The 55,697-nt window shown below is 71.3% G+C and carries 54 protein-coding genes and 4 tRNA genes; 15 read left to right on the plus strand and 43 right to left on the minus strand.

Going from position 1 to position 55,697, the window contains the following annotated elements; genetic code table 11:
- Positions 1-75 precede the first annotated feature (75 nt).
- The 7 genes from infC to NI17_RS12835 all read right to left on the minus strand — a co-directional run bounded on the left by infC (position 76) and on the right by NI17_RS12835 (position 9,014).
- Positions 76-693 carry a translation initiation factor IF-3 gene (gene infC, locus NI17_RS12805; protein ID WP_084012458.1) on the minus strand — a complete coding sequence of 206 codons (618 nt, stop codon included), beginning with the start codon at positions 691-693 and terminating at the stop codon, positions 76-78.
- A gap of 309 nt (positions 694-1,002) precedes the next feature.
- Positions 1,003-1,851: a shikimate dehydrogenase gene (locus NI17_RS12810; protein ID WP_119267947.1), complete on the minus strand. Its 849-nt coding sequence runs from the start codon at positions 1,849-1,851 to the stop codon at positions 1,003-1,005.
- A gap of 73 nt (positions 1,852-1,924) precedes the next feature.
- The gene (gene mltG / locus NI17_RS12815; protein ID WP_068689017.1) at positions 1,925-3,814 is read right to left on the minus strand and encodes an endolytic transglycosylase MltG; all 1,890 of its coding nucleotides are present in this window, start codon (positions 3,812-3,814) and stop codon (positions 1,925-1,927) included.
- Entirely contained in the window at positions 3,811-4,290 is a 480-nt protein-coding gene (gene ruvX, locus NI17_RS12820) for a Holliday junction resolvase RuvX (RefSeq protein ID WP_068689016.1), read from the minus strand. Before ruvX ends, mltG begins: the two co-directional genes overlap by 4 nt.
- An 85-nt stretch (positions 4,291-4,375) precedes the next feature.
- Entirely contained in the window at positions 4,376-7,048 is a 2,673-nt protein-coding gene (alaS, locus tag NI17_RS12825; RefSeq protein WP_068689015.1) for an alanine--tRNA ligase, read from the minus strand.
- A 457-nt stretch (positions 7,049-7,505) separates the two neighbouring features.
- Positions 7,506-8,174, minus strand: a complete 669-nt coding sequence (locus tag NI17_RS12830) for a YdcF family protein (protein ID WP_119267823.1) — start codon at positions 8,172-8,174, stop codon at positions 7,506-7,508.
- Between the two features lie 24 nt (positions 8,175-8,198).
- A complete protein-coding gene (locus NI17_RS12835; protein WP_199859954.1) occupies positions 8,199-9,014 on the minus strand; it encodes a hypothetical protein in 816 nt (271 codons plus the stop codon).
- Between the two features lie 494 nt (positions 9,015-9,508).
- Between NI17_RS12835 and fxlM the strand changes: the two genes are divergently transcribed.
- The gene (gene fxlM / locus NI17_RS12840; protein ID WP_068689012.1) at positions 9,509-10,798 is read left to right on the plus strand and encodes a methyltransferase, FxLD system; all 1,290 of its coding nucleotides are present in this window, start codon (positions 9,509-9,511) and stop codon (positions 10,796-10,798) included.
- A gap of 51 nt (positions 10,799-10,849) precedes the next feature.
- Here the strand turns inward: fxlM and NI17_RS12845 are convergent, their stop codons facing one another.
- A complete protein-coding gene (locus NI17_RS12845) occupies positions 10,850-11,707 on the minus strand; it encodes a helix-turn-helix domain-containing protein (protein WP_084012457.1) in 858 nt (285 codons plus the stop codon).
- A gap of 103 nt (positions 11,708-11,810) precedes the next feature.
- Here NI17_RS12845 and NI17_RS12850 point away from each other — a divergent pair, with 103 nt between their 5' ends.
- Positions 11,811-12,356, plus strand: coding sequence for a DUF6879 family protein (locus tag NI17_RS12850; RefSeq protein ID WP_119267824.1), 546 nt, complete (start codon positions 11,811-11,813; stop codon positions 12,354-12,356).
- Positions 12,357-12,374: 18 nt separating this feature from the next.
- On the plus strand, positions 12,375-12,572 hold the full coding sequence (locus tag NI17_RS12855; RefSeq protein WP_068689011.1) for a DUF397 domain-containing protein: 198 nt from the start codon (positions 12,375-12,377) through the stop codon (positions 12,570-12,572).
- Positions 12,573-12,796: 224 nt separating this feature from the next.
- Here the strand turns inward: NI17_RS12855 and NI17_RS12860 are convergent, their stop codons facing one another.
- Positions 12,797-13,066 (minus strand): DUF397 domain-containing protein, encoded by a 270-nt coding sequence (locus tag NI17_RS12860; protein ID WP_068689010.1) that lies wholly within the window; start codon positions 13,064-13,066, stop codon positions 12,797-12,799.
- 24 nt (positions 13,067-13,090) lie between these two features.
- On the opposite strand from NI17_RS12860, the gene NI17_RS12865 reads away from it, so the two are divergent.
- Positions 13,091-13,789: a hypothetical protein gene (locus NI17_RS12865; protein WP_068689009.1), complete on the plus strand. Its 699-nt coding sequence runs from the start codon at positions 13,091-13,093 to the stop codon at positions 13,787-13,789.
- Positions 13,786-14,175, plus strand: a complete 390-nt coding sequence (locus tag NI17_RS12870; RefSeq protein WP_068689007.1) for a hypothetical protein — start codon at positions 13,786-13,788, stop codon at positions 14,173-14,175. Before NI17_RS12865 ends, NI17_RS12870 begins: the two co-directional genes overlap by 4 nt.
- A 56-nt stretch (positions 14,176-14,231) precedes the next feature.
- Here the strand turns inward: NI17_RS12870 and NI17_RS12875 are convergent, their stop codons facing one another.
- On the minus strand, positions 14,232-14,492 hold the full coding sequence (locus NI17_RS12875; RefSeq protein ID WP_068689006.1) for a DUF6167 family protein: 261 nt from the start codon (positions 14,490-14,492) through the stop codon (positions 14,232-14,234).
- Complete coding sequence (locus NI17_RS12880; protein ID WP_068689004.1) at positions 14,489-14,881, minus strand: DUF948 domain-containing protein; 393 nt, start codon at positions 14,879-14,881, stop codon at positions 14,489-14,491. The genes NI17_RS12875 and NI17_RS12880 overlap by 4 nt, the downstream gene beginning before the upstream one ends.
- A 478-nt stretch (positions 14,882-15,359) precedes the next feature.
- Between NI17_RS12880 and NI17_RS12885 the strand changes: the two genes are divergently transcribed.
- Complete coding sequence (locus tag NI17_RS12885) at positions 15,360-17,135, plus strand: serine/threonine-protein kinase (RefSeq protein ID WP_119267825.1); 1,776 nt, start codon at positions 15,360-15,362, stop codon at positions 17,133-17,135.
- Positions 17,136-17,333: 198 nt separating this feature from the next.
- On the opposite strand, the gene NI17_RS12890 is transcribed toward NI17_RS12885, so the two are convergent.
- The 7 genes from NI17_RS12890 to NI17_RS12920 all read right to left on the minus strand — a co-directional run bounded on the left by NI17_RS12890 (position 17,334) and on the right by NI17_RS12920 (position 26,064).
- On the minus strand, positions 17,334-18,659 hold the full coding sequence (locus NI17_RS12890; RefSeq protein ID WP_068689002.1) for a replication-associated recombination protein A: 1,326 nt from the start codon (positions 18,657-18,659) through the stop codon (positions 17,334-17,336).
- A 23-nt stretch (positions 18,660-18,682) separates the two neighbouring features.
- Complete coding sequence (locus tag NI17_RS12895; RefSeq protein ID WP_068689000.1) at positions 18,683-19,309, minus strand: phosphatase PAP2 family protein; 627 nt, start codon at positions 19,307-19,309, stop codon at positions 18,683-18,685.
- A gap of 4 nt (positions 19,310-19,313) precedes the next feature.
- Entirely contained in the window at positions 19,314-21,335 is a 2,022-nt protein-coding gene (locus NI17_RS12900) for a SpoIIE family protein phosphatase (RefSeq protein WP_068689176.1), read from the minus strand.
- 422 nt (positions 21,336-21,757) lie between these two features.
- Positions 21,758-22,288 (minus strand): septum formation family protein, encoded by a 531-nt coding sequence (locus NI17_RS12905; RefSeq protein WP_068688998.1) that lies wholly within the window; start codon positions 22,286-22,288, stop codon positions 21,758-21,760.
- Between the two features lie 378 nt (positions 22,289-22,666).
- Positions 22,667-23,119 carry an SSI family serine proteinase inhibitor gene (locus NI17_RS12910; RefSeq protein WP_068688996.1) on the minus strand — a complete coding sequence of 151 codons (453 nt, stop codon included), beginning with the start codon at positions 23,117-23,119 and terminating at the stop codon, positions 22,667-22,669.
- Positions 23,120-23,459: 340 nt separating this feature from the next.
- Entirely contained in the window at positions 23,460-25,196 is a 1,737-nt protein-coding gene (gene aspS, locus NI17_RS12915) for an aspartate--tRNA ligase (protein ID WP_119267826.1), read from the minus strand.
- Between the two features lie 193 nt (positions 25,197-25,389).
- Positions 25,390-26,064, minus strand: coding sequence for an MBL fold metallo-hydrolase (locus NI17_RS12920; protein ID WP_068688992.1), 675 nt, complete (start codon positions 26,062-26,064; stop codon positions 25,390-25,392).
- Between the two features lie 481 nt (positions 26,065-26,545).
- Here NI17_RS12920 and NI17_RS12925 point away from each other — a divergent pair, with 481 nt between their 5' ends.
- Positions 26,546-27,778 (plus strand): DUF349 domain-containing protein, encoded by a 1,233-nt coding sequence (locus NI17_RS12925; protein WP_119267827.1) that lies wholly within the window; start codon positions 26,546-26,548, stop codon positions 27,776-27,778.
- Positions 27,779-27,846: 68 nt separating this feature from the next.
- Here the strand turns inward: NI17_RS12925 and NI17_RS12930 are convergent, their stop codons facing one another.
- The 20 genes from NI17_RS12930 to thrS all read right to left on the minus strand — a co-directional run bounded on the left by NI17_RS12930 (position 27,847) and on the right by thrS (position 47,718).
- Positions 27,847-28,224, minus strand: a complete 378-nt coding sequence (locus tag NI17_RS12930) for a cupin domain-containing protein (protein WP_068688990.1) — start codon at positions 28,222-28,224, stop codon at positions 27,847-27,849.
- A gap of 47 nt (positions 28,225-28,271) precedes the next feature.
- The gene (locus NI17_RS12935) at positions 28,272-30,728 is read right to left on the minus strand and encodes a RelA/SpoT family protein (protein WP_234401720.1); all 2,457 of its coding nucleotides are present in this window, start codon (positions 30,726-30,728) and stop codon (positions 28,272-28,274) included.
- Between the two features lie 254 nt (positions 30,729-30,982).
- A complete protein-coding gene (locus NI17_RS12940) occupies positions 30,983-31,513 on the minus strand; it encodes an adenine phosphoribosyltransferase (protein WP_068688988.1) in 531 nt (176 codons plus the stop codon).
- 95 nt (positions 31,514-31,608) lie between these two features.
- Positions 31,609-31,983, minus strand: a complete 375-nt coding sequence (gene yajC, locus NI17_RS12945; RefSeq protein WP_068688986.1) for a preprotein translocase subunit YajC — start codon at positions 31,981-31,983, stop codon at positions 31,609-31,611.
- A 137-nt stretch (positions 31,984-32,120) separates the two neighbouring features.
- Complete coding sequence (gene ruvB / locus NI17_RS12950; RefSeq protein ID WP_068688984.1) at positions 32,121-33,176, minus strand: Holliday junction branch migration DNA helicase RuvB; 1,056 nt, start codon at positions 33,174-33,176, stop codon at positions 32,121-32,123.
- Between the two features lie 10 nt (positions 33,177-33,186).
- Complete coding sequence (gene ruvA / locus NI17_RS12955; RefSeq protein ID WP_068688982.1) at positions 33,187-33,798, minus strand: Holliday junction branch migration protein RuvA; 612 nt, start codon at positions 33,796-33,798, stop codon at positions 33,187-33,189.
- A gap of 28 nt (positions 33,799-33,826) precedes the next feature.
- A complete protein-coding gene (ruvC, locus tag NI17_RS12960; protein ID WP_068688980.1) occupies positions 33,827-34,375 on the minus strand; it encodes a crossover junction endodeoxyribonuclease RuvC in 549 nt (182 codons plus the stop codon).
- A gap of 126 nt (positions 34,376-34,501) precedes the next feature.
- On the minus strand, positions 34,502-35,251 hold the full coding sequence (locus NI17_RS12965) for a YebC/PmpR family DNA-binding transcriptional regulator (protein ID WP_068688976.1): 750 nt from the start codon (positions 35,249-35,251) through the stop codon (positions 34,502-34,504).
- Positions 35,248-35,859 (minus strand): pyridoxal 5'-phosphate synthase glutaminase subunit PdxT, encoded by a 612-nt coding sequence (pdxT, locus tag NI17_RS12970; RefSeq protein WP_068688972.1) that lies wholly within the window; start codon positions 35,857-35,859, stop codon positions 35,248-35,250. The genes NI17_RS12965 and pdxT overlap by 4 nt, the downstream gene beginning before the upstream one ends.
- 529 nt (positions 35,860-36,388) lie before the next feature.
- Positions 36,389-37,315 (minus strand): pyridoxal 5'-phosphate synthase lyase subunit PdxS, encoded by a 927-nt coding sequence (gene pdxS / locus NI17_RS12975; protein WP_068689172.1) that lies wholly within the window; start codon positions 37,313-37,315, stop codon positions 36,389-36,391.
- A 191-nt stretch (positions 37,316-37,506) separates the two neighbouring features.
- On the minus strand, positions 37,507-38,076 hold the full coding sequence (locus NI17_RS12980; RefSeq protein ID WP_068688970.1) for a hypothetical protein: 570 nt from the start codon (positions 38,074-38,076) through the stop codon (positions 37,507-37,509).
- Positions 38,073-39,212: a glycosyltransferase family 4 protein gene (locus NI17_RS12985; protein WP_119267829.1), complete on the minus strand. Its 1,140-nt coding sequence runs from the start codon at positions 39,210-39,212 to the stop codon at positions 38,073-38,075. Before NI17_RS12985 ends, NI17_RS12980 begins: the two co-directional genes overlap by 4 nt.
- 4 nt (positions 39,213-39,216) lie before the next feature.
- The gene (locus tag NI17_RS12990) at positions 39,217-40,137 is read right to left on the minus strand and encodes a phosphatidylinositol mannoside acyltransferase (protein ID WP_234401719.1); all 921 of its coding nucleotides are present in this window, start codon (positions 40,135-40,137) and stop codon (positions 39,217-39,219) included.
- 2 nt (positions 40,138-40,139) lie between these two features.
- Positions 40,140-40,772, minus strand: a complete 633-nt coding sequence (gene pgsA, locus NI17_RS12995; protein WP_068689168.1) for a phosphatidylinositol phosphate synthase — start codon at positions 40,770-40,772, stop codon at positions 40,140-40,142.
- 66 nt (positions 40,773-40,838) lie between these two features.
- Positions 40,839-41,213, minus strand: a complete 375-nt coding sequence (locus NI17_RS13000) for a thiol-disulfide oxidoreductase DCC family protein (protein WP_068688968.1) — start codon at positions 41,211-41,213, stop codon at positions 40,839-40,841.
- On the minus strand, positions 41,210-41,767 hold the full coding sequence (locus NI17_RS13005) for an HIT family protein (protein ID WP_068688966.1): 558 nt from the start codon (positions 41,765-41,767) through the stop codon (positions 41,210-41,212). The genes NI17_RS13000 and NI17_RS13005 overlap by 4 nt, the downstream gene beginning before the upstream one ends.
- A gap of 96 nt (positions 41,768-41,863) precedes the next feature.
- On the minus strand, positions 41,864-42,694 hold the full coding sequence (locus NI17_RS13010; protein WP_068688964.1) for a TerC family protein: 831 nt from the start codon (positions 42,692-42,694) through the stop codon (positions 41,864-41,866).
- A gap of 108 nt (positions 42,695-42,802) precedes the next feature.
- A complete protein-coding gene (locus tag NI17_RS13015; RefSeq protein ID WP_068689167.1) occupies positions 42,803-44,461 on the minus strand; it encodes a DUF885 domain-containing protein in 1,659 nt (552 codons plus the stop codon).
- A 354-nt stretch (positions 44,462-44,815) separates the two neighbouring features.
- Positions 44,816-45,583: an acyl-CoA thioesterase gene (locus NI17_RS13020; RefSeq protein WP_068688959.1), complete on the minus strand. Its 768-nt coding sequence runs from the start codon at positions 45,581-45,583 to the stop codon at positions 44,816-44,818.
- Between the two features lie 155 nt (positions 45,584-45,738).
- Entirely contained in the window at positions 45,739-47,718 is a 1,980-nt protein-coding gene (thrS, locus tag NI17_RS13025) for a threonine--tRNA ligase (RefSeq protein ID WP_068688957.1), read from the minus strand.
- Positions 47,719-47,902: 184 nt separating this feature from the next.
- On the opposite strand from thrS, the gene NI17_RS13030 reads away from it, so the two are divergent.
- Together NI17_RS13030 and NI17_RS13035 are read left to right on the plus strand one after the other, a co-directional pair.
- Positions 47,903-49,039: an FAD-dependent oxidoreductase gene (locus NI17_RS13030; protein WP_068688956.1), complete on the plus strand. Its 1,137-nt coding sequence runs from the start codon at positions 47,903-47,905 to the stop codon at positions 49,037-49,039.
- Between the two features lie 94 nt (positions 49,040-49,133).
- The gene (locus tag NI17_RS13035) at positions 49,134-49,508 is read left to right on the plus strand and encodes a PGPGW domain-containing protein (protein WP_243597507.1); all 375 of its coding nucleotides are present in this window, start codon (positions 49,134-49,136) and stop codon (positions 49,506-49,508) included.
- Between the two features lie 110 nt (positions 49,509-49,618).
- On the opposite strand, the gene NI17_RS13040 is transcribed toward NI17_RS13035, so the two are convergent.
- Positions 49,619-49,692: transfer RNA gene (locus NI17_RS13040), tRNA-Val, on the minus strand.
- Between the two features lie 448 nt (positions 49,693-50,140).
- On the opposite strand from NI17_RS13040, the gene NI17_RS13045 reads away from it, so the two are divergent.
- Positions 50,141-50,557, plus strand: a complete 417-nt coding sequence (locus NI17_RS13045) for an SsgA family sporulation/cell division regulator (protein WP_068688954.1) — start codon at positions 50,141-50,143, stop codon at positions 50,555-50,557.
- Positions 50,558-50,752: 195 nt separating this feature from the next.
- Here NI17_RS13045 and NI17_RS13050 read toward each other — a convergent pair whose 3' ends face one another.
- Positions 50,753-51,595, minus strand: coding sequence for an aminotransferase class IV (locus tag NI17_RS13050; protein ID WP_068688952.1), 843 nt, complete (start codon positions 51,593-51,595; stop codon positions 50,753-50,755).
- A gap of 336 nt (positions 51,596-51,931) precedes the next feature.
- Between NI17_RS13050 and NI17_RS13055 the strand changes: the two genes are divergently transcribed.
- The 4 genes from NI17_RS13055 (at position 51,932) to NI17_RS13070 (ending at position 52,788) form a co-directional block, all read left to right on the plus strand.
- The gene (locus tag NI17_RS13055; protein WP_068688951.1) at positions 51,932-52,363 is read left to right on the plus strand and encodes a roadblock/LC7 domain-containing protein; all 432 of its coding nucleotides are present in this window, start codon (positions 51,932-51,934) and stop codon (positions 52,361-52,363) included.
- A 153-nt stretch (positions 52,364-52,516) separates the two neighbouring features.
- A tRNA-Gly gene (locus tag NI17_RS13060) sits at positions 52,517-52,589 on the plus strand.
- A gap of 26 nt (positions 52,590-52,615) precedes the next feature.
- Positions 52,616-52,688: transfer RNA gene (locus NI17_RS13065), tRNA-Gly, on the plus strand.
- 28 nt (positions 52,689-52,716) lie between these two features.
- Positions 52,717-52,788 (plus strand) — tRNA-Val (locus tag NI17_RS13070).
- 86 nt (positions 52,789-52,874) lie between these two features.
- Here NI17_RS13070 and NI17_RS13075 read toward each other — a convergent pair.
- Positions 52,875-53,105 carry a hypothetical protein gene (locus tag NI17_RS13075; protein ID WP_157129687.1) on the minus strand — a complete coding sequence of 77 codons (231 nt, stop codon included), beginning with the start codon at positions 53,103-53,105 and terminating at the stop codon, positions 52,875-52,877.
- 68 nt (positions 53,106-53,173) lie between these two features.
- Complete coding sequence (locus NI17_RS13080) at positions 53,174-53,548, minus strand: FKBP-type peptidyl-prolyl cis-trans isomerase (RefSeq protein WP_068688947.1); 375 nt, start codon at positions 53,546-53,548, stop codon at positions 53,174-53,176.
- A 235-nt stretch (positions 53,549-53,783) separates the two neighbouring features.
- On the opposite strand from NI17_RS13080, the gene NI17_RS13085 reads away from it, so the two are divergent.
- Positions 53,784-54,293, plus strand: a complete 510-nt coding sequence (locus NI17_RS13085; RefSeq protein WP_068688946.1) for a gluconokinase — start codon at positions 53,784-53,786, stop codon at positions 54,291-54,293.
- Positions 54,294-54,303: 10 nt separating this feature from the next.
- On the opposite strand, the gene NI17_RS13090 is transcribed toward NI17_RS13085, so the two are convergent.
- Positions 54,304-55,503 carry a molybdopterin molybdotransferase MoeA gene (locus NI17_RS13090; RefSeq protein ID WP_068688944.1) on the minus strand — a complete coding sequence of 400 codons (1,200 nt, stop codon included), beginning with the start codon at positions 55,501-55,503 and terminating at the stop codon, positions 54,304-54,306.
- Positions 55,504-55,697: the final 194 nt, after the last annotated feature.

Genomic DNA, 55,697 nt, shown 5'->3' on the forward strand with positions numbered 1-55,697 from the left:
GCGGGGTGCGCGACCCGGGCGGGTCGCGCGACCGCGCTCGCTTCGATACGTCAGGCGGGTGCTTTCTCGGCCCTGTCAGGCCGACGCGTCGGGCCGCTGTCCGCGCCCGTCGCGGGTTTTGGCGGCCTGAGCCGCGGCACGCGCCTCGGCCTTGTGTTCGGCGCGGCGCTTGTGCGGGCCGATCACCATGACCATGTTGCGGCCGTCCTGCTTGGCCTGGGATTCGACCTGACCCAGTTCCTGGACGTCTTCAGCCAGCCGCCGCAGGAGGCGGAATCCCAGCTCCGGCCGGGACTGCTCCCGACCGCGGAACATGATCGTCACCTTGACCTTGTCGCCGCCCCGGAGGAACCGCTCGACGTGACCCTTCTTGGTCTCGTAGTCGTGCTGGTCGATCTTCGGGCGGAGCTTGATCTCCTTGATGATCGTGTTCGTCTGGTTCTTGCGCGCCTCACGGGCCTTGACTGCGGACTCGTACTTGAACTTTCCGTAGTCCATCAGCTTGGCGACCGGCGGGCGAGCGGTCGGCGCGACCTCCACGAGGTCGAGGTCGGCTTCCTGGGCGAGCCGCAGGGCGTCACCCACAGGAACTATTCCCACCTGTTCCCCGTTTGGGCCGACGAGGCGGACCTCGGGCACCCGGATACGGTCGTTGATGCGGGGCTCAGCGCTGATGGGACCCCTCCCTAAAATTCGTTGGGTTCTCGTTCGGTGCGGGGGTCTCCAGAGTGGCTATGCGCCGGAACAGCGAAAACCCCGCCAGCTGGTGCAAGCGGGGTGAACCACCGTACGAGCGGGACGCCACCGGGCTTCCCCTCAACGGTTCTACCGGGACCCGCAGTGCCCGTGGGCGCTACAGGTGGGAGGTTCGTCCTCCGCTTGCGTGTCCGGCGCACGGATGCACCGGATCAGGTCGCTACTCACTCTACCAGGAAAACCGGGCCTCCGGGGAAGACAGAGCCGTCCCGGGCATGTCATCGGATTCCCCATGAGTGGCAACACTCACGGTTCCAGGTTATTCCCGGAGGCGCGCCGCGCCAACTCGGCCTCGCCCGCGGCGCGCATCGCCTCGACCGGGGCGGCCCGGCCGGTCATCAGGGTCAACTGGACGGCGGCCTGGTGCAGCAGCATGGGGAAGCCGCCCACCACCACCGCTCCGGCCGCGGCGGCCGCCGCCCCCAGCGCGGTGGGCCACGGCGCGTAGACGACGTCGAAGACCGCCGTCCCCGAGGCCGCCACGGCGGGCGCCCACCGGTCGGCCGCCCCCGCGGGGACCGTGGAGACCACCAGGTCCACCCCCAGGTGCTCCTCGATGTCGGCCAGTGGCGCCAGGGCCACCTTGGCCGACAGGCGTTCGGCCGCCTCGGCGAGTCCCCCGGTGCGGGCGAGGTCCCGGGCCAGCACCGTCACCGCGCCGGGTTCGGTGGCCCCGAGCCGCCGCACGGCCGCGAGCGCGGACGCGGCGGTCGCCCCGGCGCCCAGGATCGTCGCGGTGCGCACCCGGTGCAGGCCCGCCTCGCGCAGCGCCTCGGTGATCCCGGCCACGTCGGTGTTGTAGGCGTGCCGCCGCCCCCGGTCGAAGACGATGGTGTTGGCCCCGCCGACCGCGACGGCCGTCTCCTCCACCTCGTCCGCCAGCGACAGAGCGACCCGCTTCAGCGGCATGGTCAGCGACAGTCCCGCCCAGGAGTCGTCGCACCCGTCGAGGAACGCGGCCAGTCCCTCCTCGGCGCACTCGTGGCGGCCGTAGTGCCACCGGTCGGCGATGCCGAGCGCGGTGTAGCCCGCCGTGTGCAGCACCGGCGAGAGGGAGTGGGCGATCGGTGAGCCGAGCACGGCCGCACGTCTCACGGAGTCCTCCTTGTCGTGGTCGGGCCCGTGTCCCCCGACGTCCGCGGGCCCGGGGAGACGGGCCCGTGTCCGCTCAGTCGGCCTGTCCCTGGTTGAACTTCTCGACCAGGTCCCAGAACTCGGCCTCGCTGTCGGTGAACTCGGTGACGCCGTTCTCGGGGTCGGTGGTCACGAAGTACAGCCACGGCCCCTCCTCCGGGGCGAGGGCCGCCTCGATGGCGTGCCTTCCGGGGCTGACGATGGGGCCGATCGGCAGCCCCTCGTGGAAGTACGTGTCGTATCCGCTCTCGTCGTTCCTGCACCGGTCCTGCTGGTCGCCGTTGATCGCGATGCCGTACTCGCCGAGGGCGTAGAAGCAGGTGCTGTCCATCTTGAGGTACATGTCGATCTCCAGCCGGTTGTACACGACCCTGGAGACCTTGCCCATGTCCTCCACCGTCCCGGACTCGGCCTGCACGATCGCCGCGATCGCCATGATCTCGTTCGGGTCGAACCCCGCCTCCTCCGCGCGACTCTCCAGATCGATCTGGGTGGCGACCTGCCGGTACTGGGCCACCATCTGACGGAGGATGTCGGCCGCCGAGGCGGTGAGGTCGAACTCGTAGGTCTCGGGGAAGAGGTAGCCCTCCGGGCCCTGGGTGGCGTACTCGGGCAGGCCGAGGGCCTCGTGGTCCTCGTAGGCCGCCTGGAACTCCTCCAGGGGGATGTCGGTCTGCGCGGCGAGCTCCTCCAGGATCTGGCCGGCGCGCAGCCCCTCGCGGATCGTCACGTAGAAGGCGACGCGGCTGTCCGGGTCGAGCAGCAGGTTGATGGCCGCCTCGGCGCTCATCTGCTCCCGGAGCTGGTAGGTGCCGGGAACGAAGTTGGCCTCGGAGAAGCGGATCTCGTTGGTGAACGCGCGCACGCTCGCGATCACCCCGGCCTCGTGGAGCTTCTCGGCGATGGCGGTTCCGCTGTCGCCCTCCTCGATGACGACGCTGACCTCTCCGGTCCCCTCACCGGAGTAGTCCGGGGGAATGACGTAGGCGCGCAGCAGCAGGTAGCCGCCGACGCCGGCCGAGCCCACGAACAGGACCAGGACCAGCAGGGCGCTCATGAGCGCGGCCTTGCTCCGCTTGCGCTTGCGCCTGGTGGTCCTTCTGCCGCCCGACCCTCTGGTGCCGCGTCGGCCGCCGCGGGAGCGCCGCGGGGGGTCCTCGTCGGCGTCGCCGGTGTCGTCGAAGGGCAGTGCGAACGAGCCGGCGTCCTCGTCGCCGGGTTCGGGGGTGCGGCGCTGCCTGCGCCCTCTTCTGGGGGATTCCTCCTCGTCGGGCTCGGGGGTGCGGGCCCGACGCCCTCTTCGGGGCGTGTCCTCGTCGTCGGGGTCGGGAACGCGCGACCGGCGCGAGCGCGCCGGCTGCTCGTCCTCCCACGGCTCCGGCTCGGTCCGGTGGGAGCGCCGGGAACGGGAGGCGTCCGGACCGTCGAACCGCTCCTCGTCGGTGTCGGCGGCGCGGCGGCGGCCCGTGCCCCGCTCGACCGTCTCCGCTCCCGTGTCGGGCGCCGTCCGCTCCGGGTCCCGGTACGAGGCGAACGACTCGTCCTCGCTTTCGGGTTTGCGGCGCCGTCCGCGGGGCCGCTCACGCAGCGCCTCGGTCTCCGCGGTGGGAAGGGTGAAGGGGCCGGTGTCGGCGGGTCCGGGCCGTCTGCGGCGGCCGCGGGGGCGTTCGGTCTCCGCCGCTCCGTCCACGCCCGCGTCGGACACGGAGGTGCGCCGCCACGCGGCGCTGTCCGCCGACGGCGTGTCCGCGCGCCGACGGCGGCCACCGCCGTACTCGTCGCGGTAGCCGCGCCCGCCGTGGCCGACGGCCGACGATCCGGTGCGCGGGGCGTCGGCCTCCCGGTGGGGCGGCCAGGGATCGGCCAGCTGGTCGGGCCGACGGGATCGGCGCGGGTAGTCGTCATACCGGTCGTTGCCGTTCATGGCGTCCCCTCGACGAGTTCACCGGGAGGCAGATGGGTACGCCGCTCGATGTCGAGGGCGTTCTGCAACAGGACGGTGGCCGCGGCCTGGTCGATGACCGACCGGCGGGCCCTTCCGCCCTGGGCGCCGCGTCTGCCGTAGGCGGCGCCCGTCTGCAGCTGCTGCTGCGCGGTGACCGTGGTCAGCCGTTCGTCGACCAGCCGCACCGGGACGGGCGCGAGTCTGCGCGCCAGTGTCCGGGCGAAGGAGCGCGCGGTGCGGGCCGCGCGCCCCTCGGCTCCGGACAGCGACGCCGGGTAGCCGACGATGACTTCCCGAGCTTCGTGCTCAAGTACGAGGGCGGCGATCCGGTCGAGGTCCCCCGGACCCCGGCGGACCGTCTCCACCGGGGTGGCCAGGGTGCCGCTGGGGTCGCTGCGGGCCACCCCGATACGGGCTGTACCGGGGTCCACCGCGAGTCGCACGCCCGTCCTCAACGGGGGTCTCCCGGGTCCGGACGGACTCCGGCGTCCGTCGTTCCCGCCGCCGCCAGAGGTCGGGACGGCGGTCGCCGCCCTCCGCTCACGACTCCTCCGCCACTCTCTGCTCCACGGCGCGCAGCGCCGCCTCGACCGCGGTGGCGTCGCTTCCGCCGCCCTGGGCGATGTCGGGCCTGCCGCCTCCGCCGCCGCCGAGCGTCCGGGCCGCCACGCCCACCAGTTCTCCCGCCTTGAGCCCGTTGGCCTGGGCCTCCTTGTTGGCCGCCACCACCACGACGGGACGGTCGCCGGGGACGCCGGCGACCACCACGACCGCGGGGGCGTGCTCGCCGAGCCGTCCGCGCACGTCCAGCGCGAGCCTGCGCATGTCGTCGGCGGCGGTGCCGTCGGCGACCCGGTGGGTGACGACGCGGGTGGCGCCGTGCTCGCGGGCGTTCGCGGCCAGCCCCTCGGCCGCCTGGAGGACCTGGGCGGCGCGCAGCCGCTCGATCTCCTTCTCGGCGGCGCGCAGCCGGGAGACCACGGAGTCGATGCGCTGCGGCAGCTCCTCGCGCGGCGCCTTGAGCTGTTCGGAGAGCTGGCCCACGAGCGCGGACTCGGTGGAGACCCGGCGCAGCGCGTCGAGTCCGACCAGCGCCTCGACGCGGCGCACCCCGGAGCCGACCGAGGACTCCCCCAGCACCTTGACCAGGCCGAGCTGCCCGGTGGCGCCGACGTGGGTGCCGCCGCACAGTTCGCGGGAGTAGTCGCTCATGTCCACCACGCGCACGCGGTCGCCGTACTTCTCGCCGAACATGGCCAGCGCGCCCATCTGCAGCGCCTTGTCGATGGTGGTCTCCAGGTACTGGACCTCGATGTTTCGGGCCAGGACCGAGTTGACCTCCTCCTCGACGTGGGCGATCTCGGCCGCGTCGAGCGGCTTGTCGGCGGTGAAGTCGAAGCGCAGCCGCCCCGGCTGGTTCTCCGAACCCGCCTGGCCCGCGGAGGGGCCGAGCGCGTTGCGCAGCGCGGAGTGGATGAGGTGGGTGGCCGAGTGCGACCGGGACACCGAGGCGCGCCGACCGGTGTCGATGGCGGCGTGCACGGTGTCGTCGACGGCGATCTCGCCGTCGCGCACGGTGCCGCGGTGCACGAACAGGCCCTTGATGGGCTTCTGCACGTCCTCGATGTCGACGACGCCGCGGCCGTCGACGGCGACGGTGCCCCTGTCGGCGAGCTGGCCGCCGCTCTCGGCGTAGAACGGGGTGCGGTCGAGGACGAGCTCCACCTGGTCGCCCCTGCGTGCGGCGTGGGTGGCCTCGCCGCCCACGATGATGCCGAGCACCCGGGCCTCGCCCTCGGTGTCGGTGTAGCCGAGGAAGTCGGTGGGGCCTCCGGTCTCCAGCAGCCGGGCGTAGGTGCTGACGTCGGCGTTGCCGAGCTTCTTGGCCTTGGCGTCGCGCTTGGCGGCCTCGCGCTGGCGCTGCATGAGCCGCTGGAAGGTGTCCTCGTCGACCCTGAGGCCCTGCTCGGAGGCCATCTCCAGGGTCAGGTCGATGGGGAAGCCGTAGGTGTCGTGCAACTGGAAGGCGTCGGTGCCGGAGAACTCGGTGCCGCCGCTTTGCCTGGTGCGCTCGACCGCGCGGTTGAACAGCGTAGTGCCCGCGCGCAGCGTGTTGGCGAAGTTCCGCTCCTCGGCGTCGATGATGCTGTGGATCGTGTCGGCGTCGGCGCGCAGTTCGGGGTACTGGTCGCCCATCGCGTCGATGGCCACGCCGGTGAGGTCGTGCATGTGGAACGACTCGTCGCCGGAGAGCAGGCGCAGGTTGCGGATGGAGCGGCGCAGGATGCGGCGCAGCACGTAGCCGCGCTTCTCGTTGCCGGGCTTGACCCCGTCGGCGACCAGCATGGTGGCGGTGCGCACGTGGTCGGCGACGACCCGCAGGCTCACGTCGGAGCGCTCGTCGGCGCCGTAGGTGACGCCGGTCAGCTCCGCGGCGCGCCGGAGGATGCGGCCGAGGGTGTCGGTCTCGTAGATGTTGTCGACGCCCTGCAGGACGGCGGCCATGCGCTCCAGGCCCATGCCGGTGTCGATGTTCTTGCTGGGCAGTTCGCCCAGGATGGGGTAGTCCTCCTTGCCGGAGCCCTCTCCGCGCTCGAACTGCATGAACACGAGGTTCCACACTTCGAGGTAGCGGTTCTCGTCGGCGACGGGGCCGCCCTCGGCGCCGTAGGCGGGGCCGCGGTCGAAGTAGATCTCCGAGCACGGGCCGCACGGGCCGGGCACGCCCATGGACCAGAAGTTGTCGGCCTTGCCGCGGCGCTGGATGCGCTCGGCGGGCACGCCCACCTTCTCCCGCCAGATCGTCTCGGCCTCGTCGTCGTCGTGGTAGACGGTGACCCACAGCCGTTCGGGGTCGAAGCCGAATCCTCCGTCGGCGACCGAACCGGTGAGCAGTTCCCAGGCGAACGGAATGGCCTGGTCCTTGAAGTAGTCGCCGAAGGAGAAGTTGCCCAGCATCTGGAAGAAGGAGGCGTGCCGGGCGGTCTTGCCGACCTCGTCGATGTCAATGGTGCGCACGCACTTCTGGGCGCTGGTGGCGCGCGGGTAGGGCGGCGTACGCTGGCCGAGGAAGTACGGCTTGAACGGCACCATGCCGGCGTTGACCAGCAGCAGGGTGGGGTCCTCAGCGACGAGACTTGCCGAGGGCACCACGGTGTGTCCGTTCTTCTCGAAGAATGCGAGGAAGCGGCGAGCGATCTCTGCCGTCTCCATGTGATGCCCTCCTGGTGAATGAGACTCCAGTCGACCGGTACGGACGGACTGAGGTGTCCCGGCCGGGACTCGGCGCGTGATGCGGATATCAGGCGCCCATAGTAGAGCGAACGGCACGTGGAAGTGTCCCATTCCACGCCGCCGTCGCAGCTCCGGCACCGGGGACACTCTACTAATTTCGGTCGGTGCCGCGACCTCGGCGACATCTCCCGATATTCGGGGAGATCGGTCGCGCATCGCCTGTCTCCCAGGCTACCCGTTGCTGCTCGGAGCACCCGGAGGCCACCGGACACGCCGGAACGCCCGGGCGTGTCGCGACAGCCCAGAATCCTAGTGGCGGTGACCCGCTCGTGATCTTGCCCCCGGGCACGCCCGGCGACCGGTCCTGACCCCAGGGTCGCTCTCGCGGCATGAAGGGACCACGGCTGCACCGCGTGCCGTAAAAGGCGGGACGGGGTCAGGCTCCGATGAGGCGGCTGGTGAATCCGGCCTCGATGAGCGCCTGGTAGGCGGTGTGGACGTCGTCGGGTACGTGCTGTGCGACGGCGAAGCCGCGGCCGGGGTATTCGATGATCCGTTGCAGGTCGCCGACCATGGTGTCGATGACGAGCCGGTCGTCGCCGATGCCCGCCAGGTAGTCGCGGAAGGCCACCGGTTCGGAGGCGCACACCGCCTCCACCTCGGGCCAGACCCTGCGGGTGGTGGCGTAGCCGCGCCGCTGCATGTAGGGCATGGTCACCAGCATCACCGTGGCCGGGTGGAGGCCCGCCTCGGCCAGCACCTGCCGGGAGAAGGCGATGTTCTGCCCGGTATTGGCCGCATCAGGCTCCACCAGGATGGCCTCGTCGGGCACGCCCAGGGCCAGGGCGTGTTCGCGGTAGTGCACGGCCTCGCCGCGGGGAAACACCTGAGCGGTGGAGGGGCTGTTGCCGCCGGTGAACACCATGCGGGGAAAGAACCCGGCGTGGTACAGCTTTGCCGCGCACGTGGCCACGCCCAGGTCGTGGCAGCCCAGCACGACCGCCGCGTCCACCGGCCGCAGGTCATGGTTCATCTGGTGGTAGTTCCAGACCCGCTCGGCCAGGCGGTAGTGCTCGTCGGTGATCGTCAACCGGGTGCCCGGCATGGAGAGTCTCCTCGGATGGTGTCTTCAGCGGTGGACGGTCGGGATCGCAGCCCGGATACGGGCGATGCTGTCGAGTTGGTGATTGAGCCGGTAGCGTGCGGCCACCTTGGCTGCAAGGTCAAGGCTGCGCAGCCCGTCGTCCCGGGTCGCCGGGTCAGACACCAGGACATGTCCCTGGGCGGTGGTCAGACGTACCCACTGCATCGGCGCCGGGGTCGTGGTGGTGCGGTGGGCGATGTCGATGCAGCGCAGGGCACGGTCCAGGTCTCCCGCACCCCGGTGGGCCAAGGCGAGCTTCTGGTGTGCCACCGACCAGTCGTCAGGTTCCGACAACTCCTCGAACTCACGGATGGCGGTGGACATGACACGGGTGGCATGGTCGTACTCACCGTGCTTGCTCAGTGCGGTTCCCACCCACAGCAGAGCGCGTGCACGATCACGGCGGGACAGTCGGCCGTCGCCAGCCAGCCGCTCGTAGCTTCGGGCCGCGGTCTCCAGTCGACCGGACATTTCGGTGATCACGGTCATCGAAAGTTCCATCTGGGCCACACGGCGAGGAGTGTCGAGTTTCCGGAACATTGAACAGGCGCTGATGTAGGCCTGTTGAGCCGCAGCAGAGCCGAACAGGATTCCCCGGTCGCGTTGGAGATCACCGATTAGGGCGGTGGACCGGGCGAACAGGTACCGTCCTTTGTCGTCCAACTCCAGTGGACTGAAACGGCTCAGCCACCGGTCCAGGAGGTTCTCGGCGAAGACGAAGTTCTGTTGGGAGAGCGCCGCGACAGCGCGGTCCAAGTCGTCGGCCCAGGATTCGTCATCCACTGGCAGCAATTCACTCACAGGTTCCCGTTGATCCGTTGCCGCAGAGGCAGCGGCCGTGGAGAGGTTCGCTGCAAAGCGCAGGCGCGCCGCGGAGTCGGCGCGGGCGAGTGCGGTGTCCAGGATGGCCTGGGTGTCGGGGCGGGGCTTGGTGGAAGCCAGGAGCTTCTCCTATTTGGAGACCGTTCGCGCACCGACGCCCAGGTGTTCGGCGAATCCGCGCACGCTCATCCGTAACGCCAAGCGCAGGGCACGGGCTTCCCTCCCGGTCCAGCGGTGCACAGCCACCACGGGCGTTCTCCTCCCAACCCCTTCTCCTTCCCGAGTCTCAAGCAAAGCAGATACGCCTTCGCGGGGCTACGGAAGTGCGACGGTCGGTCATTCCTCTGCTGTGCAGACACGGTCAGACTTGGACCGTTCCTTTTCCATGGCGGACCGCCCACGGCAGAAAGAGCACGATGTCCTCGATTTCTCCACTCTCTTCCGAGTCAGCACGGACGGCCATGGTTGATGCCATGGCGGCCGAGCGTGTCCGGCTCGGCGTACAGCCGCTGCCGCAGAAGGTTGAAGAGGCCCTGCGTGCCGTCCCCCGCGAGGCGTTCCTGCCCGGACTGCCGCTGGCCGAGGCCTACGACCCGCACCAGGCGGTGGTGACCAGGCGCGACGACGAGCGGGGGGTGGCGCTCAGTTCGGTGTCGGCACCCACCATCGTCGCCACCATGCTGGAACGTGCCGACCCGCGCCCCGGGCATCGGGTGCTGGAGATCGGCTCGGGTGGCTACAACGCCGCCCTGATCCGCCGTCTGGTCGGTGAGAACGGCCAGGTGACCTCCATCGACATCGACCCTGATGTCATCGCCCGCGCCGAGCGGTGCCTGAAGAGCATCGGCGTTGACGACGTGCACCTGGCGGTCGGCGACGGCGCCCACGGGTTCGCCGCCCGGGCGCCTTTCGACCGGATTCTCGTGACCGCAGGAGCCTGGGACCTGCCGCCCGCCTGGGAGGAGCAGCTCACCGAAGGCGGTCGCCTGGTGGTGCCCATGCGGATTCGGGGCCTGACCCGCTGCCTGACCCTGCGCCACGCTCCCGAAAGGGGGTGCTGGGAGGCGGTGGCGGTGGACATGTGCGGGTTCGTGCGCATGCAGGGCAGGGACGAGCACTGGGAAGCCATGCCCTGTCTCCACGACGAGGACGGCCGCCAGGTCGCGCTGCGTCTGGAGGACGGCCCCGAGGTGGATGAGAAGGCCCTGCGTGAAGCCTTGGCCTGCGAGCCGGTCACTGTCTGGCCGGACGTGCTGGTGGGCGCGGAAGAGCCCACCGACTCCCAGGACCTGTACCTGGCCTCGACCGCCGACCGGTGGGCGCAGTTGACCGCCGAGCGCGGCGCGATCAGGGCCAGACTCGTCAGCCCGATCTCTCGCCTGGGCACCCCGGCCCTGATCAGCCCCGAGGGCACCGGTTTCGCCTACCGGACCCTGCGCCGCTGCCCCGACCGCGCGGACCGGTGGGAGTTCGGCGCGGTCGGCCACGGCCCCCACGCCCGCGCAACCGCCGAACACCTGGCCCGGCTGATCGGCGACTGGGACCGCGACCACCGCCACGGCCCCGGACCCCGCATCACCCTGTCTCCCGCCACCACCCCCGATGATCGCCTCCCCGTCGGCACCGCCGGTCCGTTTGAACAGGGTTCTGTCTCCGGAGCGCCAGACCGCCCCTTGTGCCCCGGTCCGGGGTTTGACCAACTCCCAGGTGTCCAAGCGTGCCTCCCGTTTGCTCGTGCTGCCACGGACAGTAAATCAGACTAGAAGGAGACTAGAAAGGGACTTGTCTGTGTCCGGAGGGTGAGACGGCGTCGTTCAGTCTCCGCCGCCGATCCGCTGTCGCAGCGCGAGCAGGAAGTCGCGGGTGTCCTCCACGGGCAGGGCGCGTTCGGTGAAGCGTCCGTGGAGGGTGCGGTAGGCAGCGACCTCGTCGGGGTCGGTCAGGACGAGTTCGCGGGTGTGGGTCTCGACGATGACGCGGGGCTCCTCGTCCTCCTCGTACAGCAGGAAGCCGTGGGAGGGCACCGCGCCGGAGGGGGTGGTGAGCGGCAGGACCCGGACGGTGACGTTGGGCAGGGTCGCCACCGACAGCAACCGGTCGATCTGAGGCAGCAGCACGGAGCGGTCCTCGGCGTGCCACCACAGCGCCGCCTCGGTGAGTGTGAACGCGAAGTCGGTCCGCTCCCGGTAGAGCGCCTCCTGGCGCCGCAGCCGTTCGGCCACCGCCGCCGCGACGTCCCCGCGCCCCGAGACGTCGGCGAGCGTGAGCACCTGGCGCGCGTAGGCGGCCGTCTGCAGCAGTCCCGGCACCAGGGTGGGTTGGAAGGAGCGGAGGAGGGTGGCGCGCTCCTCGATCGCGGCGACCTCGCGCTGCCGACGCGCCAGGCCGCCCCGGTGGGAGGCCCGCCAGTGCCGGGCCTCCACCAGCGCGGCCTCGGCCAACTCCGCCACCCGGGACAGTGCGGCCGTATCCGCGCCGCACGTGCGCGCCCAGGACTCGGCGTCGCCGCGGGACGGACGGGTGCGGCCCCGCTCGATCTTGGAGATCTTCGACTGCGACCAGCCCAGCGCGGCGGCCAACTGCTCCCCCGACCGGCCGCTGTCCAACCGGAGGGAGCGCAGCAGCCGCGCCAGTTCGGCGCGGGCCGCGTGCTGCCGGGGTGACTCGGACAAAAGCCTTCCTTCTCTAGTCTCCTTCTATTCTAATAAGAAGCGTTCGAGGGAAGCATCCCACCCCGCAGAGACCACGGCCACGTCGCGGACCGCAAGGAGCGCCATGAGCATCATTCCCCCCTCCGAGTTCGCCGCCCGCTTCCTGTCCTGGTTCCACACCTCGGTGTTCCGCCTGGAAACCCTCGACGCCTATGTGGCCGACAACGAACGCGAACCCTACCGCCGCTTCCTGGCGGGCCTTCCCCAGGACCTGGATTGGCGGCGCCCCTGGCAGCGACTGGTCCGCGACATCCGAACCAGCGGACGCGGCATCGGCCGCGTCCACATCGTCCCCGACGAACTGACCGACTACCTGAGATTCGAACTCACCTGCGCCTACCCCTCCAGTGTGGACGCCGGAGAGGACGTGCGCATCCTCAGCAGGGCAACCGCCGACTCGCTGGGCCTGCCCGACGGGGAGGACTACTGGCTGTTCGACGACGAACGCTCGGCACTGCTCCACTACGACGACGACGGCGAGTTCCTCGGCGTCGAGTTCGCCGACCCGGCCCGCGCCGCCCAGCACGCCGACTGGCGGCGCACCGCCCAGACCGCCGCGATCCCTCTGGACGACTACCTCAAAACCGTTGGCCTGTCAGCCGAACGCTGACCAACCCCTGGAGCGCCCATGACCGACCACCCGTTCACCGACGCCGACTTCCGCAAGTCCGACCGCAGCGGCGACTTCGGCTGCGTCGAAGCCGCCATCACCCACCACACCCCCGACACCATCGGCCTGCGCGACTCCGTACACCCCCGCCAGACCGTCCTCTGCTTCTCCCCCAAGGAGTGGACCGCCTTCACCGCAGGACTCAACAAACTCTGACCGACCGCCCGTGGGAGGCCGCTGGCCTCTCACGGGCGAACTGGGTTACATGCCCGCTTTGTCTGGGAGGCTCGGCAGCCTCCACGTAGGCGCATGGCCCCGGAGGGACTGCAAACTCCCCGTCCCAAAGCACGGGCGCGGTCGCCAACCCCTCCCAAGGGCCAGGAAGCAGGCGAAGAGGCTACCGGGCCTCCCGGCCGAGGCAGACCAGAACCCCGAACGCCCTACAGCTCACCTCTGGTGGCCGCGCGCAGGAAGGCGTGCCACTCGGCGGCGGGGAAGGAGAGGAACCCGAGGCCGCGCTGCGTAGAGTCGCGGACCGCGACCCGGGTGGGGGTGGCGAAGAGGGGACCGGCTTCGACGCAGCTTCCTCCACCGCTTGGACTGTGGCTGCTGATGTGCCAGCCGACTTCGACGCAGTTGCCGTCAGTGTTCAAGCTGTAGGTACTGGTGTGCCAGCCGACCGGCGACTGCGTCCCCTGGTCCTGGTTCATGGCAGGTCCCTCTCCAAAGCTGCGTTGAACTCGCTGGCGCTGTCGCTGTTCCTGCCCCGGGCCACGACGCAGGAGAGCCCGTTCCGCTTCCTTCTGCTGGACGACCCGGTCCAGGCGATGGATCCGGCCAAGGTCGCCGGACTGGCCCGGCTGCTGTCCGACATCGCTCGGGATCGGCAGGTCGTCGTGTTCACCCACGACACCCGACTCGTCGAGGAGATCCGCTACCAGCGGCTGCCCGCCACCTGTCTGGAGATCACCCGTGGGGAGCGCTCCAAGGTCGTGGTTCTTCCCAAGACCGATCCGGTCACCCAGGCGCTCAGCGATGCGCGGAGATTCTCGAAGAGGGTCAGCCGGGAAATCTGTTCGGAGGTACTGCCCGGCCTGTGCCGCCAAGCAATCGAAGCCGCCTGCAAGGACGCCGCACGGCACCGGATGATCGCCCAAGGCAAGGGGCTCAAGGAGATCGAAGAGCGCTTCGAAGACGCGGAGAAATTGGCCGAGCTGGCCGCGCTCGCCCTCTTCGACGAGTCCTCCCCTGACAAGAACGTCGACAACTGGGTCCGGAAACACTGTCCCGACGCGGTGCAGATCCTGCGGACCTGCACCAAGGGATCGCATGAACACGTAGTGGTCAACAACCCGGACACGTTCGTCAGCCAGACCCAGAAACTCGCCACCCGGATCAGGGCGGCGGCTGAGAAGAACGGAGGACGAGAGTGAACCGTCCCGCCGAACTGCTCGCCACAGCCGACACCCTTCTCGCCTCGCCCCTTGACCGCAGCTTCGGACCCATGCGACGCGGCACGGTCTTCCTGCTGCGCAAAGCACTGGAGGAGATGATGCGCGAGTACTGGCGGGAGGTCCGTCCAGAACTCGCCGAAGGCAAAGGCAAGACTCACGCGCAGTCACTGTGCCTGGGCTACCGGGGACACACCGACCTGGCCGGACGCTGGTCGGCGCTGTGGCTCGGGTTGAGCCGAGCCTGCCACTACCACCAGTGTCCGCTTCCGCCGTCGATCACCACGCTGACCGCCTGGCGTGACGAGGTCGCCGCACTCCTCCCGGAGTTCGAGAAGCTGAGTCTGGCAGGGAAATGGGAGCTGTGAACACCCCGGCGGGCGGCACCGGAGGCGTGGTCCGGTGCCGCCCGCCGGGGGCGGGCTCAGTTCTCCGGCAGCGCCGGGGGTTCCCGCCGCGCCGGGTCCGCGGCGTAGCGGCGGAGCAGTTCCTCCTCGTGCTCGCGCACCGCGTCGGCGACGTCCTCGTTGAACTCGCGCAGCGCCTCCTTGTAGGAGGTGACCTGTTTTTCGACGCGGTCGGCGATCCCGCCGGGGGTCCAGGCGCGGGCGGCGCGGTTGACGCGGTACACCACGTAGCCGCCGACCACCGCCCCGGCCACGAAGTAGACGGTCCGGCCGATCACGCGCTCTCCCTCCTGCGCCGGGTGCGGATCAGCGCCAGCGCCCTGCGCCGCCCCAGGACCCGGCGCACCCCGTAGGACAGCGACGCCACCTTGACGAGCGGGCCGGTCACCGCCGAGCGGGTGAGCTCGGTGATCGTGGAGACGTCCTCGGTGGTGCTGGCGAGGTTGGCGGTGATCTCGTCGACCCGGTCGAGGGACCCGTTGGCGCGTTCGACCGTGGCCGCGAGGTCGTCGAGCAGCGGGGCGGTGCGTTCCCGGAACTCGGACACGGCCCTGGTGGCCTCGGTCAGCAGCCGGGTGAGCTTGAACAGGGCCACGCACAAGAACACGGCCACCACGGCCCAGACCACCGCGGCGACCAGGGCCGCGAGTTCTCCTCCGGTGAGCATGCGGACTCCGCTAACGGTTGGGTTCGTTGGGGCTTCGACGGGGCCGACCGGGTGTCGGCGCCGACGGACGGCTCCGGTCCGGCGGCGATGCTGCCCGGGGGGTCGGGCCGCCGCCTCGGAAGGAGCCGAATTGGGTCTGACACTATCGTGAATTCTCTGTTCGCCACGGGACTTCGTACGGCGCTTCCGCCTTCGCGTCTGCGAGATCCCGCCGCCCGTCGCCGCGGGTGTCCGTACGATCGGACTGCCGGAACAGTCGACCCCTCCGTTCCACACCTGATGACCTCGCGCACCGGTCACCCGCGGTGAATGCGGCACGGCGCGGAGTGGTGTGTTCGGTCGGAGAGAACCGGAGGGAGGATGGTGCCGTCTCAGTCTGACAAGATGACCGAGTTCTCCCGATAATGGCGATAACCACCCACTGGCTACTACTGCGCCTTCCATCACTTCACCTCGGACTTTTTGAGACAGGACCACGATGAGCCGACGTTCCGAACGGACGATCTCCGTTCTGGTCCCACCCGATCTGGCCCCCACAGCGCCGGAGGATCCCCGTCACATCGGCCCGTACGTGTTGGTGGGACGGCTCGGTTCGGCAACCGCGGGCAGCGTGTACGCCGCCGTACACCCGACCGTGGAGCCGGACGCGCTGCTGGCGGTCAAGGTCGTGCCGCCCGCCCACGTCGCCGACGAGGCCGCCCGCTCCCGGCTCGAACAACGGCTGCGCGCCCTGGGAGCCGTGGACGGGCGCTGCTACGTCCCACCCGTGGCGTTCGACGTCCAGGACACGCCGCCCTGGCTGGCCATGCGCTACGCCCCCGGCGTGCCGTTGGAGCGGTACGCGCGCCAGCGCGGCCCCATGAGCCTGGGTCGGCTCACCGCGCTGGCCGCCGGGCTGGGCGAGGGGCTGTCCGCGCTGCACTCCCTGGACCTGGTGCACGGCGACCTCAAACCCGGCAGCGTGCTGCTCAGTTCCGCCGGACCGCGCGTCCTGGACTGCTCGCTGTCCGGTGAGGCGTCCGTGCCGCCCGTGTCGACGCCCTGGTCGAGCCCCGAGCGCCTGCGGGGCGAGGCGCCCAGCGCGGCCTCCGACGTGTTCGCCTGGGGCGCGGTCCTCGCCTTCGCCGGAACCGGCCGTCCGCCGTTCGGCACCGGCTCCCCGGAGGACGTCGCCCAGCGGGTCGGGTCGCGGGCCCCCGACCTCGACGGCATCGCCGAGGAGATCCGCCCGCTGCTGGAGTCGGCGCTGGCCGCCGACCCCGAGCAGCGGCCGAACGTCCGTGACCTGGTGCGCTCATCCATCGAACTGTGGGAGAACGGTCTGGGGTCGGTCGGCAGCGAAGCCGGTCCGGGCTCCGGAGTCACCCGGGTGCTGACCCGGGAGTGGCAGGGGATCGTGGAGCCGGCGCTGCTGCCCCGCGTGGTCCACGTGGACGACCGCGCCAAGGGCAGGAAGAGCGGCCGCATGTCCGTCACCATGCCCGTTCCCGTGGTCTCCCCGCCGCAGCCGGCCGCCCCGGCCGGACCCCGGCAGTCCTCCGCCGCCGCGGAGTCCGAGGCGGCGGCCACGACCGCCACCTTCGCGGCTGCCCCCGCCGCCCCCTCCGCTCCGCCCGCCCCGGCCTCCGACTCGGGGCCGAAGGGATCGAACAGGCGGCTGCTGATGCTGGTGGGCGGCGGCGTCGCGGCCCTCGTGCTGGTGGGCGGCGCCGCCTGGGGGGTGTCCGCCCTGCTCCGCGAGGACGCCCCCGAAACGCAGCAGGACAACACCGCGGCCTCCGACTCCGCGGGCGACGCCGCCCCGGCGGCCGACACGCCCCCCGAGTGGGACACCGGAACCCTCGTGGTGCGCTTCGACGCCTCCGGCGAGACCAGCCTGCTGTCCGGACCGTGGCCCTACACCCCGGTCGAGCCCGCGTCCGGAGACGACGCGTTCACGGGGCAGAACGGCGGGGAGCTCACCCCGCAGGACTGGAGCGAGCGGTGGACCGCGGTCGAGGGCGTGGAAGCGCCGTTGGAGACGCTGATCGCCTCCGACGCCGAGGTGCTGTGCGCGTACTTCTGCCTGACCCCCGGCCAGTTGTACGTCGACGCGGAGGGCCGGGGAACCTACGAGGTCACCGGGCGCGACCTGGCCAACTACCTGAGCTGGGGAGACGTGGTCATCGCCGAGGTGACCTTCGGTGAGCGCGACCCCGAGACCGGCCTCCCGGTGATCACGGAGGTCACCGAGCTGTACCCGCCCGCGAACTGAGCGCAGGGGCGGAGACCGCGGCGTCTCCCCGTCGGCGTCCGCCGGACGGCCGCGGCCCGGGAGCCGACCGTTGCCGGAGGCTCTCCGGTCCCGGGAACGTCGGTTCTCCCGCCCCTTCGCCCCGACGGCCGCGGAGCCCGCGTCCCGGACGCCGGCTCCGCGCGCCGTCACGGCCCGCCCGGACGGACGAGCGGGAGGTCAGCCGGACCCGCCGCGCAGCACGCCCCTGATCCGCCGCAGCACCTCGGCGAAGCGGCGTTCGGCGCCGTGGGTGGTGGGCCGGTAGTACTCGGCGCCGTCCAGCGGTTCGGGGAGGTGCCGTTGGGCCACGACCCCGCCCGGGTGGTCGTGGGGGTAGCGGTAGTCCGCCCCGTGACCGAGGTCGGAGGCGCCCCGGTAGTGGCTGTCGCGCAGGTGGGCGGGGACCGCGCCGAGGCGGCCCGCGCGCACGTCGCCGACGGCCCGGTCGATCGCGGTGACCACCGCGTTGGACTTGGGGGCCAGCGCGATGTGGATGACCGCCTGGGCGAGGTTGATGCGCGCCTCGGGCAGGCCGACCAGTTCGACGGCCTGGGCGGCGGCGACCGCGACCTGCAGGGCGGTGGGGTCGGCCATGCCCACGTCCTCGCTGGCGTGCACCACGACGCGGCGGGCGATGAAGCGCGGGTCCTCCCCCGCCTCGATCATGCGGGCCAGGTAGTGCAGGGCGGCGTCGACGTCGCTGCCGCGCATGCTCTTGATGAACGCGCTGACCACGTCGTAGTGCTGGTCCCCGGAGCGGTCGTAGCGCACCGCGGTGCGGTCGGCCGCGCGTTCGACGTCGGCCACGGTGATCTCGGCGCGCTCCCCGGCGACCAGGGCGGCGGCCTCCAGGTAGGTGAGAGAGCGCCGGGCGTCGCCCCCGGCGAGGCGCACCAGGTGGTCGGCGGCGTCCCCGCTCAGGGTGTGCCGGCCGGCGAGGCCGCGTTCGTCGGTGAGCGCGCGCTCCACCACGGTGCGGATGTCGTCGTCGGTGTGCGGTTCGAGGGTGAGCAGCAGGGAGCGGGACAGCAGCGGGCTGATGACCGAGAAGAACGGGTTCTCGGTGGTCGCGCCGATGAAGCTCACCCAGCGGTTCTCCACCGAGGGCAGCAGGGCGTCCTGCTGGGTCTTGCTGAACCGGTGCACCTCGTCGACGAACAGCAGGGTGCGGACGCCGCGCATGCCCAGTTCCCGGCGGGCCTCGTCGACCACCGCGCGGATGTCCTTGACCCCGGAAGTGACCGCCGACAGCTCCACGAAGCGGCGCCGGGTGGCTCGGCTGACCACCGTGGCCAGTGTGGTCTTGCCGGTGCCGGGAGGTCCCCACAGCAGCAGCGACATGGGGGCGTCGTCCTCGACGAGCCGCCGCAGCGGGCTGCCGTCGCCGAGCAGGTGCCGCTGTCCGACCACCTCGTCCAGGGTGCGGGGGCGCATGCGCACCGCCAGGGGTTCCTGGCTGCGGTGGGCCTCGGCTCCGGCGTCGTCGAACAGTGTTTCGGACACACCTCCACCCTAGTCGCCGGACGTCACCGCCGTGCGGCGCGGAGGCGCGGGGCCAGGAAGCGCAGCAGCCACCAGGCCAGCAGGCCGACGCCGCCGCCCACCAGCGCTCCCCCCACCGTGTCGGAGAACCAGTGCACGCCCAGGTACATCCGGCTCCACGCCATCACCACGGTGAACGCCGCTCCGACCAGCAGCACCGGCACACGGGCCCACTTCGGACTGACGGCCGCGGCGGCGACGGTCAGCACCGCGGCGAACGCGGTGTGCCCGGACGGGTAGGCCGCCGTGTCCTCGGCGACCAACTGCTCCAGCGGGCGGGGACGGCCCAGCAGCGCCTTGGTCAGCGGGACCGTGACCAGTGACGTGGCGGCCCAGGCGAGCGCGACCAGCAGTACCGACGACCAGCGGCGCAGCAGCACCAGCGGCAGCAGCAGTCCCGCCACCAGGACGCTGCCCCACGGCCATGCCCCGATGCGGTGGAGGAAGACCGCCGCGGCGGTCTCGGAGGGGGTCCGCTCGTCGGAGACCTCCTCGGTGAGTGCGACGTCCCACCCGCCCAGGGCGGGCGGGTCGGTGTCCACGGCCAGGGGAAGCGCCAGGGCCGCGAAGGCGAGCAGGAGGCCGACCGCGGTCCCTCCGAGGCGGGCCATCGGGTCAGCGGACCCGGGCGACGAGGATCGCGATGTCGTCGCTGCGTCCCGCCGGAGTGAGCCTGGCCAGGGCGGTGGCCGCCTGGTGGACGTCGGCGGCCTTGGCGTCGAGTTCCCTGCCGACCGCGGCCAGACCGTCGTCCATGTTCACCTCCGAGCTCTCCACGAGGCCGTCCGAGCACATCAGCAGTGTGCTGCCCGGCGGCAGGGAGCGGGAGCTGACCGGGTACTTCGCCTCGGAGTCCACGCCGACGGGCGGACCGGTCTCGGGGCTCCACACCTCGTATCCCGAGCCGGTGGCCAGTACGACGGGGGGCTGCCCGGCCCAGGCGGCCTGGATCTGTCCCAGGTCCACGTCGATCACCAGGTAGCCGCAGGTGGCGAAGACGATCTCGCCGGTCTCGGTGAGCAGTCGGTTGGTCTCGGCCAGGACGGTTCCCGGGTCGCTCTGGTTGCTGGCGTAGGCGCGGAAGGCCATTCGGATCTGGCCCATCGCGGCGGCGGCCTCCACGCCGTGCCCCTGGACGTCCCCCACGACCAGGCCGATGCGGCTGCCGGGGAGCCTGATGGCGTCGTAGAAGTCGCCGCACACGCGCCATCCGGCGCGGGAGGGCAGGTAGCGTACGGCGACGTCCAGTTCGGGGAAGTCCGGGGGCTGCGGGGGGAGCATGCGTTTCTGGACGGCGTCGGCGAGTTCCAGTTCGGCGCGCTGGCGGTTGACGCGCTGCAGCGCCTGGCCCGCCAGTCCGGCCAGGGTCAGCATGAGCGCGCGCTCGTCCGGGGTGGCGTGGTGGGGCTGGGTCCAGGCCACCACCCACACGCCGAGGGTCACCTTGGCGTCGCCGAAGACCGGGACGAAGGCCCAGGAGTGGCTTCCGGTCCGCCGCAGGGTCCCCTCGACGGCGGGGAACCGTCCCAGCAGTTCGGAGCGGCTTTCGAAGAAGCGCGGCTGGCGGTCCTGCAGGACGGCTCCGGTCGGGTAGGAGACGTCGCGGTGGTCGTGCTCTTCGAGCCACCTCTCGACGTTCGCGGTCCTGGTGCTGTGGAGGCGGAGTTCGTCCTGGTCCAGCAGCATGACGTGGGCGCTGTCGCCGCCGAAGATCGGCAGGAACTCCCTGCCGAGCAGGTCGGTGACCTCCTCCACCGTGGTGGCCGAGACGAGTTTGGCGGCCAGTTCGTTGACCTGTCGGCCCTGCGCGGCCTCGATGCGTCGGCGGTCGGCCAGGCGCCGGACCAGTTCGACGTGTTCGGTCATGTCGTCGACGACGCCGACGAGTCGGGGGCGCTCCCCGCCGACGTAGGCGCCGCGCGCGTACAGCCACCGCTCGTCGCCCACCTGGTCGAACATGCGGAACCGCTGCTCGTAGTCGCGCCCCTGGTAGGAGGTCTCCAGGGCGTCGCGCAGCCGGGCGACGTCGTCGCGGTGCACCCGGGCCAGGCACTCCTCGAGGGTGCACGCCTCTCCGGCGAGCATCCGTCCCAGTGGGGAGGGGCCGAACAGTTCGCTCAGTCTTCCGCTGGTGAGGTCCAGCGACCACAGGGCGGTGTCGGCCTCGCGCAGCCGGAGTTCGGTGACGATGCGCAGGGTCTCCTCGTCACGGCTGACGGCCGACAGTTGGACGACGACTCCGGCGACCTCGTCCGCGGCGGCGGTGGAGGGCAGGGGACGCGCCTGGACCACGGTGCGGTGCGACCGCCCTCTCGCCGTGCGGATCGCCAGGTCCGGCCACTGTCCGGGGGCGCTCCCCCGCAGTGCCCTGCTGTGCTGCTCCCAGGCGCGGCCGTGGTCGTCGGTCTCGAACAGTTCGGGCCAGTGCCGTCCCGCGACCTCGGTGGGCGAGTAGCCCAGCAGGGTGGTGAAAGCCTGGTTGACCAGGAGGACCGCTCCGGCGCGGTCGGCCACGAGCATCGCTGTGGGCGCATGGCGGAACGCGGTACCGGCCGGATCGTCCATTTGCGCCGCGGGAGCGTCGGTCTTTCCTCCAGAACCGGCGAAGTCGTCCGTCGTGCCGGTCGATCTGTTCACGTAATAGTTCATCCCCGTGTCGTCGCGAATGTCCTGTCCGCGTCCGCGGACCCCTCCCGAACATCCGATTCACCCTACTTTAACTAAATAACCCCCTTTGCGCAGGTCATCGACCATGGAGAAGGACTTCCCGCATCGTCCCACCGCAGGCGGGCAATCGGCAATGGGGGCGAAAAGCCGCCGATCCCAAAGAATTCACCACGAACAGGACACCGGGACCGGTCAATTCTTGCCGTTCTCTTGACCTTCACATTGCCTGACGACATCGGGATTCTCGACACACCGTGGACAATTCTAGCGCTCCGGTTCCCCGGCCACCCGTGGCCGTGTCGGGTGTTTCCCGGAGCGGCGCCGTGCCGCTCGCACGCGCAGGGCCCCGTGGCGGCGGATGCCGCCACGGGGCCCTGCGGTCCGCGGCCGGCTCAGCGGGCGGCGCCCGCCAGGGTGCCGGTGACCTCGCCGTCCGGGTCGAAGATGGTGCACAGGATCTCGCGGTCGCCCTGTTCCCAGGAGCTCTCGGTGGGCGAGAAGTAGGAGAAGTCGAGCACGGACTCCTCGTAGGGGAGGCCGACGAAGGAGTCGAACTCCGTCATGCAGAAGTCGTCGGCGAACGTCTGGATCTCGTAGTCGCCGGGGTAGGGGCCGTCAGGCATGTAGCCCGCCGCGTAGGCCTCGGAGTCGTGCGGTTCGCTGCAGGGGACGACCTCGACGGTCGTGACCTCCTCGGCTCCGCTGTTGTCGGGCGGGAAGCAGTCGCCGACGGCGATGGCGAAGACGTCCTCCTCGCTCGTTCCGCTCGTGTTCTCGAGCTGCTCGAGGTCCTGGAGGGCCTCCTCCAGGTCGCCTCCACCGGGGAGGAGCAGTCCGCAACCGGACAACGCGAGGGTCGCCGCGGCGATCGCGGTGGTGGCGGCGGCACGGCCGACTCCCCACCGGAGTGAATCCAGGGTCATCAATTCTCCACTGTGGACACAGAACGGGGGTTGGCGATACCGGCCTCCGGGCAGGACACGGAGTCCTCGTCGCGGTAAGAAACGTCCCGACTCTCGGTACCGAGGCGTGTGCGGGGTCATGGCCGCTCGGAACCGTCACGTGCGGTGGGCGGTATCTGGTGGAGTGACCTTAGCACCCGCCTATGACATTCCGGATAGTTCGTGCCACATCCGGCCATTTTCCCCTCGCAGCCGGGTTCTCTCCCGCCTCTCCTGCCGCGATCCTCCTCACTGTCTGTGACCCATCTCATATCCCCGGCGGGCGGAGGCGCCGGTGCGGAAACGCCCCGAGGGCCCGACCGGAAACGGCCGGGCCCTCGGGGGTTCGGAGGCCGGGGCTCAGAAGGAGAAGACGCCGTCGGTCCCCACGTCCGCCTCACACGCGTTGCCGAACCTCTCCGCGTAGGAGACCGTGCGCTCGCCCCAGGTGCCGGTCGCGACGGCCGTCACCGGTGCCCAGACCGCGGGACACGGCCCGGGGACACTGGGCAGCCGTGCGAAGTGGCCGTCGACCGCGCGCAGCGAGTCGCAGGCGCCCCTGGGGTCGGGATGGGTGCCCCCGTCGGGGCCGCACGTCAGCGTCACCTGGGTGACCCGCTCCCCGTGCGAGTTCTCGTCGATGATCACGGTGCCGGGATCGGGGACGATGGTGAGCACGAGGTCGGCCTTGGGTTCAACGGGGCCCGGCGAGATGCCGGGGTCAGCGGACGCGCTGGCGCCGAGGGGAAGGACCGCGGCGCAGGCGGCGACCGCGAGGGTCGCCAGGACGCGTCGGATTGCCGTGGTGGGCATGGGTCACCTTTCGCTCGTCCGTTTCGGGACATGCATGCGCGGGTGCTCCCCACCGGCCCGACGGATCACCTACCGTCGGCGACCGGTCCGCGACGCAGCATCACTGTAATGAGCAGGAAATCTCCGAGAAAGCCCCATATGACCAGAAACCACTTTTCCCGCGAACCGATTAACTCCCAACTGGGGATATCTTTCCGGAGGAAATGAGGCAACGGTAGAAAATGTTTGCCCTCTCCTGTTCTGCCCGGCGGACCCTCCGTTCCCGCGGTCTCCGCGAAAACGGACGCCGTTGGGGCGGGCCCGGGCCCGCCCCAACGGCGTCGGTGTGGATTCCGACCGGTCAGGCCGTCTCCTCCGGCACGGAGTCGACCCCCGCCTCCCGGCGCTGCGCCGCCGTGATCGGGGTGGGCGCGCCCGTCAACGGGTCGGCCCCCGACGCCGTCTTGGGGAAGGCGATGACGTCACGGATCGAGTTCCCGCCGGTCAGCAGGGCGACGATGCGGTCCCACCCGAAGGCGATGCCGCCGTGCGGCGGAGGACCGAACTTGAACGCCTCCAGCAGGAAGCCGAACTTCGCCTCCGCCTCGGCCTTGCTGATCCCCAGCGTCTCGAAGACGCGCTGCTGGACCTCGCTCTGGTGGATACGGATGGACCCGCCGCCGATCTCCAGACCGTTGCACACCATGTCGTAGGCGTAGGCCAGCGCGTTCGCCGGGTCCTCGTGGAACGTGGCGACGAACTCGGGCTTGGGGCTGGTGAACGGGTGGTGCACCGGGGTCCACCCGCCCTCGTCGTCCTCCTCGAACATGGGGGCGTCCACCACCCACAGAAACGACCACCGGGACCTGTCGATCAGCCCCAGCCGGTTGCCGATCTCCAGACGGGCCGCGCCCAGCAGTTCCTGGGCGGCCCGGCGGGCGCCCGCGGCGAAGAAGACGGCGTCCCCCGGCTCGGCGTCGACCGCTTCCAGCAGTCCGGACTTCTCGGCGTCGGACAGGTTCTTGGCGACCGGACCGCCCAGCGTCCCGTCCTGCTGCACCAGCACGTAGGCCAGTCCCCTGGCACCGCGCGCCCGGGCCCAGTCCTGCCAGCCGTCGAGCTGCTTGCGGGTCTGCGCGGCCCCTCCGGGCATCACCACGGCGCCCACGTAGGGGGCCTGGAAGACGCGGAAGTCCGTGTCGGCGAACAGTTCGGTCAGCTCGGTCAGCTCCAACCCGAAGCGCAGGTCGGGCTTGTCGGAGCCGAAGCGGTCCATCGCCTCCCGGAACGGCATGCGCGGCAGCGGCAGCGGGATCTCGTGGCCGAGGACCTCGCTCCACAGCCGCGCCACCAGCGCCTCGCCGACCCCGATGACGTCGTCCTGGTCCACGAAGCTCATCTCGATGTCGATCTGGGTGAACTCCGGCTGCCGGTCCGCGCGGAAGTCCTCGTCCCGGAAGCAGCGGGCGATCTGGTAGTACCGTTCCAGGCCGCCCACCATGAGCAGCTGCTTGAACAGCTGCGGGGACTGCGGCAGGGCGTACCAGTGCCCCGGCTGCAGGCGCACCGGCACCAGGAAGTCGCGGGCGCCCTCGGGGGTGGAACGGGTCAGGTACGGGGTCTCGACGTTGACGAAGCCGTGCTCGCGCATGACGTCGTGGACCACGAAGCTGGCCTTGGACCGGGTGCGCAGCGCCCCGGCCGTCTCCTGGCGGCGCATGTCGAGGTAGCGGTAGCGCAGCCGGGCCTCCTCGGAGACCTCCTGGGAGCCGTCGAGCGGGAACGGCAGCGGCGCCGCCTCGCTCAGGACCTCGATGCGGGAGGCGACGACCTCGACGGCGCCGGTGGCGATGTCGGGGTTCTCGTTGCCTTCGGGGCGGACCCGGACCGTGCCGGTCACCTTGACGCAGTACTCCGAGCGGAGGTCGTGGGCGAGCTCGTCCTCGCGGACCACGACCTGGACGACACCGGAGGCGTCGCGCAGGTCGAGGAAGACGACGCCGCCGTGGTCGCGGCGGCGAGCCACCCAACCGGCCAGGACCACGGTCTCGTCTGCGTGTTCGGCGCGTAGCGTGCCCGCCTCGTGCGTGCGGATCAACGGGGTTCTCCTTCAGCAGTGTCGGAATGTCTCAGTCATTGCCTGACGCGTGCGGCCGACCGGCCCCGCGGGGCCGGTGCCGGTATCTCGTCTCCGCTGCGGCTGAGCTCCCGAAACCGCACGCGGTGCGATGCTGCTGTTCATTGTCTCGTTCACGGTCCTCGCGCTGCGTGAGCTGCTGGGCGGGGCCGCCCTACAGGTCGCGCAGGAAGGGGTTGGTGGCGCGCTCGCGGCCGACGGTGGTGCGCGGGCCGTGCCCGGGGAGCACCGCGGTGTCGTCTCCTCTGCTCAGGCAGACCCGGGACAGGCTGCGCAGGATCTCCGCGTGGTCGCCGCCGGGGAAGTCGGTGCGCCCGATGGAGCCCGCGAACAGCAGGTCCCCGGTGAGGAGGACCTCGGGGGCGTCCCCGGTCGCGGGCAGTGCGTAGACGACCGAGCCGGGTGTGTGTCCCGGGGCGTGCGCCACGGTGATCTCCAGTCCGGCCAGGCGCAGGACCTGGCCGTCGGCGACCTCGACCACCCGCTCCGGTTCGTGCAACCGCTCGTGGCCGAACAGCGCCGACAACTGCGCGGCCAGGGCAGGGTCCACTCCCCTGGCCGGATCGCTCAGCAGCGGACGGTCCGCGGCGTGCGCGTACGCCGCGACGCCGTGGGTCCGGCACACGTGCGCGGCCGACCACACGTGGTCGAAGTGACCGTGGGTGAGCAGGACGGCCGCCGGGGTCAGCGCGTACTCGTCCAGCAGCTTGGCCACTCCTTCTGCGGCCTGCTGCCCCGGATCGACGATCACGCACTCCGCTCCCGCTTCCGGGGCGACCACGTAGCAGTTCGCCGCGAGCGGTCCGGCGGGAAAGTCTGCGATGAGCACGGTCGGCGCTGACCTCGTTTCCAGAGCTGAGGGCACTGTCGGTTACTCCATGAGCGTACCGACGCCGTGACGGTTGTGGCGACACGATATCGCCGCCGACGCGCGGTGGGCGGACGGCCGTCCCCCGCGGCCGGTGCGGGCGCGGTCCCCGAGAGCGGGTGGGGCGAGGAGGGCATACGGGGGAACGGTCACTCTGCAGCCGCAATTCATCACCATTCGGTCACCACGCTGCCCGTGACCCTTTGCCAAACGCCGTGACGGTGTCATATTGGTCCGTGCCCGGACCGTGCTCGATGTTCCTTGCCGGATCTGGGCGGCGACATCACAGGTCGATCCGGCGGATACGGGTAGATTCGTTCCCAAACGTGCCAACGCGCCGTCGCTCCGACGGGGGATCGCGTCTCGGCCGCAGTGCTGGTGGCACGCTGCCACGACCATACGGACCTGACGAGCATCAGGCTCATCACTTCAGGAGGACACGGTGACCACGGACCCCTGGGGCCGCGTAGACGACGACGGCACGGTCTATGTGCGCACGAGCGAGGGCGAACGTGTCGTCGGGTCATGGCAGGCGGGGGCGCCCGAGGAGGCCCTCGCCTTCTTCAAGCGCAAGTACGATTCGCTGCTGACCGAAGTGGAACTGCTGGAGAAGCGTCTGGCCACCACCGACCTGTCCGCCGCGCAGGCACTGGCGAGCGTGCAGAAACTGCGTACGGCCGTGACCGAGGCACACGCCGTCGGCGACCTGGACTCCCTGGCTCGGCGTCTCGACGTTCTCACCGAGCGGATCGAGCAGCGCCGGGTCGAGCAGAAGCAGGCCCAGGAGCAGGCGCGTGTCGAGGCCCGCGAGATCAAGGAGCGGATCGTCGCCGAGGCCGAGCGGGTCGCCGAGGAGACGACGCACTGGAAGACCGGCGGCGAGCGCATGCGGCAGCTCATCGACGAGTGGAAGGCCGCGCCGCGCGCCGACCGCGCCACCGAGCAGGCGCTGTGGAAGCGCATGTCGGCCGCGCGCAACGCCTTCTCCAAGCGGCGCAAGGCCTACTTCGCCGGACTCGACGAGCAGCGCGAGCAGGTGCGCGAGGTGAAGGAGCGGATCGCCGCCGAGGCCGAGGCGATCGCCGACTCCACCGACTGGGGCCCCACCGCGGGCCGCTACCGCGATCTGATGCAGCAGTGGAAGTCCGCAGGGCGGACCGACCGCGCCACCGAGGACGCGCTGTGGGAACGGTTCAAGGGCGCCCAGGACCGCTTCTTCTCGGCCCGTAACGCGGCCTTCGCCGAACGCGACGCCGAACTGCGCGGCAACGCCGAGATCAAGGAGAAACTGCTGGAGGAGGCCCGTCAGGCGCTGCTTCCGGTCACCGACCCGCGCGAGGCCCGCGCGAGGCTGCGCGACTTCCAGGAGCGCTGGGAGGAGGCCGGCGCGGCGCCGCGCGACGTGCGGGACCGCCTCGAAGGGGCCTTCCGCAAGATCGAGGAGACCGTGCGCAGGGCCGAGGAGCAGGAGTGGCAGCGCACCAACCCCGAGGCCCGCGCCCGCGCCGAGGCGACCATCGCCCAGTTGCGCGACTCCATCGGGACGCTGGAGCGGCAGTTGGCCCGTGCGCGTGAGGCCGGGGACGACCGCAGGGCGGACGAGGCGCGGGAGTCGCTCGAGGCCCGCCGTTCGTGGCTGGCCGAGGCCGAGAAGGCGCTGGAGGAGATGAGCTGAGGTGATCGACCGCGGTGGGCGGCGTCCCGGGGGGCCGGGACGCCGTTCGCTGTGTCAGCGCCGCGTCGTCACGGCGTCTCCCGGGCCCGGCGGCTGCTGACCTCCTGCGGGGATTCGTCGTTCATCACCACGGTCAGCAGGACCGCCGCGTCCTCCAGCGCGGTCACCGCGTGTCTGGCCTGCGGAATCAGCAGCAGGTCGCCGGAGCGGGCGTCCCAGGAGTCGTCTCCGGCGGTGAGGCGCACCCTGCCGCGCAGCACCTGGAGTGTGCTCTGTCCGGGGTTGGGGTGTTCCGACATCCCCGCTCCCTCACGGAAGGCGATCAGGGTCTGCCGAAGGGAGTGCTCGTGCCCGCCGTAGACGGTGGTGGCGCTGCGTCCCGCCGACACCTCGACGGCGCGCCGCAACTGCTGCTGGGCGAGCGCGTCCAGTGAGAGTTTCTGCATAGCGCCAGTCTGCGGGGTGGGCGCGACCGACAGAACGCGACACTCCGTTAATTCCGGACTCGGTACACGTCGTAGACGCCGTCCACTCCGCGCACCGCCTTGAGGACGTGGCCGAGGTGGGCGGGGTCGGCCATCTCGAAGGTGAACCGGCTCAGCGCGACACGGTCACGGCTGGTCTGCACGGTCGCCGACAGGATGTTGACGTGCTGGTCGGACAGCACCCGGGTGATGTCCGACAGCAGTCGGGTGCGGTCCAGCGCCTCGATCTGCAGGGCCACCAGGAACATGGAGTTCCCGGTGGGCTGCCACTCCACCGGGACCATGCGCTGGGAGTCGAGGTGGTTGACGTTGACGCAGTCGCTGCGGTGCACCGAGACGCCGGTGCCCCGGGTGACGAAGCCGACGATGGAGTCCCCCGGAACGGGGGTGCAGCACTTGGACAGCCGGACCCACACGTCCGGGTCGCCCTGGACGACCACGCCGGGGTTGCTCGTGGTGCGTGTGCGCGGAGCGCGGATGGGGGTGGCGACCTCGGCGACGTCCTCCTCGTTGTCCAGCATTCCCAGGGAGTCGACGAGTTTCTCGACGACCCGATGGGCGCTGATCTGGTTCTCGCCGACGGCCGCGTACAGCGCGTCCAGGTTGGGGTAGCGCAGGTCGTGGGCGAGCGCGATCATCAACTCGCCGCTGAACAGCCGCTGGACCGGCAGTTCCTGTTTGCGCATGACCTTGGCGATGGCGTCCTTGCCCTGCTCGATCGCCGCCTCGCGGCGCTCCTTGGTGAACCACTGCCGGATCTTGTTGCGGGCGCGGGCGCTCTTGACGAAGTTCAACCAGTCGCGGCTGGGCCCGGCGTCACCGGCCTTGGCGGTGATGACCTCGACGGTCTCGCCGTTGTGCAGTTCGCTGTCGAGCGTGACCAGACGGCCGTTGACCCGCGCGCCCACCGTGCGGTGGCCGACCTCGGTGTGCACCGCGTAGGCGAAGTCGACGGGGGTGGCGCCCTGGGGCAGCGAGATGACGTCGCCGCGGGGGGTGAAGACGAAGACCTCCTGCACCGACAGGTCGAAGCGGAGCGACTCCAGGAACTCGCCCGGGTCCTTGGTCTCCTGCTGCCAGTCGATGAGCTGGCGCAGCCAGGCCATGTCGTTGGAGGTGCTCCTGTTCCTGGTTCCGCCGGAGCTGCGGTCCTCCTTGTACTTCCAGTGCGCGGCGATGCCGTACTCGGCGCGCCGGTGCATGGCGCGGGTGCGGATCTGCAGTTCCACCGGGCTGCCCTCGGGACCGATCACGGTGGTGTGCAGGGACTGGTACATGTTGAACTTCGGCATCGCGATGTAGTCCTTGAACCGTCCCGGCACCGGGTTCCAGCGCGCGTGGATGGTGCCCAGCGCCGCGTAGCAGTCGCGGACGCTGTCGACGATGACGCGGATGCCGACGAGGTCGTAGATCTCGTCGAACCCGACGTTGCGGGCGATCATCTTCTGGTAGATCGAGTAGTAGTGCTTGGGGCGGCCGCGCACCGTGGCCTTGATCTTGGCTTCGCGCAGGTCGGCGGAGACCGCCTCGATGACGTCCTGGAGGTAGACGTCACGGCGCGGCGAACGCTCGGAGACCAGGCGGGCGATCTCGTCGAAGCGCTTGGGGTACATGGTCGCGAACGCGAGGTCCTCGAGCTCCCACTTGATGGTGTTCATGCCCAGGCGGTGGGCGAGCGGAGCGAAGATCTCCAGCGTCTCGCGGGCCTTCTTCTCGCGTTTGGCCTGCGGCAGGTAGCGCAGGGTGCGCATGTTGTGCAGCCGGTCGCAGAGCTTGATGACCAGGACGCGGATGTCGCGGGACATCGCCACGACCATCTTGCGCACGGTCTCGGCCTGGGTGGCCTCGCCGTACTTGACCTTGTCGAGTTTGGTGACGCCGTCGACCAGTTCGGCGATCTCGTCGCCGAAGTCGGCGCGCAACTGGTCGAGGGTGTAGGCGGTGTCCTCGACGGTGTCGTGCAGCAGTCCGGCGGCGATGGTGGCCTCCTGCATGCCGAGTTCGGCGAGGATGGTGGCCACCGCGAGGGGATGGGTGATGTAGGGGTCGCCGCTCTTGCGTTTCTGTTCGCGGTGGTGGTGCGCCGCCACCTCGTAGGCGCGCTCGATGAGGCGGACGTCCGCTTTGGGGTGGGTCGCGCGGACGGTTTTGATGAGCGGTTCGAGGACCGGGTTCATGGTCGTTCCCCGTTGGGCGCCGAGTCTGGCGAGCCTGCGTCGGACCCGGACCGTGGACGACGGCCCGGGCTGCGTGGTGGGTGGGGTGCGCGTGTCGGCGTCGCCGTGGGCCTCGGGAGCAGCGGAGGCGGGGGGCGCGGACTGCGGTTCCGGGGCCGGTTCGCCCCTGTGGCCCTCGTCGCCGTGCGTCCGGTCCGGTGGCAACGCCCCCGCGGCCGGTCCTCCGGCGGAGTCGGGGGTTTCGGGGCGCACGGGTTCGGTGCTGGTCGATACCGTTTCGCTGCGCATGACACCCTCCCGCGGCTGAGCCGGCGAGGCCGCCACCACGCCGGACGGTTCGTACAGGCCGAGAACGATGGGACGTGATCGTCGCCATCCGACGCACCGGTTCGATGAGCGATGCGGGTGCCTGAAACACCCGTATGTCCTTCCAACGCGATGCCGCGGTACCGTCATTCCCCAGTCTAGGACCGTCCACGGACGGTGGGTCATGCCCCGTTCGGTACGCCGCGAGGGTTCTCACACGGTGTTCTTCCGGGTGGTCAGACCGTGGCCAGGGCCCGCAGGTCGACGTCGGCCAGCTTCTCGCGTCCTTTGAGGAACCCGAGTTCCAGGAGAACGGAGAATTCCACGACGGTACCACCTGCCCGCCGGATCAGATCCACCGCGGCCCGTCCTGTGCCTCCGGTGGCGAGCACGTCGTCGACGATGAGCACGCGGCTGCCCGGGGCGACCACGTCGGCGTGCATCTCGACCGTCGCGGTACCGTACTCCAGATCATAGGACTCGGCGAGGGTCGCCGCGGGCAGTTTCCCGGCTTTGCGCAGGGGGACGAAGCCCGCTCCGAGTCGCACCGCCGCGGGCGCGCCGAAGATGAACCCGCGCGCTTCGAGCCCGGCGACCAGGTCGATCCGCCGGCCCTCCAGCGGCGCGGTGATGGCGTCGACGACCGTCGCCAGGCCGGTGGGGTGGGCGAGCAGCGGGGTGATGTCCTTGAACACCACGCCGGGCTGGGGATGGTCGGGGATGTCGCGCACGTACCGGGCGATCAGCGTGGTCACGTCAGCGGTCATGGACGGAAGGCTTTCTCGGTTCGGTGGGGGGATGGGCGGTACCGGTCCCGGGCGCGGGTCCGGTACCGGGGGACGGGCGGTGCGGGACCGGGGGCTCAGGAGCCGTCCCTGCCGTCACCGAAGTCGGGACGGTCCTCGGGCGGGGTGTCGTTGTCGGCGTCCCGGGGGGAGACGACCTCTCCGATGCCCGCCTTGACCATGCGGATGCGGGTGCCCGGCGAGATCTCCACTTCCACGTCGTTGTCGTGGACGTCGATGACGGTCCCGTAGATCCCCGCCTTCGTCATCACCTCGGTTCCCGGTGTCAGCGAGTTCTGCATCTGCATCTCCTGCTGCCGGCGCTTCTGCTGCGGCCGGAAGAACAGCAGGTAGAAGACGAGGATGATGAGGGCGAACATCAGCAGTTGGCTGATCAGGCCGGCGCCCTGGTTCTGTTGCTGCTGTTCTGCGAGAGTGATCAGGCCCTGCACGGGGCGTCCTTTCCTGGGTCTTCGTGGCCGCGCCGACCAGTGGGCGCGGCTGCGGTCGGCGACACGCTCGCCGTCAACGAACGGGCTCGCTCGGAGGTTCCCCGCCGGGGCGGGTGGCGGCCGCCTGCCCTGCCAGCCTACGGCTCCTCGTCGGCGTCGAACAGACCGCCCGCGCCGAAAGCGGCGTCGGGGGGCGGGGTCAGTCCCATGTGCGTCCACGCCTGGGGGGTGGCGACCCGGCCGCGGGGGGTCCGGGCGACGAATCCCGACCGGACGAGGAAGGGTTCCGCGACGACCTCCACGGTCTCGGGCTCCTCCCCCACCGACACCGCGAGGGTGGACAGGCCCACGGGGCCGCCCCGGAACCGGCGCAGCAGCGCGGTCAGCACGGCGCGGTCGAGGCGGTCCAGGCCCTCGTCGTCGACCTCGTAGAGGTTGAGGGCGGCGCGGGCGCTGTCCAGGGTGAGCCGTCCGTCCCCGCGGACCTCGGCGTAGTCGCGGACCCGGCGCAGCAGCCGGTTGGCGATCCGGGGGGTGCCGCGGGAGCGCCGGGCGATCTCGGCCGCGGCGTCGGCGTCCAGTTCGGCTCCCAGCAGGCGTGCGGAGCGGCGCAGGATGACCTCCAGCTCCTCGGGGCGGTAGAAGTCCATGTGCGCGACGAACCCGAACCGGTCGCGCAGCGGGGCGGGCAGCATCCCGGCCCGGGTGGTGGCCCCGACCAGGGTGAACGGGGCGATGTCGAGGGGGATCGCGGTCGCGCCCGGCCCCTTGCCGACCACGACGTCGACCCGGAAGTCCTCCATGGCGACGTACAGCATCTCCTCGGCGGGGCGCGCCATGCGGTGGATCTCGTCCAGGAACAGGACCTCGCCCTCGCGCAGGGTGGACAGCACCGCGGCCAGGTCCCCGGACCGTTCGATGGCGGGGCCGGAGGTGATGCGCAGCGGGGCCCCGAGTTCGGCGGCGACGATCATGGCCAGGGTGGTCTTGCCGAGTCCGGGGCCGCCGGACATCAGGATGTGGTCGGGGGCCTTGCCGCGCCGCTGCGCGCTGCGCAGGACCAGGGAGAGCTGTTCGCGTACGCGCTCCTGGCCGACGAACTCGTCCAGGCTCCTGGGGCGCAGCGCTCCCTCGATGGCGTGTTCGTCCAGGTCGGCCTCTGGCGACACCAGTTTCCGTTCGTGCTCGCTCATCGGCGCTCCTCTAGGCGCGGCTGAGTCTGCGCAGGGCGCTGCGCAGCAGGACGGCGACGTCGGGCTCCTCGCCCGCCTCCGCGGCGACCGCGTCGGCCGCGGCCTCGGCGTCGCGCGTCGACCAGCCCAGGTTGACCAGTCCGGAGACCACCTGGGGGCGCCACGGCAGGGAGGCGGGCGCGGCGGCCCGGTCGGGGGCGGGCGGCTGGTCGTCTCCGGCGGGCGCGCCGAGTCTGTCCTTCAGTTCCAGGACGATGCGCTGGGCGCCCTTCTTCCCGATTCCCGGCACCTGGGTGAGCGCTCCGGTGTCCTCGGCGGCCACGGCGCGGCGCAGCGCGTCGGGGGTGTGGACGGCCAGCATGGCCAGGGCCAGGCGCGGTCCGACCCCGCTGGCGGTCTGGAGGCGTTCGAAGACGTCGCGTTCGTCGTCGTCACCGAAGCCGAACAGGGTGAGGGAGTCCTCCCGGACCACCAGCGAGGTGGCGACGGTGGTGTGCTCGCCCACCCGCAGCCGCGCCAGGGTGGCCGGGGTGCAGTGCACGGTGATACCGACTCCGCCCACGTCGACGACCGCCGTCCCGCCGCCGCGGGACGCGACCCGGCCGCTGAGGAACGCGATCACTGTCTCCCCCTCCTTCGCACCACGGGGCTCACAGGCCGTTGGCCTGGCGGGCGAGTTCGATCCTGCGGGCGAACTCCTGGCGGGCCCGGGCGACCCGGGCCTGGGCGCTGCCGCGCCACAGGTGGCAGATGGCCAGGGCGACCGCGTCGGCGGCGTCGGCGGGTCTGGGCGGGCCGTCGAGCCGGAGGATGCGCGCCACCATGGCGCCCACCTGGGCCTTGTCGGCGCGTCCGCTTCCGGTGATGGCGGCCTTGACCTCGCTGGGGGTGTGCAGGGCGACGGGCAGGCCGCGGCGGGCGGCGCAGACGACGGCGATGGCGCCGGCCTGCGCGGTGCCCATCACGGTGCGCACGTTGTGCTGGGCGAAGACCCGTTCCACGGCGACCGCGTCGGGCCGGTGCTCGTCGAGCCACTGCTCGACCCCCCGCTCGATGCCGAGCAGGCGCGCGGGGAGCTCGTCGTCGGCCGGGGTGCGCACCGCTCCGGCCGCGACCATGGTGAGCGTGCCGCCGACGGAGCCGTCGACCACGCCCACGCCGCATCGGGTCAGTCCCGGATCGATTCCCAGTACGCGCACCGTTCCCCCGTTTCTCGAACGCTCGTTCGCAGAGCCTACCGGCCCGCGCCGTCACCCGGCGCTTCTGCCCGGAGAACACGCGCGCCCCGGACCGTGCCGGGGCGTGCGTGAGTGGGGCGGAGCCGATCAGCCGATCTTCGCCATGATGTCGTCGGGGATGTCGGCGTTGGTGTAGACGTTCTGCACGTCGTCGGAGTCCTCGAGGGCGTCCACGAGGCGCAGCACCTTCTTGGCGCCCTCCTCGTCGAGAGGGACCTCCATGCTCGGCAGGAAGCTCGCCTCGGCCGACTCGTACTCGATCCCGGCGTCCTGCAGGGCGGTGCGCACCGCGACCAGGTCTCCGGCCTCGCAGACGACCTCGAACGCGTCACCCAGGTCGTTGACGTCCTCGGCGCCGGCTTCGAGCACCGCGAGGGTGACGTCGTCCTCGGTGGTGCCGTCCTTGGGGACGATCACCACGCCCTTGCGGTTGAACAGGTAGGACACCGATCCCGCGTCGGCCATGGACCCGCCGTTGCGGGTGACCGCCACGCGCACCTCGGAGGCGGCGCGGTTGCGGTTGTCGGTGAGGCACTCGACGAGCAGCGCGACTCCGCCGGGGGCGTAGCCCTCGTACATGATGGTCTGCCACTCGGCGCCGCCGGCCTCCTCACCGGCGCCGCGCTTGCGGGCGCGTTCGATGTTGTCCAGCGGGACGGAGTTCTTGCGGGCCTTCTGGATGGCGTCGTAGAGCGTGGGGTTGCCGTCGGGGTCGCCGCCTCCGGTGCGTGCCGCCACCTCGATGTTCTTGATCAGCTTCGCGAAGAGCTTGCCGCGCTTGGCGTCGATGGCGGCTTTCTTGTGCTTGGTGGTGGCCCATTTGGAGTGGCCGCTCATGCCTGTCCTTTCACCATGTCGACGAAGAGCCGGTGGATACGCGCATCACCGGTGAGCTCGGGGTGGAACGAGGTCGCCAGCAGCCCCCCCTGCCGTACCGCGACGATCCTACCGGCCCGTTCCCCGCGGGAGACGTGCCCGAGCGCCCGGGCGGCGGCGCCGACCGACTCGACCCAGGGGGCGCGGATGAAGACGGCCTCGACGGGGCCGCCGTCCACACCGGTCACCTCCACGGGGGCCTCGAAGGAGTCCACCTGGCGCCCGAAGGCGTTGCGCCGCACCGTCATGTCGATCCCGCCGATGGTCTGCTGGCCGGGGGCGCCGTCCTCGATGCGGTCGGCGAGCATGATCATTCCCGCGCAGGTTCCGTAGGCGGGCATTCCGGCGGCGATGTGCTTGCGCAGCGGTTCGAGGATGTCGAAGGCGACGGCCAGCCGCCACATGGTGGTGGACTCTCCGCCGGGGATGACCAGGCCGTCGACCGTGTCGAGTTCGTCGGGGCGGCGGACGGCGAGCGCGCGTGCGCCCACACTCTCCAGGGCGCGCACGTGTTCGCGGACATCGCCTTGGAGTGCGAGCACTCCGATGGTGGGTGGGACGGACGACAAGGAACGACCTCGCTTGGCTGCTCACGTTCACGGCCCGCCGGGGTGTGCTCCGGCGGCGCGGGCCGCGCCCGAGACGCCGTCCCGCGTTTTCCAGGGTAGGCGGTTCGGCGGGGCGCACAGGACGGCGACGGCGGTCGGCGGCCCCGGGCGGGGTTTTGGGAGCCGAGGTCGCAGGACCCCCCGGGTGGAGGCCGCCTGGCAACCGGTCCGGGAAGTCGGGTAGGCGAGGTGTTCCGCCCCCGGGCGGGCCACCACGGGCTGGCGCAGGAGTGGGCAGGCGCGCCCGGCGCCGCGACCCACCCGCGCTCCGCGGACAGACCGGAGAGAAGAACACCGGCCACCACAGGCCGACACCCCGGGTCCGGACCGGCCCGGAAAGCGCGGGAGGAGGGAAGGCGCGGGCGGGTCCGCCTCCGGGGGCCGCGGTGCGCTCCGCACCTCGGCCGGGGGCTCGGCGACCCCGTCCTCCCCCACCGTGCGGGGTGCCCGGTGGCCGCACCGGGCGCCCCGCACGCGGGCGGACGGGCTGCTACCAGCCGCGTCCCGCGTAGCGCTGGGTGTCGTCGAGCTCGTCGAGGTTGATGCCGACCATGGCCTCGCCCAGGCCGCGGGAGACCTCGGCGATGGTGTCGGGGTCGTCGTAGAAGGTGGTGGCCTTGACGATGGCCTCGGCGCGCTTGGCGGGGTCGCCGGACTTGAAGATGCCGGAGCCGACGAAGACGCCCTCGGCGCCCAGCTGCATCATCATGGCGGCGTCGGCCGGGGTGGCGATGCCCCCGGCGGTGAACAGCACGACCGGCAGCCTGCCTTCCCGGGCGACCTCCCTGACGAGTTCGTAGGGGGCGCGCAGTTCCTTGGCCGCGACGAACAGCTCGGCGTCGTCGAGGGTCTTCAGGCGCCTCATGTCGGCGCGGATCTGGCGCATGTGGCGGGTGGCCTCGACGACGTTGCCGGTCCCGGCCTCGCCCTTGGAGCGGATCATGGCCGCGCCCTCGGCGATGCGGCGCAGCGCCTCACCCAGGTTGGTGGCGCCGCACACGAACGGCACGGTGAAGTTCCACTTGTTGATGTGGTGGGCCTCGTCGGCGGGGGTGAGCACCTCGGACTCGTCGATGTAGTCCACACCCAGCGACTGCAGGACCTGCGCCTCGACGAAGTGGCCGATGCGGGCCTTGGCCATGACGGGGATGGACACGGCGTTGATGATGCCCTCGATCATGTCCGGGTCGGACATGCGGGCCACACCGCCCTGCTTGCGGATGTCGGCGGGGACGCGCTCCAGGGCCATGACCGCGACCGCTCCGGCGTCCTCGGCGATCTTGGCCTGCTCCGGTGTGACCACGTCCATGATCACACCGCCCTTGAGCTGCTCGGCCATGCCGCGCTTGACGCGGTCGGTGCCGACCGTGCTTTCGGTGGTGTTCTCGGCGGTGTTGGTCACGGCTGTGGGCTCCATGTTCTCGGTGGACACGGTTATCGTCTCGATGCGAGGAGGATCTTATTGGGTGGGGCGCGCGCCGCCCGAGGCGGCCTCCCGCTCCCGCGCCTCCATGGTAGGTCCCGCTTTGTCCGTTTCTGTGGACAAGGTGGCGCCTTGGGGCGCGGGGTTGCGCCGGAATGGCGACCCGTTGACACAACGCCGCCCCGTCACCGGTCATTCCCGTCGCCCCGCGTCGGGGAGCCGTCCCAGCGCTGGTCGACCGGTGCGGGGGGTTCGTCGTCCATCTCGAAGTAGGCGGGCAGCCGCGCGTGTCCGGCCAGGTGCAGCACGCCCACCAGGCGGGAGGAGCGGGCGGTGTGGATGGCGGTGACCGTGTCGTTGTAGAAGCGGCGGGCGATGTGGACGCGCCTGGCGGCGGCGTGCGCCTCGGCGACCAGGTCGCCGCCCGACCCGGGGGGCGTCTCGGCGAGGACCGCACGCAGGACCTGGGAGAGGTTGCTCTCGGCGAGTTCGCGGTCGGCCCGTTCCTCGGCGCGGCGGGCCCGGGCCGCGGCGTCGGAGAGCAGCATGCCGGCGGCCGGTCCCAGTACTCCGGACACGGCCAGCTCACCCGCCACCGCGCCGCGCCGGGCCAGCGCCGCGTCGAGCGCGGCCTGCGCCGTCTCCAACCTGGTGTGCAGTCGGTCCAGTCGGGTGGCCCGCCAGGACAGGTAGAAGGAGACCGCCAGCAGTACCAGGAGGGTACTGACGACGGCGAGCACGTCGGCGACGTTCACCTGCCGGTCCCCACACCGACCAGCCCGCCGGTTCCGGCGGGCAGCACCGTCTCGTACACGCGCACCACGTCGGTGGCCACCGCGGTCCAGTCGTAGGCGCGTACGGCCAGGCGTGCCGCGCGGGACAGTTCCGCGCGGCGTGCCGGGGCGTCCAGCAGCGCGTCGGCCCGTTCGGCCAGGGAGCGCGGGTCGGCGACGGCGAAGAGCTCCCCGGCCGCGCCGCCGCGCAGCACGTGCCTGAACGCGGGGATGTCGCTGGCCAGGACCGCCGCGCCCGCGGACATGGCCTCGGTCAGGACGATCCCGAAGCTCTCGCCGCCCACGTTGGGCGCGCAGAAGACGTCCACGGAACGGTAGACGCGGGCCTTGTCGGCGTCGCTGACCCGCCCCAGGGCGACCACCCGGTCCCGCAGTTCGGAGTCGACCCTGGCGCGGGCCTCCTCGGCGTCGCCGGGTCCGGCGAGCAGCAGGCGCAGGCCGGGGCGGCGGCGCCCCAGCTCGTTGAAGGCGTCCAGGAGCACGGGCAGTCCCTTGCGGGGTTCGTCCATGCGGCCGAGGAAACCGATCGCACCGCCCGGTCCGGGCCAGCCCGGCAGCGGGTCGGCGTCGGCGTAGCGGCGTGTCCACACCCCGTTGGGGACCAGCACGGCGTCCTTGCCGAGGTGCTCGACCAGGGTCTTGCGGGCCGCCTCGGAGACGGCGATACCGCCGTTGACCTTCTCCAGCGCGGTGTGCAGCATCGCCGCGGAGGCGGCCATGGCGCGCGAGCGCGGGTTGGAGGTGTGGAAGGTGGCCACGATGGGGCCGTCCGCCACCCAGCAGGCCAGCAGGGAGAGGCTGGGCGCGATCGGCTCGTGGACGTGCAGCACGTCGAAGGCGCCGTCGCGGATCCACCGGCGGACCCGGCTCGCGGCGCGCAGCCCGAAGCACAGGCGGGCCACCGAGCCGTTGTAGGGAACCGGGACGGCGCGCCCCGCGGACACGATGTGCGCGGGCAGCTCGGTGTCGGAGTCGCAGGGGGTCAACACCGACACCTCGTGGCCGAGTTCCATGAGGGCTTCGGCCAGATCACCGACGTGCTGCTGCACCCCTCCGGGGACGTCCCAGGTGTAGGGGCAGACCAGGCCGACTCTCATCACCTCACCCCTCCCCAGGCCGGGCGGCGAGGTCGGCGGTGAACACGGGTTGCATCATGTGCCAGTCCTCGGGGTGTTGGGCGATCTCCTTCTCGAAGACGTGCGCCATCTCCTGGGTCATCGCGCGGATGCGCGCCGCGCGGTCGCCGTGGGAGGGGGGCGCGATCTCCTCGTGTACCCGGATGCCCCAGCAGGAGCCGTCGAACCACAGGGACACGGGCATGAGTGCCGCGCCCGTGGTCAGCGCCAGTGCCGCGGGTCCGGCGGGCATCCGCGCGGGCTCGCCGAAGAAGACGACGTCCACTCCCTGGGCTGTGAGGTCGCGGTCGGCCAGCAGGCACACCAGTCCGCCGGAGCGGAGTCGGCGGGCGAGGGTGCCGACCGTGTTGGCCGTGCCTCCGGTGAGTGGGAGGACCTCCATGCCCAGGTTCTCGCGGACCGCCGTGAACCGCCGGAAGAGGCCTTCGGGGCGCAGCCGTTCGGCGACCGTGGTCAGCGGGGTGCCGCGCAGGGTGATCCAGGCGCCCGCGTGGTCCCAGTTGCCCATGTGCGGCAGGGCGGCGACGACGCCGCGGCCCTGCCGCAGCCGCGCCTGGAGGTCCTCGATCCCGCTGCTGCGGGTGCGGTCGAGGATGTGGTGGGGGTCCATCGCGGGCAGGCGGAACAGCTCGTACCAGTACCGCAGGTAGGAGCGCATGCTCGCCCTGGACAGCGCGCGCAACTGCGCGGGGGTGGCGTCGGGGCCGAGGAGGCGGCGCAGGTTGGCCTCCAGTTGCCGCACCCCGCCCAGGCGGCGGCGCCAGGCGTGGTCGGCGATCCTGGTGAACGCCCACCTGCCGAGCCGTTCGGGCAGGTGCCTGACCAGGGCCCAGCCCAGTGAGTAGGCCGCGGTGACCGCGCTGTCCTTGGTGGCGGGGCGCATCATGCTCAGGGGGTCTCGGTCTCCGTGGTGGTCCGGTCGGCTTCGGTGAGTCGGATGCGGGTCTCGACCAGCCGCTGCACGACGGTGACGGCGCTGAGGAGGGCCAGCAGCCACAGTCCGGCGGCCAGGACGTAGGGGACGCCGAGCCCGTGCAGGCCGACGGCCACCAGCACGAGGATGAGGCGTTCGGTGCGTTCGGCGACGCCGACGTCGCAGTTGGCGCCGAGGGATTCGGCGCGCGCCTTGATGTAGGACACCCCGAATCCGCTGATCAGGCAGAACAGGGTGAGCCAGGCGAGGGTCTCGTCGCGTCCGCCGCCGATGAGCCACACCAGCAGTCCCGCGAAGATGGCCGCGTCGGAGAGCCGGTCCAGGGTGGAGTCGAGGAACGCCCCCCAGGCGCTGCTGCCTGCGGAGGCTCGGGCGACCGCGCCGTCGAGCATGTCGAACAGCGCGAAGAACGTGATGACGATGGTGCCGATGTAGAGGTGGCCCAAGGGGTAGAAGACCAGCGAGCTGACGACGACACCGGCCGTTCCCACGAGTGTGACCGTGTTCGGGGTGACGCCGAGACGCACGAGGCCGCGGCCGACGGGGGTGAGCAGTCGGGCGGTGGCGGGACGCAGGATTCTCAGCATGATCTCTTCATCGTCGTAGAGTCGGGGTCCGGTCATCGGAACTGCTTCGCCTGGACTCGGGGAAACTCACTCTCCGGTCGTCCAACGTGTGGGGGCGCCCGGGAGTCGGTGGCGGTTGCGGGCGACCCAGCGGTAGAGGGCCGCTCCCGCGTCGCGGATCACCGGCCGGCGCAGCAGCGAGCCGAGTGGCCGCCAGTACGGGTGCGCGCTGTTGAGCAGGAGCACCGCGGCGACGTCCACGCCGCCCCAGACGCGGCGTCCGTCGGGGTGCAGCAGCAGCACCTCCTCGCGGGCGCGTCGGCGCAGCGGCTCGTCGAGGTCGAGGTCCTGCCAGGCCGCGGTCTCCACGCCGACGCCGTCGGTGACGCGGCGTTCGACGGCCCGCACCCAGGAGACGCAGAAGCCGCAGTCTCCGTCGTAGACGAGGAGCGGGGCGTTCACGGCTGCGGCCAGTGTTCGACGAGCAGTTCCCGGGTCTGTCCGAGCATCTGCGGCAGCACCTTGGTCTGGCCCACGACCGGCATGAAGTTGGTGTCGCCGCCCCATCGGGGGACGACGTGCTGGTGCAGGTGGGCGGCGATTCCCGCGCCCGCGGCGGAGCCCAGGTTCATGCCGACGTTGAAGCCCTGGGGTCCGTAGGCGGAGCGCAGCGCGGTGATGCCCGCCCGGGTGAGCGCGGCGATCTCGGCTGTCTCGTCCTCGTCGAGTCCGGTGTAGTCGGCGACATGCCGGTAGGGGCAGACCATGAGGTGTCCGCTGTTGTAGGGGTAGAGGTTGAGCAGTGCGAAGGCGGTCTTGCCGCGGGCCAGCACGAGTCCTTCCTCGTCGGGCAGTGCGGGGGCGCGGCAGAACGGGCAGCCGTCGCCCGACTCCGACCCGCTCGGTTTGTTCTCGCCCCTGATGTAGGCCATGCGGTGCGGGGTCCACAACCGCTGGAAACCGTCGGGACCGCGTGTCTCCCGGCTCGCACCGCCTTCCGGTGTTTCGCGCTGCATAGTCACCGACCGCCTTTCTCGTCCTTGCAACGCAAGCATAGAACCGGGCCGCCCCGAGAGTGGTCGGGGCGGCCCGGCACGGCCCGGAATCGGGGGTCAGACGGCGGTGGGGTCGGTCCTGGGGGTGTCGGTCCCGGGAGTGCCGTCCTCGGTGGCGTCGGCGTCCTCGGTGTAGCGGCTGTGCAGCTTGACCGGGGTGCTGGTCTCCGTCTCGGGCTTCTTCCTGCGGCGCCGGGTGGCCAGGAGGTTGAGGACCTCGACGAAGACCGAGAAGCCCATGGCCGCGTAGATGAAGCCCTTCTCGATGTGGAAGTGGAAGCCCTCGGCCACCAGGCTCATGCCGATGAGCAGCAGGAAGGCCAGGGCGAGCATCTTGACGGTGGGGTGGTTGTTGACGAACTCCGACAGCGGGTTGGCCAGGAAGAGCATGACGATGACGGCGATGACGACGGCGGCGACCATCACCCAGATGCCGCCGCCCGCGGGGTCGATCATGCCCACCGCGGTGATCACCGAGTCGAGGGAGAAGACGATGTCGAGGGCGACGATCTGGGCCACCACGGCGCCGAACACCGCGGCTCCCTTGGAGCTCTTGTGGCCGTGGTCGCCTTCGAGGCTCTCGTGGATCTCGTAGGTGCCCTTGGCCAGCAGGAAGAACCCACCGGCGAGCAGGATGAGGGACTGGCCGGAGAACTCCAGCGAGCCGATCGAGAAGAGCGGATGGGTGAGCTGGATGATCCAGCTGATGGAGGCCAGCAGCAGCAGGCGGGTGACCAGTGCCAGGCCGATGCCCACCTTGCGGGCCTTGCCGCGCTGGTGTTCGGGCAGCTTGTTGGACAGGATCGAGATGAAGACGAGGTTGTCGATCCCGAGCACGATCTCCAACAGCGTCAGCGTCAGAAATCCGATGATGAGGTCAGCGGCCATGGATTCTCGCGGCTCCGGGACTAGGGGCGGGGCGGGACAGGGGCAGAAGCGGAAGGACTCTAGAGCAGAGAAAATAAGCTTCGTATAAAAGACACCGGCCCGGGGGGCTCAGTCCAGCTCCAACAGGGTGCGCAGGTGCCGGGGCGACGGCGACCCGTGGGCGAGCATCGCGTCGTGCAGGGCGCGCCGGCCGGCGTGCGGACGCGCCGCCGCCAGGTCCCGGGCGATGTCGCTGACCTCGCGGTACCCCACGTAGTAGGTGGCCAGTTGGGCGCTGGTGAGCTGGACGCGCCGCCACTTGCCCGCGGCTTCGCCCTCCTCCTGGTGACCGCGTTCGGTGAGCAACGCCATAACGCCCGACTCGTCGAGGTCGCCGGTGTGGAACCGTACGTCCACGATCGCGTTGAGGACCGTGCGCAGCCGCATCTTCAACTGGGCCAGGCGCAGCGCCAGGTCGTCCGCTCCGCCGTCGCCGGTCCAGCCCGCGCGGGCCAGGGCCTCCTCGGCGTAGACGGCCCAGCCCTCGATCAGGGAACCGCTGCGCAGCACGGAGCGCACCCTGGTGGGGCCGGTGTGGCGGGCGGCGTGGGCCAGTTGGAGCGCGTGTCCGGGAACCGCCTCGTGAACCATCAGGTTGCGCAGCGCGAACATGTGGTACTCGCGGTGGAAGGACTCCCGGCGCCGGCGCGGCCAGTCGGCGGGCGGCGGGGCGACGGCGACCAGGGTGGGCTCGTCGGCGGGCGGGGCGAGCGGTCCGGGCGGGTCGCAGTAGGCGACGGCGACGCCGCGGCGGACCTCGGGCATGTCGACGACGCGCACCGGGTGGTCGGGGAGGCTGACCAGGTCGAGGGCGGCGGTGCGGGCGGTCAGGTGGGAGAGGGCCTCCTCGCACAGCGGCCGGACGGTGCCGGGTGGGCACGCCCCCTCGTCGGCGAGCCGGTCGAGCACCTCGCGGACCTGGCCGGGGCGGCGGGGACGGCCCTCGTACTCGGCGGCGACCTCGGCGATCTCCTCCTCGGTGGCGATCAGGTCGCTTTCGGCACGGGTGAGCAGGGTCTGCGGCCCCAGCTCGGAGTCGAGGGTGTACCACAGCTGCGCGGCGTAGTCCCGCTCCCCCAGGCGCGGATCGGCGACGGCCGTGTCCAGGCGGGACTCCAGCCAGGCGGCGTGGTCGGTGAGCGCCCGGCGCGCGGTGTCGCGGAGCGCGTCGAGGCCGGGGCGGCGGCCGGTGTCGGCGGCGAGCAGCCGGTCGACGTCCGCGCCCAGCATCGCGGCGGCGCTCCGGGCCCGGCCGATGGCGGTCTCGGCGTGCACGCGGGGTGTTCCGGGGCCGTCCGCCAGGAGTGCGCGCGCCTGGTCGAGCAGGCGCGGCACGGCCGAGCAGTAGGTGGCGAGCGCGGTGAGGCGCTCCTCTCGGGTGAGGGGGCCGCGGTGCAGGATCGCGTACAGCGCGTCGCCGGGGAGGGTGTGCAGCGGGTCCCAGGTGTGCGGGCGCAGTTCGGTGGTGCGCCACAGGTCCGCGCCGAGCCTGGTGCGCAGTGTCTCCAGGTCGACGCGGTCGGCGGCGGGCAGCAGCGTGTCGTCGATGTCGTCGAGGGCGCGCAGCCCGTCTGCGAGGACGTCGGCGCGGTGGTGCCAGGCTTCGGGCGAGCGTTCGGCGAGCTGTCCGGCATGGCGGGTGTCGCCGAGTTGGAGGGCCCATTCGGGCTGGTCGGCGAGCAGCCGGTCGAGGATCTTCTCGGCGGTGGCGCGGAACCGGTCGGTCATGGCGTTGACGCCGGGGTCGGGCTGCTGGGGTTCGGCTGGCGGAGTCATCACCTCCATCCTGCCAGCGCCCCGCCCCGACGGACGGGTATCCGCGCAGGGTGTCAGCCGTCGGCGGGGAACGCGGCGGTGTCGGGGGTCAGGTCGAGGGGATCGGGAAGGGTGGTCGTCTCCCCCGGTCCCACCCGGGCGCAGCGCTGGTCGACCCGGGAGGCGGGCTGCCCGCGAACAGCGCCGCGGTCTCCTCAGCGGGTCGGCGAGCAGGCAGGCGGGCACCCCGGAGGCCGCGTACCCGCGCACCTTGCGGGCCCGGTCGGTTCCGCTTCCGCCTCCGCCGTGTCACCGATCGCCGTGCCCTCACCCCCGCTCGGCGGGGACGATGACGCGGCGGGTCTGGCGGCACAGGCCCAGCAGCTCTCCCGACGCGGACCAGATCGTGCTGTCGTCGACCGCCCAGCCGTCACCGGCGTGGCGGGTGTGGATGCGCCCCAGCGCCCACCCCTCGACGGGGCCGCCGTCCAGGTGGGGGGTGAGCTGGACGTTCATCTGCACGGTGGGGATGGGGACCGGGTCGCGCAGCACCGCGTACAGGGCGGGCGCGAACGCGTCCAGCAGGAGGGTGACCGTGGCGGGGGTCAGGGGGCGTCCGTCGTGCAGGCGCACCCAGGCGACCAGGTCGGCGCTGTCGCCACCGGCGAAGGGGCGGGCGGCGCTGATCGGGCGGAACTCCAGGTGCTGGGCGAAGGGCACCAGTTCGACGGGGAAGCCCAGTGTTTCGAGACCGTCGGGCGGGGGCGCGGCGGGGGCCGGGAGGTCGGTGTAGGCGGGCCCGGTCCGGTTGACGCCGAGGACGGCCTGTGCGGTGGCGACGGCGTCGTCGCCCTGGACGGCCAGCAGGTCGGCGAAGACGGTGGTGCGGCCCGCCGGACGCACGGTGGTCTCCAGCGCGATGGGGCGTTCGTCCGCGGCGGCGAGGAAGCCGACGGAGAGGCCGCGGAGCCGCCGGCCGGGGTGGTCGGCGTGCAGCCGGTCGACCATGAGGGAGGCGAGCAGGCCGCCGTGGACGCCGCTCCACGACCACCAGGAGCGGTCGATGGTCAGCGTGTCGTCGGGGGTCACCGTCATGGGTGTCTCCTGGGGATCGCGCACGGACAGGTGCGTTGGAAAAACCAACCAACTGGACGGCGCGAGCGTAGCAGCCGGTGAGTTGGAGAAACAAACCCACCCCCGGAAACACGACGGGCCGGAGGCGTTCCGCCTCCGGCCCGGCCGCGCCCCGGTCACACCTGGCGGCGCTCGCGGATCGCGGTGAGGATCTCGGTGACGGCGTCGTCGATGGGCACGCCGTTGTTCTGGGAGCCGTCGCGGTAGCGGAAGGAGACCGCGCCCCTGCTGACGTCCTCGTCACCGGCCAGCATCATGAAGGGGATCTTCTGCTTCTGGGCGTTGCGGATCTTCTTCTGCATCCGGTCGTCACCGGCGTCGACCTCGGCCCGCACCCCGTGCTCGCGCAGCCTGCGCGCCACCTCCTCCAGGTAGGGCACGTGCTCGCTGGTGATCGGGATGCCCACGACCTGCACCGGGGCCAGCCAGGCGGGGAAGGCGCCCGCGTAGTGCTCCAGCAGCACCGCGAAGAAGCGCTCGATGGAGCCGAACAGGGCGCGGTGGATCATCACCGGGCGCTGCCGGGAACCGTCGGCGGCCTGGTACTCCAACTCGAAGCGCTTGGGCTGCTGGAAGTCGACCTGGAGGGTGGACATCTGCCAGGTGCGGCCGATGGCGTCCTTGGCCTGCACGGAGATCTTCGGACCGTAGTAGGCGGCCCCGCCCGGGTCCATGACCAGTTCCAGGTTCTGCTTCTGGGCGGCCTGCCGCAGGATCTCGGTGGCCTCCTCCCACTCCTCCGGCTCGCCGATGAACTTCGGGGAGTCGTCACGGGTGGACAGCTCCAGGTAGAAGTCGCTGAGACCGTAGTCGCGCAGCAGGTCGAGCACGAAGGTGAGCAGGCTGTCGAGCTCGCCCGGCATCTGCTCCCTGGTGCAGTAGATGTGCGAGTCGTCCTGGGTGAACCCGCGCGCCCGGGTCAGGCCGTGCACCACGCCGGACTTCTCGTACCGGTAGACGGTGCCGAACTCGAACAGCCGCAGCGGCAGCTCGCGGTAGGACCGGCCCCGTGACCTGTAGATCAGGTTGTGCATGGGGCAGTTCATGGCCTTGAGGTAGTAGTCGGCCCCCTCGAACTGCATGGGCGGGAACATGGCGTCCGCGTAGTTGGGCAGGTGCCCGGAGGTCTCGAACAGCCTGGCCTTGGAGATGTGCGGGGTGTTGACGAACTGGTACCCGGCCTCCTCGTGGCGGCGGCGCGAGTACTCCTCCATGGTCTTGCGCACCACCCCGCCCCTGGGGTGGAACACGGCCAGCCCCGACCCCAGTTCGTCGGGGAAGGAGAACAGGTCGAGCTCCACACCGAGCTTGCGGTGGTCGCGCCTGGCCGCCTCCTCCAGCATGGTGAGGTAGGACTTGAGCGCGTCCCTGCTCTCCCAGGCGGTGCCGTAGATCCGCTGCAACTGCGGGTTCTTCTCGCTGCCGCGCCAGTAGGCTGCGGCCGTGCGCATCAGCTTGAACGCCGGGATCACCCTGGTGCTGGGCAGGTGCGGACCGCGGCACAGGTCCTTCCAGCACACCTCGCCGGTGCGGGGGTGCAGGTTGTCGTAGATGGTGAGCTGCCCCGCGCCGACCTCGACGCCGGCTCCCTCCGCGGCCTCGTCCGCGCCGCCCTTGAGACCGATCAGCTCCAGCTTGTAGGGCTCGGCGGCGAGTTCGGCGCGGGCCTCGTCGTCGGCGACGGCGCGTCGGGAGAACCGCTGCCCCTGCTTGACGATCTCCTGCATCCGCTTCTCGATGCGCTTGAGGTCGTCCGGGGTGAACGGCTCGGCGACGTCGAAGTCGTAGTAGAAGCCGTTCTCGACGGGCGGACCGATGCCCAGCCGGGCCTCGGGGAACAGCTCCTGGACGGCCTGGGCGAGCACGTGGGCGCAGGAGTGGCGCAGGATCGCGCGGCCCTCCTCGGAGTCGATACGGATCGCCTCCACGACGTCGCCGTCGGCGAGCCCGTGGGCGAGGTCCCTGGGCTCCCCGTTGACCAGTGCGGCGATCACGGTCCGCCCGTCCGCTTCCAACGCCTGGCCCGCCGTGGTGCCCGCCGCCACCGCACGCTCGGTTCCGGCGAGGGTGATACGCAGTTCAGGCACGGCGGACACGGTGTCTCCTCTGGTCTGGAAAGATCTCGTCGCTGGCGACCGGCTCGGCCGGTCGCGCGGTCGTCCGGTCACTCCGATGCTAGCGGGCTCCGACCGTGCGCGCCGCCCCCCGACCCGGTGGTGCATCCGGCGGCGTCGCGGGTAGGTCCACGGACGGGAGCTTCCGAGGCAGGAGAGGAATCAGGTGCGCATCGTCATCGTGGGGGCGGGGATCGCCGGGCTCACACTCGCGCTCGCGCTGCACCGCCACGGCGTCGGGTCGGTCGTGCTGGAGCAGGCGCACCGCCCCGGCCCGCCCGGAACGGGGGTGCAGGTGCCCCCTCCCGTGGTCCACCGACTCAGGGGGCTGGGTGTGGGAGAGGCTCTGGACCGCCGCGGCGTCCGCCCGACGGGCGTGGACATCCTGGAGTGGCGGGACAGCTCACCGCTGGAGTCGATGCCGCTGGGGGCCGACTACGAGCGCCGGTTCGGCGCCCCCTACTACACGATGCTCCGTTCGGAGCTGCACGAAACGCTGCTGGAGGCGCTTCCGGAGGGGACCGTGCAGACCGGCAACTACGTCACCGACGTGCTGGAGGGCACCGACGCCGTCACCCTGTGGTGCGCCGATGGGACGAGGGTGCACGCCGATGTGGTGATCGCCGCCGACGGCGCCCACTCGACGGTGCGCGAGGCCGTCTTCCCCGGCCACTCCCGCCCCTCGGAACTGCGGATCTGCCGCGGTCGGACGTCGGTCCCGCGCGTGCCGGAGCTGGGTGGGGCGCGGATCCGGGTGTGGCCGCGGGCGGACCGGTACTTCACCTGCTATCCGGTGGAGGGCGGGCGCACCGTGAGCTTCGGCGCGATCCTGCCGGGCCGGCCGGGGAGGCTGGAGTCCTGGGCGCCGCGCCAACGGGTCGACGACCTGCTCGACGCCTTCGCCGGCTGGAACGGACAGGTCACCGAGGTGATCTCCGCCGCGGAGTGGATCGGCGTGTGGACCCCGCACCGGCACACCCCGGTGCGGGCGTGGTGCCGGGGCCGTATCGCGCTGATGGGCGACGCGGCCCACCCGATGCTGCCGTTCCTGCCCCAGGGAGTCGGCCAGTCGGTCGAGGACGCGGTGGTGCTGGCCGACCTGCTGCGGGAGAGCACCGGGCGGACGGTGGAGGAGACCCTGGAGCGGTACGCCGAGACGCGGCGGGAACAGGTCGGCCCCTTCCAGGAGGAGTTCTCCCTGGAGCTGCTGGGGTCGCTGAGCGAACTGCGCGCCGCGGGAGCCCTCACCGGGCAGCCGTGGGCGCGCGGCCGACCTCCGATGACCGAGACCGACAGCCGCTGATCTGCGGCCGTCCGAGCGTCCGGCCGGGATGGCGACCTGTCCGTCCTGCGGTTTCTGCCTGACCGATTATCCGGAAGGCGGCTATTGTGGGGCCATGTCTGCGAACCCAGTCGCCGGTGCCAACGGCGTGATGCCCGTTGTTCCGGAAGTCCGCAGAAGGGGCCGCCGCTGGCGGCGGCTCCGCGCCCGCGCGCGGCTCTGGCGCAGGCGCATGCACTCCCATCCGGTGCTCAGGCTGACCTGGCGGATCACGATCGGGGTGATCGGCTCGGTCATTCTTCTCGGGGGCGCCGTGATGTGCGTGACCCCCGGGCCGGGCATCGGGGGGATCATCGTGGGCCTGGCGATTCTGGCCACGGAGTTCTCGTGGGCGCGCCACCTGCTGTGGCGGGCCCGCCGCTACGCTTCCCAGATGAGGTCGCAGGCGACCGAGAAGCTCCGGGAGCACCGGAGGCGGTCATCCGCCTAGGGTGTGTGCGCCTCGCAAGAGCCTACGGCTCAGGCGATTCCTCGTTGGCCCCACAAGAACACAAAGCCCCAGGCAAGCTGGCGGTGGGCCAGCGAGTAGCCTGGGGCTTGTGGGCGATACTGGACTCGAACCAGTGGCCTCGTCGGTGTGAACGACGCGCTCTGACCAACTGAGCTAATCGCCCGGCTGCGTCCGGCCTCTCGGGGCGGACAAGAAAACTCTAGCGCATCCGTGGGGATGGATGATCCACTCGGAGGCGAGCCACCTCGACAACCACTGTGACCGATGTCACATAATACTTGCGCAAGGGAAGGCCAAGGCACACAAAATGTGAAAACCCCTCATCTACCGGCGTTGTGGGACATACCCTGATCCTGGGCCCCCACACGCCACCCCATGGGTGATGCGGCCCACAGGCCATCGGGAAATTCTTTGTTTCCGCAGCTCATTACAGTGGCCGAAGAGTGTGGGAAGTCCCGGCGCGACGCCGCCTCACCTCCAATCGAAAAGTTCCCCGGTTACGCGTCACAGATCGTCCGGCCCCGTTGGAGCGGGCGAGATGGTCAGGCCCCGGCGCCTGGGGAAGCACCGGCCATCCGAACGCACCGACCGGACGAGAAAAGGTTTGGCTTATGAACAGCAGCGGCACCTCCGTCACCTGCGAACTCGGTCTGCGACTGATCGTTCCCGACCGTGCCCCCGTTCCCCTGGTCGCTCGGCTCGACTACTCCGTCAACGACCCCTACGCCATCAAGGCCGCCTTCCACGTGGGCGAGGACGAGCCCGTCGAGTGGATCTTCGCGCGGGAGCTGCTGACCGTCGGCATCGTCCGCTCGGTCGGCGAGGGTGACGTCCGGGTCTGGCCCTCCCGCGGGGAGGGCGAACGCACCATCAACATCGCGCTCTCCTCGCCCTTCGGCCAGGCGCAGTTCGATGCCCAGGTGGCCCCCCTGTCGGAATTCCTGCACCGCACCTACGAGCTGGTCCCGGCCGGTCAGGAAGGCGACTACATCGACCTGGACGCCGAGATCGCCGAACACCTCTGCTGATCGTTCCCGGCACGTCGCCCGGCGGCCCGGACGCCTTTGACCCCTCTGCGCGTCCGGCCACCGCAGACACCCCGGAAGTTCCCGATCTCTGCCCTACCCGGCCGCCCGTCGCCTAAACCGCGATATGCGGCAGAACGCGGAAATGCCGCGGTTCTCCCCGAACCGCGGCATTTCCCGTGTCTGCGGGCGTTCGGATCAGGGGTCCAGGTCGGCCGCGCCGCGCTCGGCGAACACCGCCATGGCCTTGGCCGTGACCGGTCCCGGTGCGGCGGGCAGCGCCCGCCCGTCGACTGCGCGGATCGGCTGCACGTCCCGGCCGGTCGAGGTCAGGAACGCCTCGGCGACCCGCGGCAGCTCCGCCATCGGGACGTCCTCCTCCTCGCCGCCCACCCATTCCAGGACCAGTTCCCGGGTGATGCCCGCCAACGGCCCCGCCGAGAGCGGAGGGGTGAGCAGCCGGCCGTCCAGGACCACGAAGATGTTGCTTCCCGTTCCCTCACACAGGTTGCCCGAGGTGTTGGCGAAGATCGCCTCACCCGCGCCGCGTCGGCGCGCGTGCTCCAGGGCGAGGACGTTCTCGGCGTAGGAGGTGGTCTTCAACCCGCTCAACGCGCCGTTCTCGTTGCGGGTCCAGGGCACCACGGCCACGTCCACCCGCGGCGCGGGCCGGGCGAACGGTCCCACGGCCACCATGGCGGTCAACTCCCCGCCCGCGCGCTCCGAACCCAGCGGCCCCGGCCCCCCGGTCACGGTGATGCGCACCCGGCCGGGATCGGTGTCCGGATTGGCCTCCAGCGCCCGGCGCACGCCGTCGCGGAGCAGGTCGAGGTCGATCTCCCCCAGCCCCAGCCCGCGCGCGGACCGCGCCAGCCGACGCAGGTGCCGGGTGAGCGCGAACGCCTCGCCCCCCACCGACTTGACCGTCTCGAAGACGCCGTCGCCGACCGTGATCCCGTGGTCGAGGGCCGGAAGCCGCGCCTCGCTCTCGTCCACCACGCGGCCGGAGCCGTATCCGGCCCCGGAGATCCAGATCTTCATCGCTGTCTCTTCCCCCTCGGTCTCACCGGGTCCTCCGCCCCTCCCGGACGCGTCCGGACCGCGAATCCGCGCCGCCGTCAACAGGTTTGACCGGCTTCGGCCGGTCCGCTCCTGACCCGCGGGCACAGGAGTACCGTAACGAGTCGGCACGGAACGCTCCGCCCGAATCCCGCAGGTCCGCACCGCGACCACACCGAATCCCCAAACACATCACAAATGGCTATCATCTGGGCAACGCTCGTAGGGCACTGACATCCATCCGCCAGCGACCGCCGGACAACCCGCATCCGGCTCCCGTCCGTCCACCTGCACACGACGAAACAGATCAAGAGAGCCATGACCTCACGGAGCACCGCCCCTGGCGAACTGAGCTGGTTACTCGACGACCTCCTCACCCGCGCGGAGGGCACACACCACGCGATCGTGCTGTCCACCGACGGACTTCTGATGGCCTCGTCGAGCCGACTGGAACGTCCCGACGCCGAGCAACTGTCCGCGATCGCCTCCGGGCTGCAGAGCCTGGCCGGAGGAGCGAGTCGACGCTTCGGCTCGGGGAACGTGCGGCAGAGCATCATCGAGATGGACAAGGCATTCCTGTTCGTCGCCGCGGCCGGCGAGGGCGCCTGCATGGCCGTGCTCGCCGACGCCGAGTGCGACGTGGGCATGGTCGCCTACGAGATGAACATGGTGATCCAGCGCGTCGGCCAGTACCTGGCCGCCCCTCCCCGCCCCGACATCCCCACCACCTCACCCCACGTCGAACGTTGAGACGTCCGTTCGGTCGGCGGTTCCATCGGCGCCGACCGGACGGCACGCCCGCCCTCCCGCCGCCGCCGAGTTTGTAGGACCGCCGGAATCCGCTACAGTTCTTAGCGCAGCGAGAACGCCGCTTCTCCTTCGCGAAGAAGCCGGACTCTCCGCGCGGACGTGGCTCAGTTGGTAGAGCATCACCTTGCCAAGGTGAGGGTCGCGGGTTCGAATCCCGTCGTCCGCTCGAAGTACAGCAGTGTGGGGCACCACGCGGACGTGGCTCAGTTGGTAGAGCATCACCTTGCCAAGGTGAGGGTCGCGGGTTCGAATCCCGTCGTCCGCTCGCGGTGGGGATCCGCAACAGGATCTTCGGGCGATTAGCTCAGTGGGAGAGCGCTACCTTGACACGGTAGAGGTCACTGGTTCAATCCCAGTATCGCCCACAGGTACCAGAGTCGAGGGCCTGACCACGGAGTCCGTGGTCAGGCCCTCGTCCGTTTCCGGCCACTCCCCCGCTCCGGGGCCACCGTCAGGGCCGCTCCTCGGTCGCGGGCAGCGCCACGTCCTCGTGGACGACGGTGCCGTCCTGGGCGGCCTGCCACGGCACCGCCGTGCCGTGGCAGGCCGCCCAGGACCGCGCCCACTCCGCGATCGGTTCGAACCGGCCGGTCTGCGCCTCGTCGAGCTCGATCACGCCCTCGAGGGTTCTGTCGGGCAGCGACAGCCGCACCCGGAACTGTCGGTGAAACGCTGGCTCCACTGTTGACTCCCCTGTCGGGTGCGCCCGCGCGTCCCGGATCGGGCCGCGCGGGCACCGGTGCTTCGGGCTCAGTCCACACCGATCAGGTCGACGACGAAGACCAGCGTCTCGTTGGGCTTGATGACCCCGCCCGCGCCGCGGGAGCCGTAACCGAGGTGCGGGGGGATGACCAGCCTGCGCCGCCCGCCCACGCGCATGCCCAGCACACCCTGGTCCCAGCCCGCGATGACCCGCCCCGCGCCGAGGGGGAAGCGCAGGGGTTCGCCGCGGTTCCAGGAGGCGTCGAACTCCTCGCCCGTGGAGTGGGCCACCCCCACGTAGTGGACGCTGACCACGGAGCCGTGCGCGGCCTGCGCGCCGTCTCCGACGGTGATGTCGGTGATCTCCAGGTCGGTCGGCGGCGGGCCGTCGATGTAGTCGATCTCGGGACGCTCAAGCGCCATGGGTTCAGCCCCTCGTCATGGTTGGGAACGAAATCCCCAGCATAGGAGGTCACGTGGGCGGGGGCTGCCATCTTCCCGCAGTGCTCCCCGCCGTACGCCGTACCCCGTGGTCCGGCGTACGGCCGTCTTGCCAGAACGGCCTCCGCTGTGGAAACCTGCGGAGTCGCGTCGAGGCGGAGGCCGTCCGGCGGGCGTGGACGGCTGACTCCTCGAGGGCTGGGAAAGGAAGCGTCTGATGCACTTCGTCTTCATGGGGGTCTCCGGCAGCGGCAAGAGCACCGTTGCGCGGGGGGCCGCCCAGCGGTTGGGGCTCCCCTTCGCGGACGCCGACGACTTCCACCCCGAGACGAACATCGCCAAGATGTCGAGCGGCGTCCCGCTGACCGACGCCGACCGGTTGCCCTGGCTGGGATCGCTGGCGGCGTGGCTCGGTGAGCGCGAACGCAACGGCGAGTCCTCGGTCATGGCGTGCTCGGCGCTGCGCCGCTCCTACCGCGACATCCTGCGCGGCGGCGCCCCCGGCGTGTTCTTCGTCCACCTGCACGGCTCCCGTGACCTGATCCTCGAGCGGCTCCGGGGGCGCAGCGGTCACTTCATGCCCTCCGAACTCCTGGACTCGCAGCTCGCGGTCCTGGAGATGCTCGGCCCCGACGAGGCGGGCACCGTCCTGGACGTCGCCTCCTCCCCCGAGAAACTGGTGGAGGAGGCGGTGCGGATCATCACCGAGGCGCAGGAGCGCCGCTAGGCCCCTGCGCTCACCCCGGCAGCCAGAGCAGTTCGACGTCGCCGCCCCTCCAGTCGGGCGGCAGCACGGCCAGGGCGTCGGCCGCGGCGGCTCCGCGCAGCGAGGCGGGGCGGTCGTGTCCCACGGGACACGCCCGGTCCTCCGCCACCCGCACCGCGACCAGTCGGGTGTCGGTCTCGTGCGCGCTCACGTGCCCGCCGAGCGGGTACCGCGCCGCGCGTCCGGCCTCGCGGTCGGCGCGCCCGGTCATGGCGCGCAGCAGCGGCAGCAGCAGGGTCAGGGCCGCGGCGAGGGCCGCTCCGGGGTTGCCGGGCAGGCCCACCACCACGGGGCCCGGCCGCTGCTCCCCCGCCAGTCGGGCGAGCAACTGCGGGTGCCCCGGGCGGCAGCGCACCCCGTCCACCAGGACGGCGGCCCCGAGTTCGGTGAGAGCGCCGCGCAGGTGGTCGGCGGGGCCCTTCGAGGACGCACCGCACACCACGACGACCGACTCGTCGCCGGTGTCGGCGAGCGCCGAGACCAGCGCCCCGAAACCGTCGGGCACGTCGCGGACCGAGGTGAGCACGCCGCCGCCCGCGGCCACCAGGCCGGGCAGCATGGGGCCGATGGCGTCGCGTACCGCGCCGGGGGCGGGAACCCCCGCGCGGACCAGCTCGTCGCCGCTGACCACGGCGCGCACCCGGGGCCGGTGGACCGGGAGGTGGTCGTGGGCCAGGCTCGCGGCCAGGCCGAGCACCGCCGGGGTGACGACGGTCCCGGCGGGCAGTACCGTCGCCCCCTCGGGGGTCTCCTCCCCCCGGCGCCGTACGTGGCGGCCGGGCCGCACGGTCCCGGTGAGCGCGTCGGCGTGGCGCTCCGCTCGCTCGTAGGGGAGCACCGCGCCGGTTCCCTCGGGCACGCGCGCCCCGGTGGCGATCTCGACGGCCTCGCCGGGCGACAGGGTGAGCGTGTGCCGCTCTCCGGCGAGCACCCGGGCCCGGACCGTCCACGGACCGGGCCCGGCGACCGCGTAGCCGTCCATGGCCGCGGCGTCGTAGGCGGGGGAGGCGATCCGTGCGCGCAGGTCCTCGGCGAGCACCCCGCCCAGGGCGTCGGCCAGCGGTTCCCGGCGCCGTCCACCGGGACCGCAGCTCCTGCCCAGATCTCGGGCTGTCTCACGGGCCAGTTCCCAGGGCAGGGCCGATCCGTGTCGTCCGGTCCTCGTACTCACTTCGCCAGAGCCGCCGTGTCGTCGCACGTCTCCCTTATATCCCGCCCGCCTCGTCCATCCGCGCAGGACCGGCCCGCCGTGCCGTCTCGGGGACCGGTTCGCGGACACCGGTGCCCTGTTCGATTTGCCGTCTGGGCAGATTCCGCTACAGTGCTTAATGCACGAGGGTGCGGGACCGGGGTGCCGGTCCGGTA

Origin of the sequence: Thermobifida halotolerans, assembly GCF_003574835.2 — a bacterium.
GTDB lineage: Bacteria > Actinomycetota > Actinomycetes > Streptosporangiales > Streptosporangiaceae > Thermobifida > Thermobifida halotolerans.

What these genes read in the sequence shown, in the direction of transcription:
- NI17_RS13010 (WP_068688964.1), bottom strand. Translation starts at nt 42,694, where the DNA reads ATGGCCGCTGACCTCATCATCGGATTTCTGACGCTGACGCTGTTGGAG.
- NI17_RS12895 (WP_068689000.1), bottom strand. Translation starts at nt 19,309, where the DNA reads ATGGCCCGCCTCGGAGGGACCGCGGTCGGCCTCCTGCTCGCCTTCGCG.
- NI17_RS12885 (WP_119267825.1), top strand. Translation starts at nt 15,360, where the DNA reads ATGAGCCGACGTTCCGAACGGACGATCTCCGTTCTGGTCCCACCCGAT.
- NI17_RS12930 (WP_068688990.1), bottom strand. Translation starts at nt 28,224, where the DNA reads ATGCAGAAACTCTCACTGGACGCGCTCGCCCAGCAGCAGTTGCGGCGC.
- NI17_RS13085 (WP_068688946.1), top strand. Translation starts at nt 53,784, where the DNA reads ATGCACTTCGTCTTCATGGGGGTCTCCGGCAGCGGCAAGAGCACCGTT.
- NI17_RS13015 (WP_068689167.1), bottom strand. Translation starts at nt 44,461, where the DNA reads ATGACCGACCGGTTCCGCGCCACCGCCGAGAAGATCCTCGACCGGCTG.
- NI17_RS12860 (WP_068689010.1), bottom strand. Translation starts at nt 13,066, where the DNA reads ATGAACCAGGACCAGGGGACGCAGTCGCCGGTCGGCTGGCACACCAGT.
- pdxS (WP_068689172.1), bottom strand. Translation starts at nt 37,315, where the DNA reads ATGGAGCCCACAGCCGTGACCAACACCGCCGAGAACACCACCGAAAGC.
- NI17_RS12910 (WP_068688996.1), bottom strand. Translation starts at nt 23,119, where the DNA reads ATGCCCACCACGGCAATCCGACGCGTCCTGGCGACCCTCGCGGTCGCC.
- NI17_RS12965 (WP_068688976.1), bottom strand. Translation starts at nt 35,251, where the DNA reads ATGAGCGGCCACTCCAAATGGGCCACCACCAAGCACAAGAAAGCCGCC.
- NI17_RS12990 (WP_234401719.1), bottom strand. Translation starts at nt 40,137, where the DNA reads ATGATGCGCCCCGCCACCAAGGACAGCGCGGTCACCGCGGCCTACTCA.
- NI17_RS13055 (WP_068688951.1), top strand. Translation starts at nt 51,932, where the DNA reads ATGACCTCACGGAGCACCGCCCCTGGCGAACTGAGCTGGTTACTCGAC.
- mltG (WP_068689017.1), bottom strand. Translation starts at nt 3,814, where the DNA reads ATGAACGGCAACGACCGGTATGACGACTACCCGCGCCGATCCCGTCGG.
- alaS (WP_068689015.1), bottom strand. Translation starts at nt 7,048, where the DNA reads ATGGAGACGGCAGAGATCGCTCGCCGCTTCCTCGCATTCTTCGAGAAG.
- NI17_RS12985 (WP_119267829.1), bottom strand. Translation starts at nt 39,212, where the DNA reads ATGAGAGTCGGCCTGGTCTGCCCCTACACCTGGGACGTCCCCGGAGGG.
- NI17_RS12940 (WP_068688988.1), bottom strand. Translation starts at nt 31,513, where the DNA reads ATGACCGCTGACGTGACCACGCTGATCGCCCGGTACGTGCGCGACATC.
- NI17_RS12830 (WP_119267823.1), bottom strand. Translation starts at nt 8,174, where the DNA reads ATGCCGGGCACCCGGTTGACGATCACCGACGAGCACTACCGCCTGGCC.
- NI17_RS13045 (WP_068688954.1), top strand. Translation starts at nt 50,141, where the DNA reads ATGAACAGCAGCGGCACCTCCGTCACCTGCGAACTCGGTCTGCGACTG.
- NI17_RS12905 (WP_068688998.1), bottom strand. Translation starts at nt 22,288, where the DNA reads ATGACCCTGGATTCACTCCGGTGGGGAGTCGGCCGTGCCGCCGCCACC.
- NI17_RS13035 (WP_243597507.1), top strand. Translation starts at nt 49,134, where the DNA reads ATGTCTGCGAACCCAGTCGCCGGTGCCAACGGCGTGATGCCCGTTGTT.
- NI17_RS12935 (WP_234401720.1), bottom strand. Translation starts at nt 30,728, where the DNA reads ATGCGCAGCGAAACGGTATCGACCAGCACCGAACCCGTGCGCCCCGAA.
- ruvB (WP_068688984.1), bottom strand. Translation starts at nt 33,176, where the DNA reads ATGAGCGAGCACGAACGGAAACTGGTGTCGCCAGAGGCCGACCTGGAC.
- NI17_RS12880 (WP_068689004.1), bottom strand. Translation starts at nt 14,881, where the DNA reads ATGCTCACCGGAGGAGAACTCGCGGCCCTGGTCGCCGCGGTGGTCTGG.
- pgsA (WP_068689168.1), bottom strand. Translation starts at nt 40,772, where the DNA reads ATGCTGAGAATCCTGCGTCCCGCCACCGCCCGACTGCTCACCCCCGTC.
- NI17_RS13020 (WP_068688959.1), bottom strand. Translation starts at nt 45,583, where the DNA reads ATGACGGTGACCCCCGACGACACGCTGACCATCGACCGCTCCTGGTGG.
- NI17_RS13050 (WP_068688952.1), bottom strand. Translation starts at nt 51,595, where the DNA reads ATGAAGATCTGGATCTCCGGGGCCGGATACGGCTCCGGCCGCGTGGTG.
- NI17_RS13005 (WP_068688966.1), bottom strand. Translation starts at nt 41,767, where the DNA reads ATGCAGCGCGAAACACCGGAAGGCGGTGCGAGCCGGGAGACACGCGGT.
- fxlM (WP_068689012.1), top strand. Translation starts at nt 9,509, where the DNA reads ATGGCGGCCGAGCGTGTCCGGCTCGGCGTACAGCCGCTGCCGCAGAAG.
- NI17_RS12855 (WP_068689011.1), top strand. Translation starts at nt 12,375, where the DNA reads ATGACCGACCACCCGTTCACCGACGCCGACTTCCGCAAGTCCGACCGC.
- NI17_RS13080 (WP_068688947.1), bottom strand. Translation starts at nt 53,548, where the DNA reads ATGGCGCTTGAGCGTCCCGAGATCGACTACATCGACGGCCCGCCGCCG.
- NI17_RS12850 (WP_119267824.1), top strand. Translation starts at nt 11,811, where the DNA reads ATGAGCATCATTCCCCCCTCCGAGTTCGCCGCCCGCTTCCTGTCCTGG.